This window comes from Cryobacterium cheniae (assembly GCF_004403395.1).
Classification (GTDB): domain Bacteria; phylum Actinomycetota; class Actinomycetes; order Actinomycetales; family Microbacteriaceae; genus Cryobacterium; species Cryobacterium cheniae.
On the sequence record NZ_SOGN01000008.1, the window covers coordinates 114,160 to 171,570 of the forward strand.

The window sequence follows — 57,411 nt, forward strand, 5'->3', positions numbered from 1 at the left end:
CTCCATGACAGGCTGCCCGAGGGTGACCTGCAGGATGGAGACGAGCGCGGCGCCGATGGCGAATCCGAGGTAGCTGCCCATGTCGAGCAGGCTGGCGAAGAAGCCGCGGTGCTTGTCGGGCGAGTGCTCGCTGACGAAGGTGGTCGCACCGGCGTACTCACCGCCGGTGGAGAAGCCCTGCACGAGCTTGGTGAAGACCAGCAGCGCGGCGGCGAGCATGCCCACCTGGGCGTAGCCGGGCAGCAGGCCCACGGCGAAAGTGGATGCCGCCATCAGCATCAGGGTCATCGACAGCACCTTCTGGCGGCCGATCTTGTCCCCGAGCCAGCCGAAGAACACGCCACCCAGCGGGCGGGCGATGAACGTCGCGGCGAAGGTGCCGAGCAGGAAGAGGGTCTGCACCGTCGGGTCGGACTCGGGCAGGAACACCGGGCCCATGGTCGTGATGAGGTAGCCGAACACGCCGACGTCATACCATTCCATCGTGTTTCCCACGATGGTCCCGCCGAGGGCCTTCTTCAGCCTGGACTGGTTGACCACGTTCACGTGGGACACCTTCAAGCGGCGCTGGAGCAGCGGCTTCTTGGTCTTGACCCCGGTGCCGTCGGCACCGGAATAGGAGTTTGTTCTGGGCATGGGTGCTTCTCTCGTGGAGATCATGTAGCTGCGAAAAAAAAGGGCCCGCTTTCGGGCATAAGGAGATATTTTAGCCGAATATGGTCAATAATCAGACATTTTGCCGGAGATAACCCTCCTGGACAGGGGTTTACGTGAGGTCCCGGTCGGTGCTTTCCCAGCCGGGGGACACCTAGGCTGAGCCTTATGGCTGACTCCGTGAAGTTCTGGTTCGACCCCTCCTGCCCCTGGGCCTGGATGACCTCCCGCTGGGTGGCCGAGGTCGCCGCCCTGCGCGGTTTCGACGTCGAATGGAAGGTGATGAGCCTGGCCGTCCTGAACGAGGATCAGGACGTGTCCGAGGAGTACCGCGCGTTTTTCCCGCGTGCCCTCAGATACACCCGCCTGACGCAGGCCGCGCAGGAGCTGCACGGGCAGAAGACGGTCAAGGCGCTCTACGACGCCCTGGGCGCGCGCATCCACCTCGGTGGCAGCACCGACCCCGACGAAGTCATTCCCGCGGCGCTCGCCGAGGTGGGCCTGCCGGCATCCTTCATCAGGTGGGCCGACAGCGACACCTACGACCCGCAGATGCGTGCCAGCCACTTCGACGCCCTGGAGCGGGTGGGCCAGGATGTCGGCACCCCCGTCATCGCCGTAAACGACGTGGCCTTCTTCGGCCCGGTCGTCTCGCCCGCGCCGAGCGGCGACGCGGCACTCCGGCTCTGGGACGGCGTGCTGGCCGTGGCCGGATGCGACGGTTTCTTCGAGCTGAAGCGTTCCCGCACCCGCGAGCCGATCTTCACCGGTGCTGCGCCGGAACGGATGGAGTAAATAGAATCGGATGCATGCGCATCCACATCGCCACTGACCACGCCGGACTCGACTTCAGTCACCAGCTGGCCACGCACCTCACCCAGGCCGGCCACGATGTCGTGGACCACGGACCCGAGGTCTACGACGCCCTCGACGACTACCCCGGTTTCTGCATCCGAGCGGCCGAGGCCGTCGTCGCCGACCTCGCCCAGGGCGTCGTCGCGCTCGGCGTCGTGTTCGGCGGCTCGGGCAACGGCGAGCAGATGGCCGCGAACAAGGTGAAGGGCGTGCGCGCCGCGCTGGTCTGGAGCCTCAACACCGCCCGGCTGGCCCGCGAGCACAACGACGCCAACGTCATCTCCATCGGTGCCAGACAGCACACCATCGAAGACGCCATCGACTTCATCGACACGTTCATCGCGGAGCCGTTCCCCGGCGACGAACGCCACCGCCGCCGCATCTCCCAGCTGGCGGAGTACGAGACGCTCGGCACCATCAACGGCACGCGTCTCGCCGACTAGCCGTGCCCGAGGGTCATTCCGTCCACCGCATCGCGCGCCAGTTCGCCCGTAACTTCGTCGGCAAACGCATCGGGGTGTCGTCCCCGCAGGGCCGGTTCGTGGACGGTGCTGCGATGCTCGACGGCCACACGATGACGGATGCCCGCACCGTCGGCAAGCAGATGTTCCTGGAGTTCGACAACGGGCTCTGGCTGCGCGTGCACCTGGGGCTCTACGGGGCCTGGGATTTCGCCGGGGACATCCGGGTCGACGCCACCGTCGCATCCGCCAACGGTCGCATGGGCCAGACCGGCATGCGCGGTACCGGGGACGCCGTGCTCGACTCGGCCGGGGAGAACTCGCTTCGAAGCATCGGCGCGCCCCGCCTGACCCGGCTGCGGATGGCGGAAAACGAGAAGATCAGCGTCGAACCCGACGGTTTCCCGCCCGACCCCATCGGCCAGGTGCGGGTGCGCCTGCTCGGCACCGACGTCGTGGCGGACCTGCGCGGACCCACGGCCTGCGAGGTCCTCGACCCCCTGCAGGTGCAGGCGGCCATGGACCGCCTCGGACCCGACCCGATGCTCGACGACAGCCCCGCCGCCGAGGACCGCTTCGTGGAGGTGGTGCGGAAGAAACCCACCCCGATCGGGCGCCTGCTGATGGACCAGTCCGTGGTCAGCGGCATCGGCAACGTCTACCGGGCCGAACTTCTGTTCCGTGCCGGCCTGAACCCCTATGCCCCCGGTAAGTCGCTCAGCGACGAGCAGGCACGGGCACTCTGGCGCGACTGGGCGTACCTGCTGAAGATCGGCGTGGCGACCGGGCAGATGATGACCATGGACGGCCTCAGCGATGCGGCCCACCGGCGCGCCATGAAAAGACGGGCCGACCGGCACTGGGTCTACAAGCGCGAGGGGCTGCCCTGCCGGGTCTGCGGCACGCACATCACCCTGGAGGAGATGGCCGCCCGCAAGCTCTACTGGTGCCCGAAGTGCCAGGCCTGACCCGCTTCACCTGACCTGCCTGACCTGATCTGCCCCACGACCAGAACCGGAAACCGATGAGACACAACCCCATTTTCGCGCTGGAAGACCCGGCCGAGATCCGCCGTCTCATCCGGGAGCACCCGTGGGCCACGCTGATCAGTCACACCGATTCGGGTCTGGTGGCCTCCCATTACCCGGTGCTGCTCGAGGAGGAGGGCGGCGGGGCCGACGAGATCGTGCTGGTCGGCCACGTCGGCCGCCCCGACGAGGCCCTGCACGAGCTCGGCCGGCACGAGCTGCTGGTGATCATCCAGGGGCCCCACGGCTACATCTCACCCGGCTGGTACGACCCGGCGCCCGCCGTTCCGACCTGGAACTTCATCACCGCGCACCTCCACGGCACGCCCGAACTGCTCAGCGACGACGAGAACCTGCGGGTGCTGGGCCGCCTGGTCGACCATTTCGAGGAACGGATGCCCGAGCCCCGACGCCTCTTCGGCACCGACGCCGACGCCGCCTATGCCGCCCGCATCGTGGCCGGTACGGTCGGTTTCCGGCTCTCGGTGAGCCGGTTCACCGCCAAGAGCAAGCTCAGCCAGAACAAGCCGGCCGAGACCGTGGCGCGCATCCTGGGCGTACTCGACGGCGACGGGCCTTACGCCAGCCCGGGTCTCGCGGCCGAGATGCGCCGGGTGCACGGGGCCGACCGGTGAGCGGCTCCGCGCCCGCGCCCGCGCCCGTCCCCGCGCCCGTCCCGGCATCCGCTGCGGCACCTCCGCTGGTGCTGCGGAACGGCCGACTGCCCGGCGGCGACGAGATCGTGGACACGCTGATCATCGACGGCCGGGTGCGCCGGATGGGCTATCTCGGCCCGGCGGCTGCGGGCATCCGTTCGGTCGATCTGGCCGAACGCTGGCTGATTCCGGGCCTCTGGGACAATCATGTGCATTTCAGCCAGTGGGCGCAGACGAACCAGCGGCTGGATCTGACCGGCGCCGACAGCGCGTCGGCCGCGGCCTCCCTCGTTGCCGGGCGGGCGCCGGCCGTGGGGCCGGGGGAGACCCTGGTCGGCTTCGGGTTTCGCGACGGCCTGTGGCCGGATGCCCCGAGCCGGGCCCTCCTGGACGCCGCCGCCGGCACCGTCCCGGTCGTCCTGATCAGCGGAGATCTGCATTCCTGCTGGCTGAACTCGGCCGCGCTCGCCCGCCACGGTCACCCGCAGCACCCCACCGGGCTGCTTCGCGAAGAGGACGCCTTCGCCGTCGTGCGGGCACTCGCCGAGGTGCCCGACGCGGTGATGGACGGCTGGGCCGACAGCGCGGCCCGGGCCGCGGCATCCCGCGGGGTCGTGGGCATCGTCGAAATGGAGATGGACTGGAACCTGGACACCTGGCGGCGGCGAATCCGGGGCGGCACCGACTCGCTGCGGGTGGAGTTCGGCGTGTACACGCAGCACCTGGAACGCGCCATCGCGCTGGGGCTGCAGAGCGGCGCCGGCGTCGACGGCACCGACGGGCTGCTCACCGTGGGGCCCTACAAGGTGATCACGGACGGCTCGCTGAACACCCGCACCGCGTACTGCGTGGACGAGTATCCCGGCCTCGAGGGTCAGACCGGGGCACATGGGCTGCTCAACGTGCCGCCGGAGGAGCTGCGCGCGCATCTCGGCCGGGCCGTGGCCGCGGGCATCCGCCCCGCCGTGCACGCCATCGGCGACCGGGCCAACGCGCTGGCCCTCGACGCGTTCGAGCGGCTCGGCTGCGCCGGAAGCATCGAGCACGCGCAGCTTCTCGCCCAGGAGGACGTCGCCCGCTTCGCCCGGCTCGGTGTGGTGGCGAGCGTGCAGCCCGAGCACGCGCTCGACGACCGGGACGTCGCCGACCGTTACTGGGCGGGACGCACCGACCGGGCCTTCGTGCTGAAAAGCCTGCTGGACGCCGGGGTCACGCTCGCGCTCGGGTCCGACGCGCCGGTCGCGCCGCTGGACCCGTGGGTGAGCATCGCGGCCGCCGTCGGGCGCACCCGCGGCGGCCGCGAACCGTGGCACGCCGAGCAGGCCATCTCGCGGCAGGCCGCGCTCGCCGCGTCCACGCGCGGCCGGCATCGCGTTCTGGTGGGGGACGTCGCCGACCTTGCGGTGTGCGAGATCGACCCGTTCGTCGCCTCCGTGCCCGACCTGCGACGGATGCCCGTGGCCGCCACCCTGCTCGCCGGCCGCTTCACCCACGCCGCACTCTGACCGGCCGCCCGTCATGTGCGGCCGGGCTCGCCGGCCGCCGGCGCCGATTTCCGCGACACTGACCGTTCCCTGAGCATCCCGATGCCCGGACCCGGACCGGACAGGAGCAGAATTGAACAATGAGTGAGATCGCGAATTCCAAACTGGCCATCATCGGAGCCGGTGCCGTCGGGTCGTCCCTGGCCTACGCCTCCCTGATCCGGCAATCCGCGCGGGAAGTCGTGCTGTACGACATCAACGGACCCAAGGTGGAGGCCGAGGTCCTCGATCTGGCCCACGGCACCCAGTTCACCGGTGCCTCCTGCGTGGCCGGCGGCAGCGACCTCGACGCTATCGCCGGCGCGAACATGGTGGTGATCACGGCCGGGGCCAGGCAGCATCCCGGCCAGTCCCGGCTCGAGATGGCCGGCGTCAACGTGGGAATCCTGCGGGAGCTGATGCCCAAGCTGGTCGAGCGGGCCCCGGGAGCCGTCTACATGCTCGTCACCAACCCCTGCGATGTGCTGGCCTACGCCGCACGCCAATTCAGCGGTCTGCCGGCCGAGCGCGTCTTCGGTTCGGGCACGGTGCTCGATTCCTCCCGGCTGCGCTGGATGCTCGCGCACCGCGTCGGAGTCGCGATCGCCAATGTGCACGCCGTGATCGTCGGCGAGCACGGCGATTCGGAGTTCCCGCTCTGGTCCCAGGCCCGGATCGGTCCGATCTCCCTGGCCGAGTGGGTGCAGGACGACATCTCGCCCAAGGGCCTGGTGCCGTTCTCGGAGGCGGAGTTCGATGCGATCACCGAGAGTGTGAAGAGCGCGGCCTACACGGTCATCGCCGGCAAGGGCGCCACGAACTACGCGATCGGACTCTCGGGCGCCCGGATCGTCGAGGCCGTGCTGCGGGACGAGGGCGCGGTGCTTCCGGTCAGCTCGGTGCTCACGAACTACCGCGGAATCAGCAATGTGGCGCTGTCGGTGCCAAGCGTGATCAACGCCGAGGGCGTCTCCCGGGTGATCGAGGTGCCCTTCAACGAGAAGGAGCAGGAACTGTTCGAGCACTCGGCGGCGACACTGCGCCAGACGCTGGACAGCCTGGGACTCGACTGAGGCCTGGGCGGCGGTCCGATTCGGGCCTGTTCTGGAGGGGATGACGGGAATCGAACCCGCGCCATCAGTTTGGAAAACTGAGGCTCTACCATTGAGCTACATCCCCTGGGCGCAGTCTCCTGCGCACTCCCACAGCGTAGTACACCTTGGCGGTCGCCTGCTCCACGTCCCGGCCCGCGGCATCCGGACCGTGCAGTAGACTTACCGAGGTCATTCCGCGAATTGCGTGTACTTTGCGCGCCAAGCGGATGCCATCACCGGGTTGAGATATTGTCCGGGGCGTAGCTCAGCTTGGTAGAGCGCTCGGTTTGGGGCCGAGAGGTCGCAGGTTCGAATCCTGTCGCCCCGACCAACACCCCCCTATACATCGGTCGAACACAGGAGATTGCCACGTGAAGTCCACGGTAGAAAAACTGAGCCCCACTCGCGCGAAGGTCACCATCTCGGTGGCCCCCGAGGAGTTGAAGCCCAGCATCACCCACGCCTACGGCCACATCGCCGAGGACATCAACATTCCCGGCTTCCGCAAGGGCAAGGTCCCGCCGGCCATCATCGACCAGCGCGTCGGCAAGTCCGCCGTGCTGGAGCACGCGGTCAACGAGAGCCTCGACGGTTTCTACCGCACGGCCGTGAGCGAGCACAAGCTGCGCCCGCTGGGCCGCCCCGAGGCCGACATCGTCGCCTGGCCCAGTGACAAGGACTTCTCCGGAGACCTGGAGTTGGCCATCGAGGTCGACGTGCGCCCCGAGATCGACCTGCCGAACTACTCCGGCCTGAAGCTCACCGTCGACGCCGTCGAGGTGTCCGACGACGAGGTCACCGAGGAGCTCGACAACCTGCGCAGCCGCTTCGGCACGCTCGTCACCGTCGACCGCCCCGCCACCACGGGCGACTTCGCCCAGATCGACCTGATCGCCGCCATCAGCGGCGTCGAGGTCGACAACGCCAGCGGGATCTCCTATGAGATCGGCTCCGGCGACCTCATCGACGGCATCGACGAGGCGCTCGACTCCCTCAGCGCCGGCGAGACCACCACCTTCAACTCCAACCTCATGGGTGGGGACCACGAGGGCGAGACCGCCGAGATCACCGTCACCGTCATCGCCGTCAAGGAGCGCGAGCTTCCCACCGCCGACGACGACTTCGCGCAGATCGCCAGCGAGTTCGACACCATCGCCGAGCTAACCGAGAGCCTCAAGGTCCAGGTCGAGCGCTCCAAGGTCTTCGGCCAGGGAACCCAGGCCCGCGAGAAGCTCGTTGACCAGCTCCTCGAGTCGGTCGAGGTTCCGATCCCGACCGCGATCATCGAGGACGAGGTTCGTCGCCACCTCGAGGGCGAGAACCGCCTCGAAGACGCCGAGCACCGCGCCGAGGTCACCGAGTCCAGCGAGAAGACGTTCCGTCAGCAGATCCTGCTCGACACGATCGCCGAGGCCGAGAAGGTCCAGGTCAGCCAGGACGAGCTCACCCAGTACCTGATCCAGGGCGCAGCCCAGTACGGCATGGACCCGAGCGAATTCGTTCAGGCGCTGAGCGGCAACGGTCAGATCCCGTCGATGGTGGCCGAGGTCGCCCGCAACAAGGCCCTCGCCATCGCCCTGGGCAAGGCCGAGGTCGTTGACTCCAACGGCAACGCCGTCGACCTGTCCGAGTTCGTCGCGATCGCCGACGAGGCGTCCGACGAGGACGAGGAGATCGAGGAAGACGACTCCAACGCCGCCGAGGTCGAGGCTGAGGTCGACGCCGAGGTCGAGGCCATCAAGGCCGCCGAGGCCAAGGCCGCCAAGGCCAAGGCCGCCAAGGCGAAGTCGGCCAAGGCCGCCGCGGCCAAGAAGAAGGCCGACGCCGCCAAGAAGTAGCACCATCACCACCGCTCAGGCGAGCCGACGGGCCGGATGTCACAGACATCCGGCCCGTTTCGCGTCTCCGCCCGACGGTCGTGCGGGGCGCGCCACAGTGGCCCACGGCGGCGCGTTATCTGCCGAGGGCGAACAGAGCCGTTCCGGAGCGTCGGCTCCTATAGATTCATTCTGAAGCGACAAGTGAAACGGAGCGCGACATGGCCGAAATGACACCCACACCCGGCGTTTTTGACCGACTGCTGAAAGACCGCATCATCTGGCTGGGTTCAGAGGTCCGGGATGAGAACGCCAACGAGATTTGTGCCAAGATCCTGCTGCTGGCCGCAGAGGACTCGGAACGGGACATCTTCCTGTACATCAACTCGCCCGGCGGCTCGATCACGGCGGGCATGGCCATTTACGACACGATGAGGTTCGTTCCGAACGACATCGTCACCGTCGGCATCGGACTCGCCGCGTCGATGGGACAGTTCCTGTTGTCCTCCGGCACCAAGGGCAAGCGGTACATCACCCCCAACGCCCGCGTTCTGTTGCACCAGCCGTCCGGCGGATTCGGTGGCACGGCCGCCGACATCCAGACCCAGGCCAAGGTCATCCTGGACATGAAGAAGCGGATGGCCGAACTCACGGCCGAGCAGACCGGCAAATCGGTCGAGCAGGTCCTCATCGACAACGACCGCGACAACTGGTTCACCGCCGACGAGGCCGTGGCCTATGGTTTCGTCGACCACCTGCGCGGCTCCGCGTCGGAAGTAATCGGCGGCGGCGGCACCGACGACTCAGTGAACAAGAAGTAGGACGGGCAGACGACATGGAATTCACCAATTTTGGTCACCAGGCCGGGGGCAGCGCTCCGCAGTCACCCGAGGCCCGTTACATCCTTCCCACCTTCGAAGAGCGCACGGCCTACGGCTACAAGCGCCAGGACCCCTACGCGAAACTCTTCGAGGACCGCATCATCTTCCTCGGCGTGCAGGTCGACGACGCGTCCGCCGATGACGTCATGGCCCAGCTCCTCGTGCTCGAGAGCCAGGACCCCGACCGCGACATCGTGATGTACATCAACTCACCCGGTGGCTCCTTCACCGCGATGACGGCGATCTACGACACCATGCAGTACATCCGCCCGCACATCCAGACGGTCTGCCTCGGCCAGGCGGCCTCCGCCGCCGCCGTGCTGCTGGCCGGCGGCACGCCCGGCAAGCGCCTCGCCCTGCCGAACGCGCGCATCCTCATCCACCAGCCTTCGGCGGGCGGCCAGGGTGGCGGTCAGGCGTCCGACATCGAGATCCAGGCCGCGGAGATTCAGCGGATGCGTGAGTGGCTCGAATTCACCATCTCCCACCACTCCAACCGCACCGCGGAGCAGGTTCACAAGGACATCGACCGCGACAAGATCCTCGGCGCCGTCGAGGCACTCGAGTACGGGCTGATCGACCAGATCCTGACCAGCCGCAAAAACGTGCCCACGCTCGTCAAGTAGACGAGCGAACCGTGACCGCGACGGATGTCCGGGCTCAGCTGAGCCGGGCATCCGTCGCGTTTGCCATGTCGGGGGGTCCCTGTAGACCGGTGCCGGAACGTTATCCGGCAGAAGCGGTCAGCCTGCACCCGTGGTTCATGGGCACAAGCTAGGCTCAATGCAGCGAATCGATGGAGGAGGCTGACGGATGGCCCGAATAGGCGAAAGCGCCGACCTGTTGAAGTGCTCTTTCTGCGGAAAGAGCCAGAAGCAGGTGCAGCAGCTCATTGCGGGCCCCGGCGTGTACATCTGCGACGAGTGCGTCGAACTGTGCAACGAGATCATCGAAGAGCGCCTGGCCGAGGCCACCGCCGAAGACGGACCCGGCGAATTCGAGCTGCCCAAGCCGAAGGAGATCTTCGGATTCCTCGAGGAATACGTCATCGGGCAGGAAGCCGCCAAGCGCGCCCTCGCCGTTGCCGTCTACAACCACTACAAGCGCGTTCGTTCCCGCGCCACCCTGACGGCCGCCGATGCCATCCGCGACGACGTGGAGATCGCCAAGTCCAATATTCTGCTGATCGGCCCCACCGGCTGCGGCAAGACGTATCTCGCCCAGACGCTCGCGAAACGACTCAACGTTCCCTTCGCGGTAGCGGATGCGACGGCGCTCACCGAGGCCGGCTATGTCGGTGAAGACGTGGAGAACATCCTCCTCAAGCTGATCCAGGCCGCCGACTACGACGTCAAGCGCGCCGAAACCGGCATCATCTATATCGACGAGATCGACAAGATCGCGCGCAAGGCCGAGAACCCCTCGATCACCCGCGACGTGTCCGGCGAGGGTGTGCAGCAGGCCCTGCTGAAGATCCTCGAAGGCACCGTGGCCTCGGTTCCGCCGCAGGGCGGACGCAAGCATCCGCACCAGGAATTCATTCAGATCGACACCACGAATGTGCTCTTCATCGTGGCGGGCGCGTTTGCGGGCCTCGACGACATCATCTCGACCCGGGCCGGCAAGAAGGGCATCGGGTTCGGCGCTCCGCTGCACAGCAAGGGCGACGACGTCAACCTGTTCAGTGAGGTTCTGCCCGAAGACCTGCACAAGTTCGGGCTGATTCCCGAGTTCATCGGCCGTCTCCCCGTGGTCACCACCGTCACCCAGCTCGACCAGGTGGCCCTGATGCAGATTCTGACGGTGCCGAAGAACGCCCTCGTGCGGCAGTACCAGCGCATGTTCGAGCTCGACGGTGTCGAACTCGATTTCGAGCAACCCGCGCTCGAGGCCATCGCCGATCTCGCGGTGCTGCGTAAAACGGGCGCCCGCGGTCTGCGCGCGATCATGGAAGAGGTTCTCGGGCCGATCATGTTCGAGGTTCCGTCGAGCGCCGAGGTGGCGCGCGTCGTGGTCACTCGGGCCGCCGTGCTCGACAACGCCGAGCCCACCATCGAGCTGCACAAGCCTCGTCGCGTCGACAAGTCCGCCTAGGTCCACCTCAGTGCGTCTGTGGCCATCGGCCCGGCATCGCGGGTCGGGTTACGGCCTCGTGTTCTGGGGTGTGTCAGATTTTTGCGGGTCGATCCTCGTAATCGATGGAATTTCCGGACTGTCGGAGGCGACTGATCATCACTCCACTACATTCGATATTTCTGCTCACAAAACGTGAGTAAGTCTCGATTGTATGTCCTATTCCTGCTAAAATTGCCCTGTGACCATCCTCCTGGAACACCCCGCAGCGGATGCCGCGCCCGGCCCCTCTGCTGCGGCGCGGGCGGTCGCGGAGCTGCACGCTCTGGCGGCCGGGCTCTGGGAATCGCTGCGGTGTTCGGCGGTGCGCGGGTTCGATGATGACGGCCTGCTGCGGGTGACCGCGGCGGTCGAGGTGCTCGGGCGGCGGGTGGACGCGGTGCGGGTGGCGGCCGCGGCGGAGGTCGCGGACCGGTCCCGTCCGGAGCTCGGCACCGGTCAGCTCTCGGCGAAACGCGGCTGCCGCACTGCCGGGGAGCTCCTCGAGCGGGTCACCCTGGTGTCCGGGCCGACCGCGGGGCGGCGGATGCGGCTCGGCAAGCAGCTCCGCACCGGCCTGTCCCTGGGCGGCGAGCCTCTGCCGCCCACCTTCCCTGCCACGGCGATCGGCCTGGCCACCGGTGCCATCGGCATGGACACGGCCGACGCGATTGTCACGGCGTTGACGCCGACGCTGCGGTGCACCGACCTGGACTCGGTGCAGGCCGCCGAGAGCGAACTCGTCGCCGCGGCGACCGGCACCAGTGCGGAGACCCCGGTACCGGCGTCGGCGGACGAGATCCGGCTGCAGGCCTCGGTCTGGAAGGCCGTTCTCGCCCCGGACGGGTCTCGGCCCGACGACCACGCCATGACCGCCCGCGGGATCCGGCTCGGCCGGGAACGCGACGGCATCGTGCCGGTATCGGGGTCGTTGATGCCGGAGATCGCGGGCAAGCTCCGCCGCCTCTTCGACGCATACCTCTCACCGAAGAGCGCCCCGGTCGCCTTCCACACCGAAGGCGACGCCGCCGGCGACCGTGAATCAGCCCGCGAACAGGCGCTGCTCGAACGAGACGACCGCACCCCCGACCAGCGCCGCCACGACGTCCTCGCGGTGATCCTCGACGTCGCCTCCCGCGCCGGCGAGGCCCCGACCATCGGCGGCGCCCCCGCCACGGTCCTGATCAGCGTGCGGGAGCAAGATTTGAACGCGGACTTCGGCCAGGGCCGTGGCATCGGCTGGATCGACGGCGTCGAGGCCCCGATCGCGATCAGCGCCGTCAAAGACCTGATCAGCAACGGCGGACAGCAGAAAGTCGTGATCAACGCCGAAGGCCGCATCATCGCCCTCGGCTCACCCGAACGCTGCTTCACCCCGGCGCAACGGCGGGCGATTCAGCTCCGCGACGGCACCTGCATCATCGCAGGCTGCAAGATCCCCGCCGGGATGACCGAAATCCACCATGTCATCCCCCACGCCCACGGCGGCCGAACCCACACCGACAACGGCGTCTGCCTCTGCTGGTTCCACCACCGCTACCTTGCCGCGTCAGGCTGGGCCATCCGCATGATGCGCGGGGCCGCGCAGATCATGGCACCACCCTGGCTCGAAACCGGGACCCGCACATGGCGCACCGTCACCAAATCCCGCACCCGCCTGACGGACGCGGTCGAACGGAAGAACGTGACCCGCGACGACGAGTAGGGTTCTGGTGTCTGGTGTCTGGTGTCTGGTGTCTGGTGTCTGGTGTCTGGTGTCTGGTCTCTGGTCTCGGGTCTCGACAGCCTCGACCAACGTCACGGGAACCCTGGCGAGGTCGGGTCACCGGGGTCTCGAGAGGCTCGATCAACGTCACGGGAACCTTGGCGGGGCCGGGTCACCGGGGTGGCGGCATCCGCGCACCCGTCGATGCTGTCCTTTCGGGCGCTAGTTCAGGCCGCGACGGTCGAGCAACGGCTGCATGGTCGCGTCGCGGCCGCGGAAGTGGCGGTACGCCGCGAGCGGGTCGGTGCTGCCGCCCACTTCGAGCAGCCGGGACCGGAAGCGTTCGCCGTTGGCCCGGGTGAGCCCGCCGTTCTCCTCGAACCACTCGCCGGTGTCGGCGTCGAGCACCTCGCTCCAGATGTACGAGTAGTATCCGGCGTCATAGCCGCCCGCGAAGGTGTGCGCAAAATAGGTGCTGGCATAGCGGGTCGGCACGGCCGGGTTGTCGAGACCGGCGGCGGCTAGCGCGGATGCCTCGAACGCGGCGACATCCGTCACCACCTCGTCGACGCCGAGGCGGTGCCAGGCCTGGTCGAGCAGGGCCGCCGCGAGGTACTCGCTGGTGGAGAACCCCTCGTTGAAGGTGGACGAGGCCTCGATGCGGTCGACGAGGTCCTGGGGCATGGGCTCCCCGGTCTCATGGTGCCGGGCGTAGTTCGCGAGAACCTCGGGCCACAGCATCCACATCTCGTTGACCTGGCTGGGGAACTCGACGAAGTCGCGGTACACGTTGGTGCCGGCGAATTTCGGGTAGGTGACTCGCGCGAACAGGCCGTGCAGGGCATGCCCGAACTCGTGGAACAGGGTGACGACCTCGTCGAAGCTGAGCAGGGTGGGCTCGCCGGCGGCCGGACGGGGCACGTTCAGGTTGTTGCAGACAATCGTGGGGGTGCCGAGCAGCGTCGACTGGGAGCCGAGGGCATTCATCCACGCGCCGCCCCGCTTGGAATCACGGGTGTAGACGTCGATGATGTAGAGGCCCACGGGGGAGCCGTCGGCCTCCGCAACCTCGAACACGCGCGCTCCCGGATGCCAGGCGACGAGGTCGGGGCGCTCGGTGAAGGTGACGCCGTAGAGCAGGTTGGCCGCGTAGAAAACGCCGTCCTGCAGCACCCGTTCGAACTCGAAGAAGGGGCGCATGGCCGCGGTGTCCACGTTGTAGCGGGACCGCCGCACCTTCTCGGTGTAGAAGGCCCAGTCCCAGGCGGCGAGGTCGAAGCCCCCGCCGTCCTGGTCGATCTGCGCCTGCAGGTCGGCCTGCTCGATGCGGGCGTTCCGGGCCGCGGCCGGGGCGAGCCGCCCCAGCATGTCGGCCACAGCCTCCGGGGTCTTCGCCGTCTGGTCCGCGGTCACGCCGGCCGCGTGGCTGTCGAATCCGAGCAGCCGGGCGCGCTCGGCACGCAGCCGGGAGATCTCCAGCACCAGGGCGCGGTTGTCGAACCGGCCGCCCCGGATGCCGCGGGACCGCGACGCCGCCAGCAGCCGCTCGCGCACAGCCCGGTTCGTCAGCTGAGCCAGGTAGGGGTGCGAGGTGGGCAGCACCAGGGTGATCACGTACCGGCCGCTGAGTCCGCGCTCGGTGGCTGCCTCGGCGGCGGCGGAGATCTGGCCGGGGGTGAGGCCGTCCAGCTCACTCACGTCGTCGAGCACGAGGGCCAGGTCGTTGGTGTCGGCGAGCAGATTCTTCTCGAACCGGGTGGTGGCCGTGGAGAGTCGCTTGTTGTAGTCCCGCAGCCGTGCCTTGTCGTCCTCGCCGAGGCCGGCGCCCGCAAGCGTGAACTCGGTGAAGTAGCGTTCGACCAGGTAGCGCGCCTCCGGCTCGAGGGCCAGCCCTTCGCGCTGGTCGTGCAGGGTCGCGATCCGGTCGAACAGGGCCGGGTTCAGACGGATGGCGTCCGCGTGCGCCGCGAGGAGGGGGGCCAGCTCCTCCCCGAGGGCGTTGGTGACGTCGCTCGAGTCCGAGGAACTCCGGTTGAAGAACACCTCGGCCACCCGGGTGAGCAACTGCCCGCTGCGCTCGAGCGGCACCATCGTATTGTCGAAGGTGGGGGCATCCGTGCTCGCGCAGATCACCCCGATCTCGGCGAGCTGCTCCGTCATGCCGTCCAGGAACGCCGGGCGGTAATGCTCCTCAGCAATCAGCGCGAACGGGGGCAGCTCGAAGGGAATCGTGCTGGGGCCGGCGAAGGGGTTCATCCGCTCACCCTGTCACATCTCCGGTCAATCCACGGTTCGCCTCTCGCCGTATTCCCCCGCGAGCCTAGGATCGGGTCATGATCGACGAGCCGGCACGTCCCGAGACCGCGCCCCGGGAGCAATACACGCACGGGCACCACGAGAGCGTGGTGCGCTCCCACACCTGGCGCACGGTCGCCAACTCGGCGGCTTATCTGATCCCGCACCTGGCTGCCGGTCTGAGCCTGCTGGACGTGGGCTGCGGCCCGGGCACGATCACGGTCGACCTGGCCCGACGGCTGTATCCCGGGCAGGTCACCGGCCTCGATGCGTCGGAGCAGATCGTGCGTCTCGCGGCCGGACTGGCCTTCGACGCGGGGGTGCGGAACGCGTCGTTCCGGGTGGGTGACGCCTATGCGCTGGAATTCGCCGACGACAGCTTCGACATCGTGCACGCGCACCAGGTGCTGCAACACCTTGCGAACCCCGTCGTGGCGCTGCGGGAATTCCGTCGTGTGCTGAAGCCGGGCGGGATCCTGGCGGCGCGCGACGTCGATTCCGGGGGAGTGATGTACTACCCGAAGCTGCAGGGCCTGCAGATGTGGGAGAGCGCATTCCGCGACGTGCAGTACTGGAACGGCGGCGACCCCGACGCCGGGCGGTCGCTCAAGGCATGGGCGCACCGGGCCGGGTTCACCGACGTGGTGAGTACGGCGTCGATCTGGTGCTTCGCCTCGGATGTCGAACGCGAGTGGTGGGGGCAGTCCTGGGCGGAGCGGGTGATCGAGTCCGACTTCGCGGCGCATGCCATCGAGGTGGGCGCGGCCGATCTGGCCGACCTGCGGATGATGCAGGCCGCCTGGCTGCAGTGGGCCGGCGACCCCGACGGCTGGTTCGGCGCGGCGCACGGCGAGATCGTCGCCCGGAAGGCCCGGGACGCGAGCCGCTAGATCCAGTCGTCCTCGTCGTCGAGCACGATCGACGGCTGGGTGATCGTGGCGCTGTCCTCGGCCTTGTCGTAGCGGATGACCGTGCCGTCGTCGAGCTCGAGCACGGGGTTGCCCTCCAGCCAGGTCAGCGTCCAGTGCCATGCTCTGGCGTCTTCCGCCAGTGCGGTGAGCTCTTCTTCGACCGCACGGATGGCGATCTCCACGACGTGGGGCAGACCGGCCGGTGCAGGGTGGCCCAGCGGCCAGCGGGTTCCCATCTTCATTTACAGCTCGATCTCGTAGGTGACCCAGTCCGTGCGGGTGGCCACATCGTCGTACAGGCGCTGCGCGGGCTCGTTGTCGGCGGCGGTCAGCCATTGCACGGTGGTGAGACGGTGCTGGGCGGCGTATTCCTTGGCGAACTCGATCAGAGCCCGGCCGGTTCCCGTGCTGCGGGACTCCGGCGTCACGAAGAGGTCGTCCAGGAACAGGCCGTGGGTGGCGCTCAACGTGTTCGGAACCTCACGGTAGTGGGCGAGGCCGACGAACCGGCCGTCGTCGTCGACGGCCACAGCGCCGGTGAGCGACTCGTTCTTGTCGATGATCCAGGCCCAGACCTGCAGGGCCTTCTGGTCGGTCAGTTCGTTCTTGTAGAACTCGCTGTAGCCCTCGAACAGTCCCAGCCACGAGAAGAAGTCCTTGTCGCCGAGCGCGCGTACCTTGATTGACATTCGGTTCTCCTAGTTCTCTGTCACCGTGGCGAGCACGATGTCAGTGACAGCCAATTCGCTGCCCTCAATAAAAACCAACTCCGAAATGCGGCCAACGGCACTCAGATCGGCCGAAGCCTGCCTGAGCAGGGCAATCTCTGCAGCCGTACCGCTAATTACAGCAGAAACCACGGCTGATTTCTGGGAGGCCTTCGCGTCGGTCTTCGCGCGTCGGATGCCGGTGAGCGCCCGGCTGGACAGGTCCAGCAGGGCCACGTTGCCGCCCTGCCCTCCGCCGAGGTCCGCCTGCACGGGCCAGGGGGCACGGTGGATCGACTCCTCGTTGGACCACGACCAGGCCTCCTCGGTCGCGAAGGGCACGAACGGGGCGAAGAGGCGCAGCAGTGTGGCCAGTGCGGTGCGCAGGGCGGCGACGGCCGAAGCCTGGCCTGCACCCGCCTCGCCGTAGGCGCGTTCCTTCACCAGTTCGAGGTAGTCGTCGCAGAACGTCCAGAAGAAGCTCTCGGTGAGTTCCAGCGCACGGGCGTGGTCGTAGCCCTCGAACGCGGCGGTGGCCTGACCGACGACGACAGTGAGCCGGGCGAGCATGCTCTGGTCGAGCGGCTCGGCCACCGGGGCGTCGGTGGCGCCGTCGAAGGCGAGGATGAACTTGGACGCGTTCAAGATCTTGATCGCCAGGCGACGGCCGATCTTGATCTGGGTCGGGTTCTTGGGGTCGAAGGCGGCATCGGTGCCGAGGCGCGACGACGCGGCCCAGTAACGCACGGCATCCGAGCCGTGCTGCTCGAGCATGTCCGCCGGGGTGACCACATTGCCCTTGGACTTGGACATCTTCTTGCGGTCCGGGTCGACGATGAAGCCGGACAGGGCCGCGTGCTGCCACGGCGAGATGCCGTGTTCCAGCTCAGCGCGCAGCAGGGTGGAGAACAACCAGGTGCGGATGATGTCCTGGCCCTGCGGGCGCAGCGAATACGGGTAGACCAGGTCGAACAGTTCGGGGTCCCGTTCCCAGCCGCCCGCGAGCTGCGGGGTCAGGGAGGAGGTCGCCCAGGTGTCCATCACGTCGACTTCGCCGACGAAACCGTTGGCCTGGCCGCGCTGCTCGGGCGCGTAGCCCGGTGCGGTGTCGGAGGACGGGTCGACCGGGAGCAGGTCGCGGGTGGCGACGATGGGCTGGTCGAAGCGCGGATTCGCGTCGGCATCCAGCGGGTACCAGATCGGCAGCGGAACGCCGAAGAAGCGCTGGCGGGAGACGAGCCAGTCGCCGGTGAGGCCGTTGACCCAGTTCTCGTAGCGCACGCGCATGAACTCCGGGTGCCATTGCAGGTCGGTGCCGTGCGTGATCAGGCGCGCGCGCAGCTTCTCGTCCCTGGCCCCGTTGCGGATGTACCACTGGCGGGTCGACACGATTTCGAGCGGCTTGTCGCCTTTCTCGAAGAACTTGACCGGGTGCACGATCGCACGGGGCTCGCCGATCAGGTCGCCGCTGGTGCGGAGCAGGTCGACCACGGCCGCCTTGGCGGAGAAGACGGTCTTACCGGCCAGCTGCGTGTACGCGGCCTTCCCTGCCTCGCTCGTGATCGCCTCGGGCGCTTCGGCGATGATGCGGCCGTCGAAGCCCATGATGGCGCGGTTCGGCAGGTCGAGTTCCCGCCACCAGATCACGTCGGTCACATCGCCGAAGGTGCAGATCATGGCGATTCCGCTGCCCTTGTCCTTCTGCGCGAGGTGGTGGGCCAGAATCGGCACCTCCACGTCGAAGAGAGGGGTGCGCACGGTCGTGCCGAACAGTTCCTTGTAGCGCTCATCGTCCGGATGCGCCACGAGGGCCACACAGGCGGGCAGCAGTTCCGGGCGGGTGGTCTCGATCTCGATGGCGCCGCCGCCCTGCTTGGCGAAGGAGACCCGGTGGTACGACGCGGGCATCTCCTTGTCTTCCAGTTCGGCCTGGGCGACCGCGGTGCGGAAGGTGACGTCCCAGAGGGTGGGGGCCATGGCCTGGTAGGCCTCACCGCGCTCGACGTTGCCGATGAACGCCGACTGGGAGGTGACCAGGGAATCGTTGCCGATCGTGCGGTAGGTCTGGGTCCAGTCCACGCTGAGGCCCAGCATGCGCCAGACGGCCTCGAACTGCTTCTCGTCTTCGATGGTGAGGCGCTCGCACAACTCGATGAAGTTGCGGCGGCTGATCGGCAGCTGGTCGGCGGCCTTGGTGCTCTTGCCGTCGCCGCCCTCGAACGGTGCGGTGAAGTCGTCGGTGTAGGGCAGCGACGGGTCGCAGCGCACGCCGTAGTAGTTCTGCACGCGTCGCTCGGTGGGCAGGCCGTTGTCGTCCCAGCCCATCGGGTAGAAGACGCTCCTGCCGCGCATCCGCTGGAAGCGGGCGATGACATCGGTGTGGGTGTAGGAGAAGACGTGGCCGATGTGCAGCGAGCCGGAGGCGGTCGGCGGCGGGGTGTCGATCGAGAAAATGCTGTCCCGCGTGGCAGAGTCACGGTCGAAACGGTAGGTTCCGGCCTCTTCCCAGGAGCCGCCCCACTTGGTTTCGAGGCCCTCAAGGGCCGGTTTTTCCGGAACGCTGGCGGCGGTCATGTTTCTCCGATTCGATCTGTGCGGCACCGTGTCGTTGGTGAAGTGCCTGAGTATTGGGCCTCGTCCAACTTACCGGATGCCCCGTCGTCCACCGACTCCGGCCGTCACCAGGCCCGCAGCACCCCGCAGACCTCGGCCGGGCATCGTGGCGGGTGGGAGGATGAGGGCGGGAAGGGGAACCATGGATGACCCGGACACACTGACCGCGGCCCGGCGCACGGTGCTGCGCCGCAAGGTGCGCTGGGTCGTGGGCTTCACGATCGGCTACAACGTGTTCGAGGCCGTCGCCTCGATCGCGGCGGGCGCCGCGGCATCCTCGACCGCCCTGATCGCCTTCGGCCTGGACTCGGTGATCGAGGTGCTCTCCGCCGCGGTCATCGTCTGGCAGTTCTCCCGCCGCGACCCGGACCGGTGGCAGAAACCGGCGCTGCGCGCCATCGCGATCGCCTTCTTCGCCCTCGCCGGGTACGTGATCCTGAACGCGGGTTTGAGCTTCGCCGGCGTGGTCGAGGCGGAGCCGAGCCCGCTGGGAATCGTCATCGCCTGCCTGAGCCTGGTGATCATGCCCGGGGTGGCGGGCGTGGAGCGTCGTGCCGGCGCCGAGCTCGGCAGCGCCAGTGTGATCGCCGATTCCCGGCAGTTGCTGCTCTGCGCATGGCTGTCCGGGTCGATGTTGCTGGGGCTGACGGCCAACGCGCTCCTCGGCTGGGCCTGGGCCGACTCGCTCGCCGCCCTCGTGATCGCCGGGTTCGCGATCAAGGAGGGGGTCGAGGCGTGGCGCGGTGAGGCCGAGCCACCGGTGTTTCAGGCCGGCGAGTAGGGGCTGACCTACGTCAGAACCCGATCCGGGGGACGGCGCCGAGCAGGTCCTGCGTGTACGGATGCTCCGGCGCGGCGAAGACCCGGGCCGCGTCGCCGGCCTCGACGATGCGCCCGCCCCGCATCACGGCCACCTGGTCGCTGACGTGCTGGATCACCCCGAGGTCGTGGGAGATGAACAGCAGGCTGAGGCCCCGGTCCCGCTGCAGCTCGTCGAGAAGGTCGAGCACCTGTGCCTGCACGGTCACATCGAGAGATGACACGGGCTCGTCGCAGATCAGAATCTGCGGCTCCGAGGCCAGCGCCCGGGCGATGCTCACCCGCTGCCTCTGCCCGCCGGAGAGGGAGCGCGGGCGGCGCCCGAGCAGACCCTGCGACAGACCCACCGCGTCGAGCAGCTGCAGCACGCGCCGCCGGTCGGCGGTCGAGACGGATGCTCCGCCGCGCCCGGTGCGGCCGGCGCCGCCGCCGACCGCGTCCCGGAGCACCTGTTCGACGCTCAGCCGGGGGTCGAAGGAGCTGAGAGCATCCTGGTAGACCGCCCCGAGTCCGGGCCGCAGCAGCCTGCGCTGCTTCGCCGAGGCGGCGCTGAACGCCTGCCCGAGCAGCCGCACCTCGCCGGCGTCCGGCCGGGTCAGCGCCAGCGCCAGGCGGGCCGTCGTGGTCTTGCCGGAGCCGGATTCGCCGACGATGCCGAGCGTCGTGCCGCGGGCGAGCCGAAACGAGACCCCGTCGACCGCGAGCTGCTCGGCGCCGCCCGGGCGGGTGAAGCGCTTGACCAGTCCGACGGCCTCGAGCACCGTGTGGCGGGGAGCGTCGCGGCCGGCAGGGCCCGGGGAAGCCAGGCCCGGGGAAGTCAGGGCCGGGGACGACCGGGAGGGGGAGACCGGGGCCGCGGCCCGCACGCTGAGGCGCAGCCCGCGGGGTTTGTCGACCGGGATCGCGGCGAGCATCTGCCGGGTGACCGGATGATCCGGCCTGGTCAGCATCTCGTGCGCCGGTCCCTGCTCCACGATGCGTCCCTCGTGGAGCACGGCGATCCGGTCGGCGATGCGGCCGACGACGGCCAGGTCGTGGCTGATCAGGAGGATGCCGGTGCCGGCGCGTTTCAGGCTCGCCAGCAGCTCCAGGATCTGGGCCTGCACGGTGACGTCGAGCGCCGTGGTGGGTTCGTCGGCGATCAGCAGCGGCGGGTCCAGGGCGATCGCGGCGGCGATCAGGGCGCGCTGGCGCTGGCCGCCGGAGAGCTCGCCGGCGCGTTTCCGCACCTCGGTGGCCGCGTCGGGCAGGCCGACCCGGTCCAGCAGCTCGAGCACGCGGGCGTGCCGCGCGGCCGCGCCGAGGTCGGTGTGCAGTCGCAGCGAGTCGGCGATCTCTCGGCCCACCGGGCGCAGCGGGTCCAGGGAGACGAGGGCATCCTGCAGCACCAGGCCCACGTCCCGGCCGCGCCGCCGACGCCAGTGCTGCTCGGTGAGCCCGCGCACATCGGAGCCCGCGAGGCTCAGCTCGTCGGCGCTCACCCGTGCGTTCTCGCCGGCCAGACCGAGCAGGCTGCGCGCCGTGACGCTCTTGCCCGAGCCGGATTCGCCGACGATGGCCAGGCATTCGCCGGGGGCCACCTCGAATGAGATGCCGTTCAGAACCGGGTCGGCGTCGCCGCCCGGCCCGAAGCCGACGACGAGGTTCCGCACCCGCACGGCGGGGGCACCGGTGCCGGTCTCGTCGCTCATGCGTGCCTCAACCGTCGCTCGATGCCGCGGCCGAGCGCCGTGGCCGACACCGCCGTGAGCACGATGAACAGCCCCGGGAAGAAGCTCATCCACCAGGCCGAGCCGATGTACGTGCGTCCGGCGGAGAGCATCGCCCCCCATTCCGCGGCCGGAGGCGCGGCGCCCAGGCCCAGGTAGCTCAGCGCCGACGCCCAGACGATGGCCTGGCCGATGCCGAGCGTGCCGAGCACGAACAGCGGCGCGAGGGTGTTGGGCAGGATGTGCCGCACCAGGATCTGCCCCGGGCTGCGTCCCAGCACGGTCGCCGCCTCGACGAAGGCCGAGGATCGCACGGACAGGAGCTGGCCACGGATGATGCGGGCATAGCCGGGGGCGGTTGCCAGGCCCACGGCGACGGTCGCCGTGGCAACGCCCGGTCCGAAGATCAGGATGAAGAGCAGTGCCAGCAGCAGGCCGGGGAACGCGAACAGCACCTCGAGGAACCGGTTGACGGTGAAGTCGACGATGGGGCCGAGCATGCCGGCCAGGGTGCCGAGCACGAGTCCCAGGCCGAGGCCGATCAGGGTGGCGACGGTGCCGATCAGCAGGGAACTGCCGGTGCCGTGGCTGACCCGGGTGTAAATGTCCCGGCCGGACTCGTCGGTGCCGAACCAGTGCGCGGGCGAAGGTGACTGGAACGCCGACAGCGGGTCGATCCCGAGCGGGTCGCCGGGGGCAACGAGCGCGGGGAACAGGGCCGCTGTGACCAGGAAGATCGTGAACAGGCCGGCCAGTGCCTCGGCCACGCCGAACCGGCGGGGCGGGCGGTGCTGGCGGTTCGCGCGCGGCGACCGGCCCAGGCCGGCCTGGATCTCAAGGTCGCTCATCGGGTTCGCAGCCGCGGGTCGGCGATGCGCTGGGCCAGGTCGGTGAGCAGGGTCATCAGGATGTAGCCGACGGCCACGATCAGCACCGCACCGACCACGACGGGAACGTCGCGCACGGTCACCGCGTTCAGCAGCGTGCGTCCGAGGCCGGGCCGGGCGAAGATGGTCTCGACCACCACGGCCCCGCTGATCAGGGAGCCGAAGGCCCAGCCGGAGAGGCTGATCGCCGGCAGCGCCGCGTGCCGGATCGAGTGCACCCAGCGCACCCCGCGTTCGCTTTCGCCGCGGGCGCGGGCGGAGAGCACGAACGGGGATTCGAGCGCGGTGAGCAGGGACTCCCGCATGATCTGGCCGAGGAATCCGGCCAGAGGCACGGCGAGGGTCAGTACCGGCAGCACCAGCCCGGCGACCCCGGGGGTGCTGATCGGCGGCAGCCAGCCCAGCCAGACACTGAAGAGAACGATCAGCGCCGTCGCCAGCCAGAAGTGCGGGAGCGCGGCGGCCACGATCTCCAGGCCCGACCCCACGGACCAGGCGACGCGCCCGCCGCGGGTGGACCAGGTGGCCAGCCCGAGGGCGAGCAGCCAGGCCACGCCGAGGGCGAGCACGGCCAGCAGCAGGGTGCCGCCGAGCTGGCCGATCAGGAGCGGGGCGACATCCTGGTTCAGAGAGTAGGAGCGGCCGAGATCCCCGGTGGCCAGGCGCGCCAGCTGCGCCAGGTACTGCACGAGCACGGGCTGGTCGAGCCCGTATTCGGCGCGCACCGCGGCCAGCGCCTCCGGGGAGGTCTGTGAGCCGGGGCCGCCCAGGATGGCCTCGGCCGGGTCGCCGGGGATCAGACGGATGGCGAAGAAGGTGAGCGTGGCCACCATCCAGAGCACGAAGAGCGCTCCGCCCAGGCGGGCCAGGGCTCCCCGGAAGACCCGGGTGCCCCGGCCTACTTCAGCCACGCATCGTAGAACGTGGGCGTCGACACGGTCGGCAGCGCCCGCGCACCCACCACGTCGGAGCCGAGCAGGTAGTGGTTCTGCTGGTCGAAGAGCGGCAGGATGTAGAAGCCCTCGAGCACCGTGTTCTGGGCGTCGGTGTACAGGGCGGCGCGCGTGTCGGCATCCGTCACCCGGCCGGCCTGGGTGAGCAGGGCGTCGATGGCCGGGTCGTCCACCTGGGCGTGGTTGGCGAAGTAGCCGCTGGGCGCCGGGGTGATGCCGTCGGAGTGGAAGAGAATGCGCAGAACGTCGGGTCCGACCTTCGTGTACGGGGCGCTGACGGCGTCGTAGTTGCTCTCGCCCAGGGCGGTGTACCAGCTGGACAGGTCCATCGGGCTGAGCACGACCTCGAAGCCGGTCTCCTTCGCGGTGGCCTGGATCTGCTCGAACAGGGACTGCTCGGCCGGGATGGACTGGTTCGTGCTCACCGGGAACTCGACCGTGAGGCGCTCGCCGTCTTTCACCCGGTAGCCGCCGGAGTCACGCTCGGTCCAGCCGGCGGAATCGAGCAGGTCTGAGGCCGCCTCGGGGTCGTAGCCGAACAGGTCCGGGGCCGACACGGCGAGCGGCTCGGCGCTGGAGAGGGCGGAGTAGGACCGCTCGGCCGTGCCCTGGAACAGGCTGGTGACGGCGTCGTCGACATTGGCCGAGCGGATGAAGGCCTCCCGCACGAGCGGGTCGTCGAAAGGTGCGCGGCCGGAGTTCAGCTCGATCCGGTTGGAGGCACCCGGGCGCGGGGCGTCGAGGTGCACGATGGTGTCGCTCGCCTCGGCCTGCACGATGGTGTCGGGCTGGGCATTGTCGATCACGTCGGCGTCGCCGGACTGCAGGGCCGCGTAGCGGGAGGCGGAGTCGGGGATGAACCGCCAGACGATGGAGTCGAGGTAGGCCGGCCCGGTGTGCGCGGCATCCTCGGGCGGGGAGTTGTAGTTCTCGTTCCGCACCAGGGTGATCGAGTCCTGCTGCACCCACTTCTCGACCTGGAACGGGCCGGTGCCGACCGGGGAGGCGCAGTTCTCGTCCTGGCTGCGGGCCAGGGCGGTGGGGGATTCGATCGCCAGCCACGGCTGCGAGAGGGACTCGAGCAGGGCGCTGTCGGGTTCGCTGAGCCGGAGGCGCACGACGTTGGCGGAGACCGCCTCGGTGCCGGTGACCTTCGCCAGGGCCAGGTAGCCGGTCGACGAGCCCGTCTCCGGGTCCTGGAGGTGCGCGATGTTCGCCTGCACGGCGGCGGCGTCGAGCGGGGTGCCGTCGGTGAAGTTCACGTCGGCGGCGAGCGTGAAGTCCCAGGCCAGCCCGTCGGCGCTCTCGGTCCACGAGTCCGCCAGCCAGGGGATGATCGCGCCGTCCGCGTCTCGGGACACGAGCGACTCGAGGTACTGGCTGCCGACCAGGGCCTGCGGGTAGTTCCCGCCGACGTGCGGGTCCAGACAGGTGGGCTCGGCGTCACCGGAGGCGTAGGTCAGGGTGCCGCCGGTGATGGGCTCGGTGGCTTCGGGGGACTCGGCGGTGGTGCAGCCGGTGAGCAGGATGCCGGTGGCGACGAGGCCGACCAAACCGGTCAGGGTGCGCGATGCGCGGTGGGGGTACCCCGAAAGGTGCATGGTGGGTCTCTTTCCGGCGTGAGGTGGCCGAGTGTGCAATTGTTGGACGGGGGCAATTGTTGGACTCCGTCCACAAAAGGAACGGACCCGTCCCATCGTAGAACACAGGAGCGGCATGCCCGATCACGAACCGAAGCGGGCCGGCCGGCCGCGCGGATCCTCGCGGGCGATGCTGGAGGAGGCGTCCGCCGAACTGTTCCTCGAACAGACCTATGCGGGCACCACGATCGTGCAGATCACCCGGCGCGCGGGCGTCAGCCGGGCCACCTTCTTCAATTACTTCACGGCCAAGAGCGACCTCCTCTGGGTCGACGTCGATGCCGGGCTGGCCCGGTTCCCGGCCGCTCTCGAGCAGTGCGCCGGCGCGGATGGGCCGGTGCAGGCGGTGGACGCCGTGGAGCGCGCGCTGCTGCAGGTTTGCGCCGCCTTCGGGCCGGGGCAGGTGCCATGGGCGCTCACCCAGAACGAGCTGATGGGCACGACCGGAGAGCTGGAGGCATCCGCCCTGTCCCGGTTCATGGCCCAGGTGACCCTGGTCACCCGCTTCGTCGGCGCGCGCTCGGAAACCTCCGCCGCAGGCAACGAAACGGTAGCCGACCGCGAGCTGTCCAGCCGAGCCTTCGCGATGGCCGTGCTGGCGGCCGCGGCCGCCGCCACCGGGGTCTGGGCGCGGGCCGGGGTCACCCGCGGGGCGCTGGCGCCCTTCGTGGGCACGGCCATCGCACCCGTCTGCGCGGGATACCGCGCGCTGCACACCGTGGGTTAGGCGCGGGGTAGAATCAACCAGCATGACTATGATCCGGCCATCACCGGTGAGTCTTCGGAAGAACGGCTATCGTCCTCGCGGCGGTTCCCAGTAGAACCGAACGGGTCGGGCCCGTCACAGCCTCAGAACAAGCGGTTTCGCGAGGTTTCGGCCCCGGGAGACAAGCGAGGTGGTACCGCGGCGAATCCCGTTCGGAGTCGGCGTCCTCGTGGAACAGGGGCAGATCTGTGAACGACGGAGCCTGCCCGACTCGTCCAGGAGAAACATGACCTACCCCCAAGGCCAGCAGTCCGGTTCCCCAGCTCAGCCCGGCGGCATCGTGCCCTCGCCGAATTTCCCGCAGATCGAAACCGACGTGCTCGCGTTCTGGAACGCCGACGGCACCTTCCAGGCGTCGATCGACAACCGCGCGGATGCCCCCGAGTGGGTCTTCTACGACGGTCCGCCGTTCGCCAACGGCCTGCCCCACTACGGCCACCTGTTGACCGGGTACGCGAAAGACCTCTTCCCGCGCTTCCAGACCATGCGCGGGAAGCAGGTGCACCGCCGCTTCGGCTGGGACACCCACGGGCTGCCGGCCGAACTGGAGGCCGAACGCGAACTCGGTATCACCGACAAGAGCGAGATCGAGAAGATGGGCATCGGGGCATTCAATGCCGTCGCCCGCAGCTCCGTGCTGAAGTACACCAAGGTCTGGGAAGAATACGTCACCCGCCAGGCCCGCTGGGTCGACTTCGAGAACGACTACAAGACCCTCGACATCAATTTCATGGAATCGGTGATCTGGGCCTTCAAACGCCTGCACGACAAGGGGCTCGCGTACGAGGGCTACCGGGTGCTGCCGTACTGCTGGCGCGACCAGACGCCGCTGTCCAACCACGAACTGCGGATGGACGACGACGTCTACAAGATGCGCCAGGACCAGACCGTCACGGTGACGTTCCCGCTGGTCGGGGCCAAGGCGGAAGCCCTCGGGCTCACCGCCGTGCGCGCCCTCGCCTGGACCACCACGCCCTGGACCCTGCCGACGAACCTCGCGCTCGCCGTGGGCCCGCAGATCACCTACGCCGTCGTCCCCGCCGGCCCGAACGGCACCCCCGACGCGACGGTCCTGCGGGAGTCCGTGCCGGGAACCGGCGCCGCGGCATCCGTCACCCCCACCGAGGTTTTCGGCGCCGAATACCTGATCGCGATCGACCTCGTCGGCAACTACGCCAAAGACCTCGGCTACGTTTCCGCCGAAGACGCCACCGCGGCGATCTCCCGTACCGTGCTCGGCAGTAACCTCGAAGGCGTCTCCTACGACCGCCTCTTCGACTACTACGCCGACACCACGGTCTGGGGCACCCAGAATGCCTGGACGATCGTCGTGGCGGACTATGTCACCACCGCGGACGGAACCGGAATCGTGCACCAGGCCCCGGCCTACGGCGAGGAAGACCAGAAGCTCTGTGAGGCCGCCGGCATCCCGGTGATCATCTCCCTCGACGCCGGCGGCAAGTTCCTCGCCGATGTGCCCGAGGTCGCCGGCCAGCTCTGGAGCGAGGCGAACAAGCCGCTCACGCAGCTGATCAGGAACGCGGGCCGCCTGCTCCGTCAGGCCAGCTACGAGCACTCGTATCCGCACTGCTGGCGCTGCCGCAACCCGCTCATCTACAAGGCCGTGTCGAGCTGGTTCGTGCGCGTCACCGATTTCCGGGACCGCATGGTGGACCTGAACCAGGACATCAACTGGGTGCCGGAGAACGTCAAGGACGGCCAGTTCGGCAAATGGATCGGAAACGCCCGCGACTGGTCGATCAGCCGCAACCGGTACTGGGGTTCGCCGATCCCGGTCTGGAAGAGCGACAACCCCGACTACCCCCGCATCGACGTCTACGGCTCACTCGACGAGCTCGAGGCCGACTTCGGAGTGCGCCCCACCGACCTGCACCGCCCCTATATCGACGCGCTCACCCGGCCGAACCCCGACGACCCCACCGGACAGTCCACCATGAGGCGCATCGAGGATGTCCTCGACGTCTGGTTCGACTCCGGCTCGATGCCGTTCGCCCAGGTGCACTACCCGTTCGAGAATGCCGACTGGTTCGACAGCCACAACCCGGCCGACTTCATCGTCGAATACATCGGACAGACCCGCGGCTGGTTCTACATGCTGCACACGCTGTCCACCGCACTGTTCGACCGGCCGGCCTTCAAGAACGTCGTCAGCCACGGCATCGTGCTCGGCAACGACGGGCAGAAGATGTCCAAGTCGTTGCGCAACTACCCCGACGTGAACGAGGTGTTCGACCGCGACGGCTCCGATGCCATGCGCTGGTTCCTGATGAGCTCCTCCGTGCTGCGCGGCGGCAACCTGATCGTCACCGAGGAGGGTATCCGCGAGGGTGCCCGCCAGGTCATGCTCCCGCTCTGGAGCACCTGGTACTTCTTCTCCCTGTACGCGAACGCGTCCGGCGAGAACGGCTACGACGCCACCTGGCGCACCGACTCCACCGATGTGCTCGACCGCTACCTGCTGGCGAAGACCCGAGACCTGATCGTGGACGTCACGACCGACCTCGAGAACCTCGACAGCACCCTCGCGGCCGCCCGGTTGCGCGACTTCGCCGACGTCCTCACCAACTGGTACGTGCGCCGTTCCCGCGACCGGTTCTGGGCCGGCGCCGCTGACTCGGTCGGGGCGGTCTCGTCAGGCTCGACCACCGCGGCAGGCTCGACCACCGCGAACGAGGCGTTCGACACGCTCTACACCGTGCTCGAAACGGTGACCCGGGTCGCCGCCCCGCTGCTCCCGCTCGTCACCGAGCGCATCTGGCAGGGACTGACCGGCGGCCGCAGCGTGCACCTGACCGACTGGCCCGACGCCGCATTGTTCCCCGCGGATGCCGTGCTCGTCACCGCGATGGACCAGGTGCGCACCATCAGCTCCACCGTGCTGTCGCTGCGCAAGCAGGCCGGGCTGCGCGTGCGCCTTCCGCTGGCCACCCTGACCGTGGTCACCGCCGACACGGCCGCCCTGGCCCCGTTCGAAGGCATCCTGCGCGACGAGCTGAACGTGAAGAGCGTGCGTCTGGTCGAACTGGCCGACGACAGCGCGAGCACCTACGGCATCACCTCCCGCCTCACCGTCAACGCCCGGGCCGCGGGCCCCCGCCTCGGCAAGCAGGTGCAGCAGGTCATCAAGGCCGCCCGCGCCGGTGACTGGAGCGAGACCGACGGCGTCGTCACCGCCGGCGGCATCCCGCTCGCCGCGGGGGAGTACGAACTCGTGCTGCAGACCGGTCCGGCCGACGGTTCCGCCGCCGCCGGTACCTCCGCAGCCGGCGACGAGGCGGCGGATGCCCCGGCCCTGGCCCTCCTGGCCGGCGGCGGTTTCGTACTGCTCGAGACGCAGACCACCCCCGAACTCGAGGCGGAGGGCTTCGCCCGCGACCTGATCCGCGCCGTGCAGGACACCCGCAAGTCGGCCGGATTCGAGGTGAGCGACCGCATCCGTCTCGATCTCGTCTTCTACTCCGCCGAGGACGCCGCGACCTTCGCCCTCGCGGCGGGCGTCGATGTCGCCGCGGAGACCCTGACCGTCCGGTTCGCCAGCCATCTGGCCGCCGAGGTGTCCGAGGACAGTCTGGCGCACGGCCTGCCGTCCGAGTGGCTGCAGAGCCTGGTCGGCTTCCCCGTCGAGCACTACGTGCTCTTCGAGGCCGGTCAGTACGCCAACCGGGGGACCGTTTTGGTCGCCGTCGCCCGAGAGAACGGACTCGTCCATGTCTGAATCGAAGAAGCCCGAGTCGTCGAAGCCCGACTCGAAGAAGTCGCGCCGGCCTTCCGATGCCGGTCGTGAGGCCGGCGACGCCGTCTTCGCCGCCCTCCTCGCCCGCGTGGGCGAGGGTGCGCCGAAGCCGCGGCTGGCCCCGACCCGTCGGGCGCTGGAGCTGTTGGGCGACCCGCAGACGGTGTACCCCGTCATCCACGTCACCGGCACCAACGGCAAGACCAGCACCAGCCGCATCACCGAGAGCATCGTGCGCGCCTACGGGTTGCGCACCGGGCTGATGACGAGCCCGCACCTGGTGCGGCTGAATGAGCGCATCGTGATCGACGGGGAGTCCATCACGGATGAGGCCCTGGCCGCGAACTGGGCCGACATCGAACCCTTCCTCGCCATGGTCGACGCCGAGCTCGCCGCCGCCGGCGACGACGCGCTCACCTTCTTCGAGGCGCTCACCGTGCTGGCCTTCGCCTGCTTCGCCGACGCCCCCGTGGACGTCGCCGTGATCGAGGTCGGCATGGGCGGCGAGTGGGACTCCACCAACGTGGCCGACGGGCAGGTGGCCGTGTTCACGCCCATCGCCCTCGACCACACCCTCCGCCTCGGCGACACGATCGCCGAGATCGCCCGCACCAAGGCCGGCATCATCAAGCCGTCCGCCGCCGTGGTCTCGGCCCGGCAGAGCGAGGGCGCGCAGGCCGAACTCGAACGCGCCGCGGAGCTGACCGAGTCGACCCTGGCCAGCGAGGGCGAGGATTTCGCTCTGCTCAGCAGCCAGGTGGCCGTGGGCGGGCAGCTCATCTCGGTGCGCGGCCTCGCCGGCACCTACTCCGACCTGTTCCTGCCGCTGTACGGCACGCACCAGGCCCAGAATGCGGCTGTCGCCATCGCCGCCGTCGAGTCCTTCCTCGGGGCCGGCACCACGGCGCTCGCGCACGACCTGGTGGAAGAGGGCCTCGCGCAGGTCACCTCGCCCGGACGCCTGCAGCTGGTCGGCATCGAACCGACCGTGCTGGTGGATGCCGCGCACAACCCCCACGGCGCCGCCGCCCTCAGCACGGCGCTGGCCGAGTACTTCGACTTCGACGAAATCGTGGCCGTGGTGGGCATCCTCACCGACAAGGACGCGACCGGCATCATCGCCGCGCTGGCGCCCCAGGTGGTGCGGTTCCACGTCACGCAGTCCCTGTCCGAACGCGCGATCGGGGTCGATGACCTCGCCGACCTGGTTGCCGGGGTCGGCAGCGAGAACAGCACCATCCGGTTCGACGACCTCGCGCAGGCCCTGGACTCCGCCCGGGACTGGGCCCTCGAATCGAAGAAGCGGGCCGTGATCGTGACCGGGTCGATCACCCTTGTCGGGGAAGCCATCGTGCTGGCCGACGCCCGGGAATGGCTGGCGAAATGACGCCCGCACCGCGCTCGGTCAAACGCACCCTCGCGACCATCGTGCTCGGCTTCGAGGTCATCGTGGTGGCCCTCGCCGCCCTCGTGATCTTCGGCCTCGGGGCGCTGCCGCCCTGGCTCGCCTTGGGCGGGGGAGCGGCGCTGGGCCTGGCCATGGTGGGCGTGCTCGCGCTGCTCCGCTACGAGTGGGCCTACGTCGCCGGCTGGATCCTCCAGCTGATCATGGTGGCCGCCGGCTTCCTCAACCCGGCCATGTTCTTCGTCGGCGGCATGTTCGCCGCCATGTGGGCGTACTGCATGATCGCCGGCTCCCGAATCGACAATCAGAACAAGAACTTCCCCAACAGCGAGAACAACCAGAAGGAGAACTCATGAGCACCCAGGTCCAGGAAACCCTCGTTTTGGTCAAACCGGATGGCGTTGCCCGCAACCTCTCCGGCGAGATCCTGCGCCGAATCGAGCAGAAGGGATACTCCCTCGTCGACGCGAAGCTCGTGCAGGCCGACCGGTCCCTCCTGGCCGAGCACTACGCCGAGCACCAGGGCAAGCCGTTCTTCGAACCCCTCGTCGAGTTCATGGAAAGCGGCCCGATCCTGGTGCTGCGCATTGCCGGCGAACGCGTGATCGAAGGTTTCCGTTCCCTGGCCGGCACGACCGACCCGACCACGGCCGCTCCCGGCACCATCCGCGGCGACTTCGGCCGCGACTGGGGCACCAAGGTGCAGCAGAACCTCGTGCACGGCTCCGACTCGCCCGAATCGGCCGACCGCGAACTGGCCCTCTGGTTCGCCTGACCCTCACCCATGAAGGAGCAGCCGCGGTCCGAATGCCGGGAGCGGCTGCTCCTGCAGTCCCGTCTGACCAGAAAGTCTCACCCCATGCCGCAAGCCCGGAGCCCCTGGATCAAACTGATCTGGGCCATCCCTCTGGCGATCATTTTGCTGGCCGCCGTCGTGCTCGCAGCCCAGGGCATCCGTGACCTGCCGGTCGCGCAGGCGTTCCTGGTCGACTACCCGGGGGCCTCGACGCTGCCGGACTGGGCCCCCGTCGGTTTCCCCGCCTGGCTCGCCTGGCAGCACGGCCTGAACGTCTTCTTCCTGCTCTTCATCGTGCGGTCGGGCTGGCAGATCCGCTCGGCCGGGCGGCCGAGCCTGTTCTGGACCCGAAGCAACACCGGCCTCCTCCGCACGAAGCATGCCCCGCGCCGGATGGGCATCAACGTCTGGCTGCACCTCGTGGTGGACGCCCTCTGGGTGCTCAACGGGGTCGCCTTCTACGTGCTGCTCTTCGTCACCGGCCAGTGGGTGCGCATCGTGCCGGTCAGCTGGGACATCATCCCGAACGCGCTCTCGGCCGCCCTCCAGTACGCATCGCTGGACTGGCCGGTCACCGACGGCTGGGTGAACTACAACGCCCTCCAGACCCTGAGCTACTTCAGTATCGTGTTCGTGGCGGCGCCGCTCGCCCTGGCCACGGGCATCCGTCTGTCGCCGCTCTGCACGTCCCGCCGGCTCGGCCTACTGATTCCGCTGCGCCCGACCAGGGTCGTGCACGTGGGCGTGATGATCTTCTTCCTCGCGTTCACCGTGATCCACGTCACACTGGTGTTCGCGACCGGCGCCCTGCGCAACCTGAACCACATGTACGCGGCGCAGAGCGACGACGGCTGGACCGGATTCTGGATCTTTGCGGCCTCCCTGATCGTGATGCTCGTGGCCTGGGTGGCCGCGGGTCCCCGACTGCTGCGGGCGATCGCCTCCCTCGGTGGAACCGTCACCACGCGCTGAGCCGGTCGGTGGTTGAGCCGGTCGGTGGTTGAGCCTGTCGGTGGTTGAGCCGGTCGGTGGTTGAGCCTGTCGAAACCCGGTGGCCCCGCTCAGAACGGCGCCGGCTCATCCGAATGCGGTTGCCGCGCCCTTTCCTTCGGGGCTCTTCAGCGTCTCCGGCGGAGGCGCCGCCGAACGGATGATCGTGGCCGGCTCACTGAGGAACGTGCGCCCGGTCGGGGAGGTCCACTTCAGTGTGCCGTCCGGCAAGTGCACGTAGCTCCACCTTGTCTCCGACTTCAGGGCATGGTCGGCGGGGCAGAGGTGGGCGAGGTTGTCGTGCGCGGTGATCCCCGCGAATTGCCAGTCGAGGGTGTGGTCAAGGTCGGAATGCGCGGCCGCCCGGCGGCAGCCCGGCCACCGGCAGGTCTCGTCCCGCACCCGGAGATACCGTCGCAGGTCTTTCGGCACCTTGTACCGGGTGCGGCCGACCGAGAGCACCACCCCGGTCTCCGGGTGGGTCAGGATTCGGATGAAGCTGGGCGCTCGCGCCGCAATCTCCCGGGCGGTATCCGGGTCGATCGGCCCGTACCCCTCGAGGTGGCCGGGTTCCTCGGAGTGGCCGAGCAGCGTCATCGCCGGGACGGTCACGTGCACCGTGCCCCGGATTCCCTTACCCACACCGGAGGCGGTCACCCCGTCGAGGATGAGATCCTCGAACACATCCGCCCGCAGCTGCGTCACCGTGCGGGGTTCGTCGGGGCCTTGCAGGCTCAGCCCCATCACGGTGAGCCGGTCATGCGCGGCTTTCACCCTCGCCGCGGAGTCGTACCAGTGCATTGACGCCATCCCATCGGCCTCGGGCTCGAAAGTGACCGTGCGGTCCAGAACCGATTTCTGGTGTCGGGCCCTGATCGACTCGGGGTGCAGCCGTTCCCGCATCACGCGGGCCTTGTACTTGAGGTTCGACACCGTCAGGTGCGGAGCCGACTTCAACAGCGCCTCCTCGAACCCGGCCAGTGCCTCGGCAGGGAGTGACCAGGCCTGGTTCATGATCGCCTGAGCGTGCCGGTAGGTGATCAACCCGTCCTGCAGGGCCGCCCGGGTGGCAGGGAGCTCGTGTATGAGGGTTCGGCTTTCGGCGATCAGGGTCTCCGCCGACCGCACCGGCAACCGCAGGGTGCAGGCCAGTTCGGTCACGAACTCCCGCTCGGCGACCATCACGGCATCCCACCGGGCCCGGGGCACCGCGGCCGTCCCGGCCGCCCCGGCCGCAATCCCGGCCGCAACCCCGGCCGAGAGAGGCCCGTCACGGGCCGCGTCTCTGGCTGCCTGGGCCGCGTTCCGGCCCAGGGCCTCGGCGAACCGGCGGGCCTCGTCGACCTGCTCGGCGAGGCGGGCGTCGACCCGGGCGGACTCCGCCTGCGTCTCCCGGATCGCGTCGAAGTGACGACCCAGGGTCTCGAGCTGCTCACTGTAGGAGGGCTTCATGGGAGTCACGTTACGGGTGACCGCTGACATTCCAAGCCCCAGCCGGGCGCCCCCTCGACTCCCTGTGGATAACCTGATCAAATCCGCATTGTGGAGGAACGGAGGCGCCCGCAGGGTCCGTCGCCGGGCCCGCCGGAGGCATCCGTTTCCGCCGGGCTGATGCGACCTTGCGGGCCGCACCTGCGGTTCGTGGCGCACCGTGTGGAAGTGGGCGCACGGTAGAACGTGCGCCTGCCTCCATAGGGTGCGCCGCGACGGGTGCGGCGCCGTGGGCGAGGCGCCCGTGCCATCGGGGCAACCTCTCAGCTACAGGCGGTTCAGGAAGTCCATTTCGACCTGGGCGATGACGGCGGCGACCAGGTAGCAGACGATGGTGATCACGATAAGCCACGAATAGGCGACGGATGCGAGGCGCCGCACCCGCGGCCCCGCAGGAAGGTTGCCCGTCATGAGGTTGTGCAGCGTCACGGCCAGGAACAGCGGGATCGTGACCGTCCAGGTCACCATGCACCACGGGCAGAGCACGTCGAGCACGAAGAAGCTCTGCGCCATCAGCCAGATGACGAAGGCGAGGGCGCCGGTGACGCCCACGTTCAGCGCGACCCAGAACCACCGGGCGAATCGTGCCCCGGCCAGGATCGCCGCCCCGATCGTGATCACGACCGGCCAGGCCATCAGGCCGATCACCGGGTTCGGGAACCCGAGAATGGCGCCCTGCCACGAGCCCAGGTTGGTACTGCAGCCCACCAGGACGCTGAAGTTGCAGGACAGCTGGGCCTGCGGATCCTCGAGGATCGCGAACTTGTCGATGGTCAGCAGGAACGCCGCGGTGAGGGCGATCAGACCACCGATGATGAAGAAAAGGGCGAGCCCGATGGGGCGCTTGACGGGCGGGGTGAAGGGCACGTTCGGATTATGTCATGTGCCTCGCGCGTGTTCCTGAGAATGCATGCGATAATCGAAACAGTCGCTTGGGCCGCGCTCAAGTTGACGCCAGAGAAGTCTTAATGGGCCGTAAATGCCCAGATTCATTGGTCCCACGACCAAAGGTATTAGCAGCCAGAGCCAAGAGCCGGTTGCGAACGAAGAGGATTCCCGAGGGTTTCGCGCAAGCGTAATCCTCCCACGAGAGAGTAGCCGGATGGGTGGCGCGGTCGCCCAAACCGGTCAAGGAGCGCACCAGTGATGGTGGAAGACAACGACAACATCAAAAGACTCAAGGGATTGTTCGGCACCCGCCGCACCTCCCGGAGGGCTGCCACGCCGGTGACCGCTCCGGAGGCCGTGCCGGCTGCCCAGCAGAATGTCGCCCCGGCGACACTCGAGCCGGTCGCCGCACCGCAGACGACCCCCGTCCATACCGACGACGCCGTGACCGGGCAGGCATCCGCCGCCCCGATCGGCGGCACCCCCGACACAGAACAGGACGCTGCCGTGGAACTGACGCCGCCGCCCACCCCGACCGCCGAAGTGGTTCGCCGCCCGTCCACCTCGCTGGTTTTCCAGGCCCCGGTCATCATGCCGCTGCCGGCGCGCACCGGAGCCCGCCGCGACACCGTGCGCCAGGACACCCGCCAGGACAGCCGCCAGGAGCAGCGTCAGGACACCCGGCCCGACCAGCGACAGGACCACGACGACGAGGGCGACGAGTCGTCGACCGTTCGCCGTCGCGCCCGACGCCGCACCGGTGACGAGAACCGGTCCGGATCCGACGACCCGGCGAACACCGTCGTTCGCGTGCGCGCGCCCCGGGAACCCGAGCTCATCACCGAACCCCAGCGAATCAAGGGATCAACTCGACTCGAGGCAAAGAAGCAGCGCCGCCGTGACGGCCGCGATGCCGGCCGTCGCCGTCCGGTGATCACCGAGGCAGAGTTCCTCGCGCGCCGCGAATCCGTCGACCGGGTCATGGTCGTGCGGGCAAAGCACAACAAGATCCAGATCGGTGTGCTGGAAGACGGCGTGCTGGTCGAGCACTATGTGGCCAAGAACCAGGATGCATCGCTGATCGGCAACGTTTATCTCGGCAAGGTGCAGAACGTGCTGCCGAGCATGGAAGCCGCCTTCGTCGACATCGGACGCGGTCGCAACGCCGTGCTCTACTCCGGCGAGGTCGACTGGGATGCCGCCGCCGTGAACTCCGGCAACAGTAGCCAGGCCCGCCGCATCGAGCTCGCGCTCAAGCCGGGCGACAAGGTGCTCGTGCAGGTCACCAAGGACCCGATCGGCCACAAGGGTGCGCGCCTCACCAGCCAGGTGTCGCTGCCCGGCCGCTACCTCGTCTACGTGCCGAACGGCTCGATGAACGGGATCAGCCGCAAACTGCCCGACACCGAGCGGGCCCGCTTGAAGAAGATCCTCAAGGAGGTTCTGCCCGAGAACGTGGGTGTCATCGTGCGCACCGCGGCCGAGGGTGCCACCGACGAGCAGCTCACGCTCGACGTCAACCGGCTCACCTCGCAGTGGGCGTCCATCGCCAGGCAGGTCGACACGGTACAGGCCCCGGCCCTGCTGCACAGCGAGCCGGACCTTCTGATCAAGATCGTGCGGGATGTCTTCAACGAGGACTTCCAGAAGATGGTCATCTCCGGCGAGGAATCCCGCGAGGTCATCGAGGCCTACCTGCGCCAGGTCGCACCGGACCTGGTTGAGCGCGTGGAGCGTTACGAGGGCGAGAACGACGCCTTCGACGAATACCGCATCTCGGAGCAGATCGAGAAGGCCCTCGACCGCAAGGTCTGGCTGCCGTCCGGCGGATCCCTGGTGATCGACCGCACCGAGGCCATGACCGTCGTCGACGTCAACACCGGCAAGTTCGTCGGCTCGGGCGGAAACCTCGAAGAGACCGTCACGAAGAACAACCTCGAGGCTGCCGAAGAAATCGTGCGCCAGCTGCGCCTGCGCGACATCGGTGGCATCATCGTCGTCGACTTCATCGACATGGTCCTCGAAACCAACCGCGACCTCGTACTGCGCCGCATGCTCGAATGTCTGAGCCGCGACCGCACCAAGCACCAGGTCGCGGAGGTCACCTCTCTCGGACTCGTGCAGATGACCCGCAAGAAGCTGGGACTCGGACTCCTGGAATCGTTCAGCGAGAACTGTGAGGCCTGCGCCGGCCGGGGCATCGTCATCCACCACGACCCGGTGCTCAAGCACCGCCAGACCGCTCAGCCGGCCATGGAGCGTCGCCCGCGCAGCAAGCCGGGCAACACCTCCGGCGGCGACAACGGCAACGGGCACCGCGGTGGCGGGAACGGCAACAACGGAGGAAACTCGGGGGCCGCGAACGCGCCACAGGCCGACGCCGGCAAGTCCGGGCACGGCACCCACGGCACCCACGGCATCACCGAAGACGCCAAGCACGCCCTCGCGCTGATCGCCGCCCGCACCATCCCGCGCGCCCTGACCGGCTCGATCCCGATCATCGCCCTGCCTGAGGCGAAGCCGGAATCGACTCCCGTGGAGATGGCGGCCCCGGCGACCTCCGACAACACGGCATCCGTCGCATCCGACGATGCCGCAGCCGCCGAGACCAACCCGATCTCCGAGGTCGTGAACGAGGCCGTCACGGCCGAGACGTCCGCCCCGCCCGCACGCCGCAGCCGCAGGGCGTCCTCCACGCCCCGCCAGCGGGATGCAGCGTCCGTCGTTGCCCCCCAGGTGCCGGTGGAGCAGCCCCGGGCCGAGGAGCCTGTCGCGGCAGAGGCCGAGGCGTCCGACGACGACGAGCCGGTCGCCATCCTGGACATCCCGGTCAAGAAGTCTTCCCGCAGCCGCCGTCCGGTCAGCAAGCAGGTCACCGATCAGCTTCTGGACTCGGTGCTGGACTCCCTGCCGGAGCCCAAGCAGCCCGGACAGGGGCGGGCGCGCAGCCGCCGGGTGACGACGGCCGGCGGATCCACCGGGTCGGCTCAGCCGATCGTGAACACGGCCCCGGATTCCCAGCAGTAGCGAGAATTCCCGCGGAAACGAAACGAGTCGACCGGGCGACCGGCGGTGCACGGCCCACGGGCCAGGGCATCGCCGGTCGCCCGGTCTCGTCAAGCCCTAAACCCTCGAAAGCCCGTTCAGGACTCCGGGGGAACGTCACGGGCCGCCCGGTCCCGCCCGCTCACCCGCAGGCCGCTCGCGCGGAGCCGCAGCACCAGTTCCCGATTACCCACCGGATGCGCTCCCGCGGCCACCAGGCCGTCGTAGCGGTGGGCGGGAACGTCGTAGTGGTCCAGGTCGAAGCCGCGGCGGGGGATGCCGTTCAAGGCCGCGAACGCGTGCAGTTCTGCCAGGGAGGAATCGCTGACAAGATGGGACCAGACGGTGCCATGCGCGGGCCACAAAGGCGTGTCGATCAACACTGTCATCACCCGATTCTACAAGTCCGGCCTCGGTTTGACCGTTGCAGCAGGATCGGCTAATGTTGACTTTTGGTGTGCGATGGGCCTTTGCCCCCGCGATCACCGAGGTTTTCTGAAAGCGACGGGCCGACTTGGTCTGTTCAAAGCAGTAACTTTCCATCACGGGGCCTCACGGCTCCCCAGAGATAGGTACGTAACGTGGTTTACGCAGTTGTGCGCGCCGGTGGGCGGCAGGAAAAGGTAGAGGTCGGGACCATCGTCACGATGGACCGAATCAAAGCCAACAAGGACGGCAACGTCGAGCTGGCCGCAGTGCTTCTCGTCGACGGCGACACGATCACCTCTGACTCGCAGTCACTGGCCAAGATCACGGTTACCGCCGAAGTCTTGAACGACCTCCGTGGTCCGAAGATCGTCATCCAGAAGTTCAAGAACAAGACCGGGTACAAGAAGCGTCAGGGGCACCGTCAGGAGCTCACTCGCGTTCAGGTTACCGGCATCGCCTAGGCCCTGAGGAGCAGAACAGATGGCACATAAAAAAGGCGCGAGTTCCACTCGCAACGGTCGCGACTCCAACGCCCAGCGCCTCGGCGTGAAGCGCTTCGGCGGTCAGGTTGTCAGCGCGGGCGAGATCATCGTCCGTCAGCGTGGCACCCACTTCCACCCCGGCGTCAACGTCGGCCGTGGTGGCGACGACACGCTCTTCGCTCTCGAGCCCGGCTCGGTTGAGTTCGGCGCCAAGGGCGGCCGCAAGGTCGTCAACATCGTGGTGGCTGCCGCTTAGGCATTCCACATCGGTAAGCGTGAGGGCGGGCTTCGGCTCGCCCTTTGCGTGTTTTACGGCACCAGGCAGCACACGTTCCACGGCATCACCGTTTGAGGCACCACTGAGTTTTTGCCACCTGAAAGGGGCACCCCCATGGCCACGTTTGTTGACCACGTCACTCTCCACCTGCGAGCAGGCAACGGAGGGAACGGCTGTGTCTCCGTCAAGCGTGAGAAGTTCAAGCCTCTCGCCGGCCCCGACGGCGGCAACGGCGGAAGCGGCGGCGACATCGTGCTCGTCGCCGACCCGAACGTGACGACTCTCCTCGGCTACCACCGTTCCCCGCACCGCAGCTCCGCGAACGGCGGGCCCGGCATGGGCGACCACCGCGCCGGCTTCGGCAGCGAGCTGATGGAGCTGTCCGTGCCGCTCGGCACCGTGGTCAAAGACGCCGAGGGCAACGAACTCGCCGACATGACCGAACCGGGCTTCCGCATCGTCGTCGCTCCCGGCGGGCAGGGCGGGCTCGGCAACGCGGCCCTCGCCTCACTCAAGCGCAAGGCCCCCGGATTCGCCCTCCTCGGCACCTACGGCTGGGAAGGCGACATCCAGCTCGAACTCAAGACCGTGGCGGATGTCGCGCTCGTCGGCTACCCCTCGGCCGGCAAGTCCAGCCTGATTGCGGCCATCTCGGCCGCCCGGCCCAAGATCGCGGACTACCCGTTCACGACCCTGCACCCCAACCTCGGCGTCGTGGACGCCGGCGAAGTGCGCTACACCGTCGCCGACGTGCCCGGACTGATCGAGGGTGCCAGCGAGGGCAAGGGCCTGGGCCTCGAATTCCTCCGTCACGTGGAGCGCTGCACCGCGCTGCTGCACATCCTCGACTGCGCCACGCTCGACCCTGACCGCGACCCGCTCAGCGACCTCGACGTCATCCTCGGCGAACTCGCCGCCTACCCGGTGCCCGAGGGCCAGAAGCCGCTCCTCGAGCGCCCCCAGCTGATCGCACTGAACAAGATCGACGTTCCCGAGGGCCGCGAGCTCGCGGAGTTCGTCAAGCCCGACCTCGAGGCGCGCGGCTACCGCGTGTTCGAGATCTCGACCGTCAGCCACGAGGGTCTCAAGCAGCTCAACTACGCCCTGGCGGAGACCGTCGAGGCCGGCCGTGTCGCGGCCGCCGCGGCGCAGGCCGTCAAGCCGCGCATCGTGATCCGCCCGAAGCCCGTCGACGACAGCGGCTTCGTCGTCAAGGTCGAGGGTGGCTCATTCGGCAACATCTACCGCATCATCGGCACCAAGCCCGAGCGCTGGGTGCAGCAAACGGACTTCAAGAACGACGAGGCCGTCGGCTTCCTGGCCGACCGCCTGGCCAAGCTCGGCATCGAGAACGAACTGTTCAAGGCCGGCGCGATCGCCGGGTCGACGGTCATCATCGGGCCCGGCAACGGCGTCGTCTTCGACTGGGAGCCCACCCTCACCTCCACGGCCGAACTGATCACGGCCCCGCGCGGCACCGACACCCGCCTTGACGACTCCAAGCGACGCACCAGCAACGAACGCCGCGAGGAGTACTTCGGCCGGATGGACGCCAAGGCCGCCGCACGCGCGGAGCTGATCCGGGAGCGTGAGGCCGGCATGTGGTCCACCGGCGAGGAAGAGTACAACGGCGACACGCTCACCGGCGACGGTTCAGTCCCGGTGTCGCCCCGTAAGGAGAGCACGGCGGAATGAGTCACCGCGCCCAAAGCGCCCCTGTGACCGCACTCCGCCGGCACGACGTGGCGTCGGCTGCGCGCATCGTGGTGAAGGTCGGCTCGTCGTCGATCAGCGGGGCGAACAGCGGGCAGATCGCGCCGCTCGTCGACGCACTGGCCGCGGCGCACGGGCGCGGAGCGGAGATCGTCCTCGTCTCCTCCGGCGCCATCGCCACCGGCATGCCGTACCTGCAGTTGGACGAGCGTCCCACCGACCTGGCCACTCAGCAGGCCGCGGCATCCGTGGGACAGAACCTGCTCATCTTCCGCTACCAGGACAGCCTCGACCGGTACGACATCATCGCCGGCCAGGTGCTGCTCACGGCCGGCGACCTGGAGAACCCCTCCCACCGCGGCAACGCGCACCGGGCGATGGACCGCCTGCTCGGTCTGCGCATCCTGCCGATCGTCAACGAGAACGACACGGTCGCCACCCACGAGATCCGCTTCGGCGACAACGACCGGCTCGCCGCAATGGTCGCCACGCTGATCCACGCCGACCTGCTGGTTCTGCTCAGCGACGTCGACGCCCTCTACACGCGCGCCCCGCACCTGCCGGGTGCGGAACGCATCGACCACGTCGTGCACGGCGACCCGATGCTCGGAGTCGAGCTCAGCGGCAGCCGCTCCGGGGTGGGCACCGGTGGAGCCGACACCAAGGTGTCGGCCGCCCGCATCGCGGCGGCGGCCGGCACCGCTGTGCTGCTCACCTCGACCGGCCTGGTGGCCGAGGCGCTCCGCGGCGACCTGGTCGGAACCTGGTTCGCACCCGCTCTGCCGTAAGCTACCGGCATGCTGCCGACCGACGCACCTCAGATCACGCCGATCCTCGAAGCCGCGCGCACCGCTGCCCGTACCCTGGCCACCACGCCGACCGGGCTGAAGAACAAGGCGTTGCACAGCATCGCCGCAGCCCTGCGGGGGAGCGCGGCCGAGATTCTGGCCGCCAATGCCCTCGATCTCACTGCCGGCACGGAAAACGGCCTGCCCACGGGCATGCTCGACCGGCTCAGGCTCGACGACGCGCGCATCGACGCCCTCGCCGACGCCGTGCTCGAGATCAGCCTGCTCGCCGATCCCGTCGGTGAAGTGGTGCGCGGATCCAGCCTGCCCAACGGCGTGCGGATCAGTCAGGTGCGCGTGCCCTTCGGCGTCGTCGGCGTCATCTACGAAGCCCGCCCGAACGTCACCGTCGACATCGCCGCCCTCGCCCTGAAGAGCGGGAACGCCGTCGTCCTGCGCGGCGGGTCGGCCGCCGAGAACACCAACCGGGTGCTCGTCGGGCTGCTCCAGGCCGCCACCCTGCAGGTCGGACTGCCCGCAGCGTGCGTGCAGACCATCGATCCGGCCGGCCGCGCCGGCGCCACCGAACTGATGCAGGCCCGCGGCCACGTCGACGTGCTGATCCCGCGGGGGAGCGCCGGCCTGATCCAGGCGGTCGTCACCCAGTCGACGGTGCCGGTGATCGAGACCGGGGCCGGTGTCGTGCACATCTTCCTCGACGAGTCGGCAAACCCGCAGTGGGCGGTCGACATCGTGCACAACTCGAAGGTGCACCGGCCCAGTGTCTGCAACGCCCTCGAGACCCTGCTCGTGCACGAGGCCGCGGCGGCCAGGCTCCTGCCGGGCGTGCTGGCGAAGCTGTCGAAGTCCGGAGTCACCCTGCACGGTGACGAGCGCGTGCGCGCGATCTACCCCGCGGCCGTGCCGGCCACGTCGGAGGACTGGTCCGCCGAGTACCTGGGTCTCGAGCTGGCCGTGGCCGTCGTCGACTCGCTCGACGCCGCCATCGCGCACATCCGACGGTACTCGACCGGGCACACCGAGTCGATCATCACGAATGACATCGTCAACGCCGACCGGTTCCTGAATGAAGTGGATTCCGCGGCCGTCATGGTCAACGCCTCCACCCGGTTCACCGATGGCGGCGAGTTCGGCTTCGGAGCCGAAGTGGGCATTTCCACCCAGAAACTGCACGCGCGCGGGCCGATGGGTCTGCCCGAGCTCACCAGCACCAAGTGGATCGTGCGTGGCTCCGGCCAGGTGCGCGCATAGGCCCCCGCTAGACTGTTGGCCGTGGCGCATCCGCTTGCCTTCCGTGTCCCTGAATGGAGAACCCCATGTCGTTCCTGACCGTTGTGCTGGCTGAGACCGGTCACGTCGCTTTGCCGATGCCGATCTTCGTGTACGGAGTGATCGCACTCGTGGTCTTCGCCGCGCTCGGCTTCGTGGTCTGGTCCTACCGGGATGTCGCCAACCGCCACCAGGCCAAGGCGAAGGCCTACGCCGACGCCCACGGCGGCGCACGCAGCGGCCACTAAACGAAAAGCTTCGCCCATCGATATTTCCAGGGCCCGCCCACCGCGCATCGGCGTGATGGGCGGTACTTTCGACCCCATCCACCACGGGCACCTCGTGGCCGCCAGCGAGGTCGCCCAGAGCTTCGACCTCGACGAGGTCATCTTCGTGCCCACCGGTCAGCCCTGGCAGAAAGCGGATGTCACCGCCAGCGAGCACCGCTATCTCATGACGGTCATCGCCACCGCGTCCAACCCCCGCTTCACCGTAAGCCGGGTCGACATCGACCGTACCGGGCCCACCTACACGATCGACACCCTGCGCGACCTGCACGCCGAACGCCCGGAAGCTGAGCTGTTCTTCATCACGGGGGCCGACGCGATGGGGCAGATCCTGGGCTGGAAAGACGTGCAGGAACTCTGGGACCTGGCTCATTTCGTGGCTGTGAGTCGTCCGGGACACGAGCTCAGTATTTCGGGATTGCCCAACCAGGACGTAAGCTTGTTGGAGGTTCCGGCTCTGGCCATCTCGTCCACAGACTGCCGGCAACGTGTGAATCGGGGGTTCCCGGTCTGGTACTTGGTCCCCGACGGGGTCGTCCAGTACATCTCAAAGCATCATCTGTATCGGAGTGTGGCATGACGTTGGGTAACGACCCACAGCCACTGACGCGGCGACAAGCGCGCGAGTTGGCCAGTCGGAACGAGCACATCGTCACCGGCGAATCCGCCCTACCTGTGGCGCCGGCGCCGCTCGAACCCGCCCCGGCGCAGGCGAAGGACGCCCCCGCGGCCAGGCCGCCCGCTTTCGCGCCCCGCAGCGCCGACAGGACGCCGAGCGCTGACAACACCCAGGAACACAGCACCCTCACCCGTCGTGAGTTGCGCGCCCTTCAGGCCGCGCACACCGGTGACTCCGGCGAATACGCGCTGAAGAACCGCCCCCACGGCGACTCGGTCGCCGCCGCGCCCGAGACGGCCCCGCATACCTTCGCCATCGACGCCCTGCATGTTCCCGCCGCCCCCGCGGCCCCCGCCAAGGCGCCGCCGCCGGTGGAGTTCCTGGTCGAGGCCTCCCCGCGCACCAGGGTGAAGTCCCGCCCGGGACTACTGCACCCGCCCGTCGGCCACTGGTCGCTGGCCCGCGACGAGGTCGACGACCATGATTCCGGTGTGACTCAGCTCGAGCCCTTCGACCAGATCGTGGCTCGCGGCATCAGCGCCGGCGGCATCCCCACCACCACCAACGCCCTGATCCTGCCCTCCATCCCGCATCAGGGAACCACGTCCGGCCCGCTCTCCAGCACCGGCGAGATCATGGTCACCGGCTCGATCGACCTGCCCCGCAGCCTCGGTTCCACCGGAGCCCTCCCGAACCTCTTCGATTCGTCCGAGATGGACCAGATGCTCGACCAGCTCGACGAGGGCGGATACCGCAGCGACGTCGCCCCGGTGAGCGCGAGCCGGGCCGTCAGCACCCACGCATCGACCCGGGGAGTCATGGCTCCGCCGAAAAAGCGCGGACTGACCGTTCCGGCTGTCCTGACCGTCACCGCAGGTGCCCTCGCCTTCGGCGTGCTGGCACTGATCGTGGCCGGCTACACCCTCAATATTTTCTAGTGCCATATTTTCTAATGCCATCCATTTCGCTTTTACTAACTCAGGGATTCATTCGATGACCGCTTCTGCCCATGCTCTCGAGCTCCTCAAGGTGGCTGCCGCCGCCGCAGACTCGAAGGCCGGGGAAGACCTCGTCGCAATCGACGTGTCCAATCCCCTTCCCCTCACCGACATCTTCCTGATCGTCACGGGGCGCTCCGAGCGCAACGTGGTGGCCATCGCCGGTGAGATCGAAGACAAGATGACCGAGGCCGGCCACAAGCCGCTGCGTCGTGAAGGCCGTGCCGAGGGTCGCTGGGTCCTCGTCGACTTCGGCGACCTCGTCGTGCACATCTTCCACGAGGAAGAGCGCGTGTACTACTCGCTGGAACGCCTGTGGAAGGACTGCCCCGTCGTCCCGATCGATCTGCCCGCCCACGAGGCCGCGGAGTAGCGGTGGTCAGCAGCAGGTGATTCATGTAGTAGCCTAGAGAAGTTGTTTCGGGGAAGTTCCGAAACACAATCTGGGTCCGTGGCGCAGCTGGTAGCGCACCTGCATGGCATGCAGGGGGTCAGGGGTTCGAATCCCCTCGGATCCACCGAGCAGCACGAAAAGAACAGGCCCCGACTTCGGTCGGGGCCTGTTCTTTTTGATCGTGCTTTGTTCAACTCGGCAGTGTCCGTTGACACGGGCCCTTAGTCCGTTCCGTTCACCAGGGCGAAACGCGGGACATCCTCTCCCTGGATGGTGACGCACTCCGTGAACATGGCCAGGGGGCGCACCCACAGCCCATGTTCCCCGTAGAGAGCGGTGTAGACCACCAACTGTTCCTCGGTCTCCGAATGCCGGGCAACGCCGAGGACCTCATAGAGGTTTCCTTTGTAGTGTCTGTATCTGCCGATCGCGATGTCATTCATGGTGCGCCGACTCTAGGCTCTCCCGCCCGGCATTCCCAAACCGTCACCGTCCGGCCTGCCCGCTTGCCGGCCGCGCACTGTTGCAGCTCACCGTCCGGGCTGACTATGGACGATGAGGGAGGTGGGAGCGATGGTCGTTTTCAAGGATCGGGTCGACGCCGGCAGGCAGTTGGCCGAGCAGTTGGAATCCCTCCGCGGACAGGACGTGGTGGTGCTCGGTCTGCCGCGAGGCGGGGTCCCCGTGGCCGCGGAGGTGGCGCAGGCTCTCGACCTGCCCCTGGACGTGATCGTGGTGCGCAAGCTCGGCGTGCCGTACCAGCCGGAACTGGCGATGGGCGCCATCGGCGAGGGGGGTGTGCTCGTGTTGAACAACGACGTGCTGAGCCTGGCCCAGATCGCGGAGGACGAATTGGCCGCCGTCGAGCGGCGGGAACGGGCGGAGCTGGAGTCCCGGGTGATCCGTTTTCGGCAGGGCCGGGAACGTCAACGCCTGACCGGCCGCACAGCCCTCATCGTCGACGACGGGATTGCCACCGGATCGACCGCACGGGTGGCCTGCCTGGTGGCCAGGGGACTCGGGGCGGCGAAGGTGGTCTTCGCGGTCCCGGTCGGCGCGGCCGACAGCATCCGTGACCTGCCCGGCGCCGACGAGGTGGTCTGCCTGTCGGTTCCCCGCCAGTTGATCGCGGTCGGCTACCACTACTTCGACTTCACCCCCACTACCGATGACGAGGTGAGCGCGCTGCTCGGCGCTGCCGACCGGCGGCAGAGCCGACGACGCATGGCCCCGAGCGGCTCCGAGCGGGCGGCAGCGCCCGAGGCAGGATCGGAGCTTCCCCCGGCAGACGACGCGGAGGTCGTGATCCCCGTTGACACGATCGTGCTCGGCGGCCACCTGCGGATTCCCCCGGCGGCCACCGGGGTCGTGGTTTTCGCGCACGGCAGCGGCAGCGGTCGTTACAGTCCGCGTAACCGGTTCGTCGCCGATGTGCTGCACCGGGCGGGCCTCGGCACAGTCCTGCTCGACCTGCTCACCGAGGAGGAGGAGACCGACCGCGCCAACGTCTTCGACATCGGGCTGCTCGCGCACCGGCTGAGCGCTGTCACCGGCTGGCTGGGAACCCGGCCCGACTCCCGGTCGCTCCCGGTCGGCTACTTCGGCGCAAGCACGGGGGCCGGGGCCGCCCTCTGGGCCGCGGCCGATTCCGGTGGACGGATCGCGGCGGTGGTGTCCCGCGGTGGCCGACCCGACCTGGCCGGACGGCGGCTGCGCCAGGTGCACGCTCCCACCCTGCTCATCGTCGGTGGCGCCGACACGATCGTGCTCGAGCTGAACCGGCAGGCGCAGGCCGCGCTGGGCGGCTCCAGCCGGTTGTCCGTCGTACCCGGCGCCACGCACCTCTTCGAGGAGCCGGGAACCCTGGCCCAAGCCGCCGACCTGGCCCGGGACTGGTTCGTCGACCACCTCGCCCCGGCCGACCGAAAACCGGCTGCCCGCACGGCTCCGAGCCGGGCCGGCACACGAGCGACGGGGGCCACGGAATGAACCCGGCACGGCGGGAGGCGACGGTGCCGGAGGTCCTCGCGCAGATCCAGTCCCTGGCGCGTCCCCTGACCGGCAGGGGCAATCTCGACGGCGTGGTCGACCTGGTCGGCAGGGGCTTGCTTCGTCGGCATCGGTGAGGCCTCGCACGACACCCACGAGCCGACGCGCTGCCCAACGCGCTGCGGGCCTGGCGCTGCTTCGTGCCCTACGGGGAACACCCCCAACGTTACGCCTGGAGCACCCGGCTGGTCCTGGAGCCGACCGGGTTCCAGCACCCGGCGCGGTGCGATACCGTCCTATCCGATACTGGAAGGGTGCCAGAGACCTCGACCCCCGCGCAGCGCCCGGCGCCCTGCCCCTGCCTGAGCGGCAACCCGTATGCCGAGTGCTGCGGCCGGTACCATCGCGGGGAGGCGTTCGCGCCCACCGCCGAGGCGCTGATGCGATCCCGATACGCGGCCTTCGCGATGGGGGAGCCGGATTACCTGCTGGCGACGTGGCATCCGCTCACCCGCCCGGACGCGCTGGAACTCGACGCCGACGTGCGCTGGATCCGCCTCGAGATCGACAGGACGGCCGCGGGCGGCCCGTTCGACAGGGAGGGGGTGGTGGAGTTCACGGCGTACAGCCGGTCCGGCGGCAGCGCCGCGCAGCAGCACGAGGTCAGCCGGTTCGTGCGGATGGACCGCCGCTGGGTGTACCTGGACGGCGTCTAGGCCAACGGCAGGAACAGGGCCGCCAGGAGCGCGATGTAGACGACAACGAAGACGGCGGGGGTCAGGAACCGCACAACGTTGATCCAGGGCGCGGAGGAGATGACGCCGCGACCGAGGGCGCTGCTCGCGGGCAGCGCGCGCAGGTCCGCCACGATGAAGAGTCCCTCGTTCGCGGACGCGATCTGCGCGAGCGCTCCGAGTATGCCCGATGCCAGCAGAATGCCCGCGGCCGCGATCCGCACGCTCAGTTCGGTCTCCGCCAGGCCGAACGACAGCAACGCCACGAGCGCCGTCAGCAGGAAGGTCGGGGCGAGTTGGGACACGATGATGTGCCAGCGGACCCGGGTCCAGAGTGAGATGAGTTCGTGTTCGGTCAAGGGGATCTCCAGTCGCCGGGGCGACCGGATGGTGGCTCCCGACCCCATTCTGCCCGGTTTTTCCGGCGCGCCGGAATAACCACGGGCCGGGCGCGGTTCCCTCGGTGGATGCATTTGCATAGACTTTGTGGCGGTCGTCCCGACCACGGCTAGGAGCACACACCAGATGAAAAAGACGTTCGAACTCGGGCTGGACACCTTCGGCGACGTCACCTTCGACGCCTCCGGCGCCCGGCTGTCCCAGGCGGAGACGTTGCGCAACGTGGTGGCCGAGGGTGTGCTGGCCGATCAGGTCGGCCTGGACTTCTTCGGGATCGGTGAGCACCACCGGGAAGATTTCGCCGTCTCCGCCCCCGAGGTGGTACTGGCCGCTATCGCCGGGCAGACCACCGGCATCCGTCTCGGGTCCGCCGTCACCGTGCTCAGCTCCGACGACCCGGTGCGCGTCTTCCAGCGCTTCTCCACCCTCGACGCGGTCTCCGCCGGGCGGGCCGAGGTCATCCTGGGCCGCGGCTCCTTCACCGAGTCGTTCCCGCTGTTCGGCCTGGAGCTGGAACAGTACGAGGTCCTCTTCGAAGAGAAGCTCAACCTGTTCACCGAGCTGCTCAAGGAAAAGCCCGTCACCTGGTCGGGTGAGACCCGGGGCGCCCTCCGCAACCAGCGGGTGTTCCCGCCCACCGAATCCGGTTCCCTGACCACCTGGATCGGGGTGGGCGGCAGCCCGCAGTCCGTCGTGCGTGCGGCGCACTACGGCCTGCCGCTGATGCTCGCCATCATCGGCGGTTCGCCGCTGGCCTTCGTGCCTCTCGTCGAGCTCTACCACCGTGCCCTGGCCCAGTTCGGCCAGCCGTCTCGTCCGATCGGCGAGCATTCGCCGGGATACGTCGCGGCGACGGATGCGCAGGCTCGCGAGGAAATGTGGCCGCATTACGCCGCCATGCAGGAGCGGATCGGCCGCGAACGCGGCTGGGGTCCGGTCACCCGGGAACGCTTCGACCACGACGCCGGCCCGGACGGCGCCCTGTTCGTCGGCTCGCCGCAGACCGTGGCCTCGAAGATCGCCGCCACCGCGGTGGGGCTCGGACTCTCCCGATTCGACCTCAAGTACAGCCTGGGCACGCTTTCGCACGAGAAGTTGATGACCAGCATCGAGCTCTACGGCACCGAGGTGGCGCCGCTCGTGCGCGAGCTGGTGGCCCGGTCGCAGCAGGCCTGAGTCAGAGCACGAGGTCGGCGAGCGGCCGTTCGCCGACCGAACGGATGCTGGTGACCGTCGCGTATCCCCCCAGAACAGCGTCGACGAGCTGTCCGAGCATTTGCCCGGTCTCACCCGTCAGCACACAGCACAAGGTGACGGAGGAGCCGAGGGCCGGCAACATCCGAACCCGGCAGACTCCCTGGCCACCGGCGTGCAGGTGTACGTCGGGAACGGTCTCACGGCCCTCGACGGTGACCGTGAGAACCGGGGACGGAGCGAAGACCACGACCACATTCACAGCGGAATGAGACCCGGATCGGGCTTCCGCGAAGACGGATCGGGCGTCGGCCATGCCCGGCAGACTGTAGCGTACTTGTGGACCTATCGGCCCGGTCGGTGAGCCCACAGCACGAGACCCACAGCACGAGACCCACAGCACGAGGAGCACCCTTTGGAAACCTGGCCCGGCACTGCCTACCCGCTCGGCGCAACGTATGACGGCAGCGGCACGAACTTCGCCCTGTTCAGCGAAGCCGCCCACCGAGTCGAGCTCTGCCTCTTCGACGACCAGGGCGGCGAGACCCGCATCGAGGTGGTCGAATCCAGCGCGTTCATCTGGCACTGCTACCTGCCGCTGATCCAGCCGGGACAGCGTTACGGCTACCGCGTGCACGGTGACTACAACCCGGCCGCGGGCAACCGGGCGAACCCGAACAAGCTCCTGCTCGACCCCTATGCCAAAGCCACCTGCGGAACCATCGACTGGGACCAGTCCCTGTTCTCCTACAACTTCGGCGACCCGGATTCGCGCAACGACGAGGACTCCGCCCCGCACATGATGCTCGGCGTCGTCGTCAACCCGTTCTTCGACTGGGTGGGCGACCGGCCCCTGCGCACGCCCTACAGCGCGTCCCTGATCTACGAGGCCCACGTGAAGGGCCTGACCAAGCTGCAGGAACTGGTGCCGGAGGGCCAGCGCGGCACGTACGCCGGCGTCGCCCATCCGTCGGTGATCGACCACCTGCAGAAACTCGGCGTGACCGCGATCGAACTGATGCCGGTTCACCAGTTCGTCAACGACGGCACCCTCGAGGAAAAGGGTCTGAACAACTACTGGGGCTACAACACCATCGGGTTCTTCGCCCCGCACAACGCGTATTCCTCCACCGGCGACCTCGGCAACCAGGTGCAGGAATTCAAGGGCATGGTGCGCAGCCTGCACGATGCGGGCATCGAGGTCATCCTCGACGTGGTCTACAACCACACGGCGGAGGGCAACCACCTCGGCCCGACGATCTCGTTCAAGGGCATCGACAATGAGGCGTACTACCGGCTCATGGACGACGACAAGCGCTACTACATGGACTACACGGGCACCGGAAACACGCTGAACGTGCGCCACCCGCACTCGCTGCAGCTGATCATGGACTCGCTGCGCTACTGGGTTCTCGAGATGCACGTCGACGGTTTCCGTTTCGACCTGGCCTCGGCCCTGGCCCGTGACCTCTACGACGTCGACAAGCTCTCCACCTTCTTCGAACTCGTGCAGCAGGACCCGGTAGTGTCCCAGGTCAAGCTCATCGCCGAGCCGTGGGACGTCGGCCCCGGCGGCTACCAGGTCGGCAATTTCCCGGCCCAGTGGACGGAATGGAACGGGAAGTACCGCGACACCGTGCGTGACTTCTGGCGCGGCGAACCGTCGACGCTGGGCGAGTTCGCCTCGCGCATCACCGGGTCCGCCGACCTCTACGAGCACTCCGGCCGCCGCCCCGTCGCGTCGATCAACTTCGTCACCGCGCACGACGGGTTCACCCTCTCCGACCTGGTCTCCTACAACGAGAAGCACAACGACGCCAACGGCGAAGACGGCCAGGACGGCGAATCGCACAACCGGTCCTGGAACTCCGGAACCGAGGGCCCGACGGATGACCCGGAGGTCCTGGCATTGCGGGCCCGGCAGCAGCGCAACTACGTGGCCACCCTGCTGCTGTCGCAGGGCGTGCCGATGATCCTGCACGGCGACGAGCTCGGCCGCACCCAGGAGGGCAACAACAACACCTACGCCCAGGACAACGAACTGAGCTGGATCCACTGGTCCGACGCGGACCACCCATTGATCGAGTTCACGGCCGCCGTGTCCCGGCTGCGCCGGGAACACCCGACCTTCCGCCGCAGCAGCTTCTTCAACGGCCACCCCGGCGCCCGCACGGTGGGCGACCCGATGAGTGACCTCGTCTGGCTCACCCCCGACGGGCAGGAAATGCAGTCCCAGGACTGGGACGAGCACCTCACCCGCACCGTCGCCATGTTCCTCAGCGGTGACGGCATCCGGGAGCGCGACTCCCGCGGCCAGGTGGTGACCGACGTGAACTTCCTGGTCTGCTTCAACGCCGACGCCGAGGACGTGGAGTTCACGCTGCCCTCGGCCGAATACGCCCCGGCATGGGAGATCGTCGTCGACACGGCGGGGGAGGGCGCCGACGCGATCCCACGGCCCGCCGGGTCCCTGCACACGGTCATTTCCCGGTCGCTCGTGGTGCTGCGGGCGTACCACGCCCCGGAAACCGTGCCGGACCACTCCGTCGCGGCCTCCCTGGCCGGGCTGATGACGGGGACCATCTCCGTGGTCGACCCGGCGCATCTGGTCCAGCCGTGAGGATTCCGCGGAACACCTACCGCCTGCAGATCACGGCATCGTTCGACCTGGCCGCCGCCGAGGGAGTCCTCGACTACCTGACCGAGCTGGGCGCGGACTGGCTCTACCTGTCGCCTCTCCTCGCCGCGGAGGAGGGCTCCGACCACGGTTACGACGTGGTCGACCACTCCCGCATCGACCCCGTGCGGGGCGGCGCCGAGGCGCTCACCCGCCTGGCGGCGGCCGCGACGGATGCCGGGCGCGGCATCCTGGTCGACATCGTGCCCAACCACATGGGCGTCGCGACCCCGCACCGGAACCAGTGGTGGTGGAACCTGCTCCGGAACGGTCTTGCGTCACGCTACGCGGAGGCCTTCGACGTGGACTGGGCCGCGAACGCCGACCGGCTCCTGCTGCCCGTGCTCGGTGACGACGCGGACGGCCGGAGCGAGCTCGACCGCCTCGAGGTCGTCGGCGACGAGCTGCGCTACTACGACAACCGGTTCCCGCTCGCCCCCGGCACCGCCGACGACGGTGCGGACGCCCGCGTCGTCCACGCCCGCCAGCATTACGAACTCGTCAACTGGCGCCGCGCGGACGCACAGCTGAACTACCGGCGTTTCTTCTCCGTGAACACGCTGGCCGGCCTCCGGGTCGAGGTGCCGTGGGTCTTCGACGAATCCCACCGGGAGATCCTGCGCTGGGTGCAGGACGGCCTCGTGCAGGGGCTCCGGGTCGACCACCCCGACGGCCTCGCCGACCCGGGCGGCTACCTCGACCGGTTGCGGGAAGCCACCGATGGCGCCTACGTGCTCGTCGAAAAGATCCTCGAGGGCGACGAGGCGCTGCCGACCAGCTGGGCCACCGCCGGCACGACCGGCTACGACGCCCTCGCCGACTTCGACCGGCTGCTCGTCGACCCGGCGGGGCAGGGCGCCCTCGACGCGCTGGAGGCCCGGCTGCAGGCCGAGGCCGCAGCCCCGACCGGTGATGCGTTGCCGGCGAGCTGGCCCGACCTCGTTCACGCGCGGAAGCGCGTGATCGCCGACAACACCCTCCAGACCGAGGTCGTGCGCCTGGCCCGCCTCGTGCCCGGCACCGACGCCTCTCCCGACGCCCCGATCGTCGACGCCCTGGCCGAACTCCTGGCCTGCTTCCCGGTCTACCGCTCCTACCTCCCGGTGGGCATCGACGAGCTGCGTCACGCGGCCGCCGAGGCCGCCCGCCACCGGCCCGACCTGGTGGGTGCGATCGACGGGCTGCTTCCGCTGCTCGGCGACCCGGCACATCCGCTGGCCGTGCGCTTCCAGCAGACCTCGGGCATGGTGATGGCGAAGGGTGTCGAAGACACCGCGTACTACCGGTACAGCCGGCTCACCTCGCTCAACGAGGTCGGCGCCGACCCGGGGGAGTTCGCGGTCGACGCGGCCGAATTCCACCGGCGCCAGCAGAGGCGCCAGGCCACCTTCCCGGCCGCGATGACGGCCCTCTCCACCCACGACACCAAGCGCAGTGAGGATGTGCGCGCCCGCATCTCGGTGATCGCCGAGATCCCCGCGGAATGGGAGAGCACCCTCCGCATCCTGCGCGCGGCCGCACCGCTCGGCGACGCCCCGTTCGAGAACCTGCTCTGGCAGGCCATCGTCGGCTCCTGGCCGGCCACGCCGGACCGCCTCATCGCCTACGCCGAGAAGGCCGCCCGGGAAGCCGGGACCTCGACCACCTGGACCGACCGGAACGAGGAATTCGAGACCGCCATGCGCGGCCTGGTGACCGCCTGCTTCGACGATCCCGCGGTCACGCAGACACTCGCGGCGTTCGTCGACCGGGTGCGGGGTGCCGGCTGGAGCAACGCGCTCTCGAACAAACTCGTACAGCTGACGGCCCCCGGCGTGCCCGACGTCTACCAGGGCAGTGAGCTGTGGGACACGTCCCTCGTCGACCCCGACAACCGCCGCCCGGTCGACTACGACCTGCGGCGCGGCTACCTGGCCCGGGTGCGGGACGGCTGGTTGCCGCCGGTCGACGAGACCGGCGCCGCGAAACTGCTGGTCACCACGCGCGCCCTCCGGCTGCGTCGCGACCAGCCCGAACGCTTCTTCCGGCACAGCCCGGTCGCCGCGTTCGGCGCCGCCGCCGACCACGTGATCGCGTTCGACCGCGGCGGCGCGGTCACCATCGCCACCAGGCTTCCCCTCGGCCTCGCCGCCGCGGGCGGCTGGGGCGACACGACCGTGGTCCTGGCCGACCGACCGGTCATCGACCTGCTGACCAATGAACTCCACCCCGGCGGAACCCTCAGCGTGGCGGCCCTCCTCCGGCGCTACCCGGTGGCACTGCTGGTGCCGGCCGACAGCGCCGACAGCGCCGACACCGCCGACACCGCTGACACCGCCGACACGACCCGTACGACCGACCCGGAAGGTTCCGACCATGCCCGCTGAATTCGAAGTCTGGGCACCCGACGCAAAAACCGTGGCCGTAGAACTCACCGACCAGACCCTGCCGATGACCCCGCGGGGCGACGGATGGTGGCACGCACCACGATCGGTGACCGAACCTGGCGACCGGCCCGTCGACTACGGGTTCCTGATCGACGAAGAGGGCCCCTTCCCCGACCCGTGCTCCCGGCACCAGCCGAACGGAGTGCACGCGAAGAGCCGCACGTTCGACCCCGGCGAACACGTCTGGCAGGACGGCGCCTGGACCGGCCGCCAGCTGGCCGGCAGCACGATCTACGAGCTGCACCTCGGCACCTTCACCCCGGAGGGCACCCTGGATGCCGCGGTGGGCCGGCTGGCCCACCTGGCCTCCATCGGCGTCGACTTCGTGGAGCTGCTCCCGGTCAACGCCTTCAACGGCACCCACAACTGGGGCTACGACGGCGTGCTCTGGTACGCCGTCCACGAGGGCTACGGCGGCCCGGCCGCGTACCAGCGGTTCGTGGACGCCTGCCACCAGGCCGGCATCGGCGTCATCCAGGACGTGGTCTACAACCACCTCGGCCCGAGCGGCAATTACCTTCCGAAGTTCGGCCCGTACCTGAATGAAGCGGGCGACACCGGCTGGGGTTCCTCCCTCAACCTCGACGGCCCGCAGTCCGACCCGGTGCGCCGCTACATCCTCGACAACGCCCTGATGTGGCTCGGCGACTACCACGTCGACGGGCTCCGCCTCGACGCGGTGCACGCCCTGCGCGACGACCACGCCCTGCACCTGCTCGAGGAACTCGCCACCGAGGTCGACGTGCTCAGCGCCACCTGCGGGCGCCCCCTCAGCCTGATCGCCGAGTCCGACCTCAACGACCCCCGGCTGATCACACCGCGGGATACCGGCGGCTACGGGCTCACCGGCCAGTGGAGTGACGACTTCCACCACGCCGTGCATGTGGCCGTCAGCGGCGAGACCATGGGCTACTACGCCGACTTCGAGCCGCTCGGCGCCCTCGCGAAGGTGCTCACCCACGGGTTCTTCCACGACGGCACCTTCTCCAGCTTCCGCGGGCGCACCCACGGCCGCCCGATCGACACGGCCCGGATGCCGACCTGGCGCCTCGTCGTCGGCAACCAGAACCACGACCAGATCGGCAACCGGGCAACGGGAGACCGTCTCAGCGCAACCCTCGACGCCGGGCAGCTGGCGATCGCCGCCACCCTGACCCTGCTCGGACCGTTCACGCCCATGCTGTTCATGGGCGAGGAATGGGGCGCCAGCACACCCTGGCAGTTCTTCACGTCGCATCCGGAGCCCGAACTCGGCGAGGCCGTCCGCACGGGCCGGATCGGCGAATTCGCGCGCATGGGCTGGGACCCGGCGCTGGTGCCCGACCCGCAGGACCCGGCCACATTCACCCGGTCGGTGCTCGACTGGGACGAGCTGTCCCAACCGGCTCACGCGCGCCTGCTCGGGTTCTACCAGGCTCTGGCCCGGCTGCGCCGGTCCCGGCCGGACTTCACCGACCCGCGCTTCGGCCGGGTCGCGGTCGACTTCGACGAGAACGAACGGTGGCTGCGGCTCCGCCGCGGCGACACCGAGGTCCTGGTCAACCTGGGCACGGAGGCCCGCCAGGTGCCGACGGATGCCCCGGCGCTGCTGGCATCCTTCGCCGCCGCCGGCGACGCGGTCCGGGCCCGCACCCCCACCACGGTGCTGCTCGCGGCGCACTCCGTGGCCGTGCTCGGCACCCCCGAGTAGCCCGCCCGCCGACCCGCCGACCCGCCGACCCGCCGCCCCGCCGAGCCGTGAGTTCCGCCCCTCTTTTCCGCTCGCGAAGGGGAGTTACTCACGGCTCGGCGGGTTTGGCGTGGCGGGTCTCCACATCCAGGCCGGGTCGGGCAACTGTGCAAGCACGTCACCATGGGTTGTGTTTTTGTCTGTCAGGATGGGATCACCGATCAAGGAAAGGATGCCCCCGTGGTAGCGCGAGTAACGGCAACGTCGATCGTGGATGCCGTCGCGAGCAACCTGCGAACCCGCATCCTCGAGGGCGAATCGACCTCTGACATCGCTCGCCCCGAGACCGAGATGACCGGCGGCTCCGCGCTGGCCGTGGTGGAGCCCGACAGGCGCTTCCACACCGGGGAGGGCGACGGCGTCGGGGCTGCCGAGCTGCTGGACGAGCACCTGGGCCGGGCCCGCGAACGCCTCGCGGCGGCCATCGGCGGCGAAGCCGGCACTGAGGCCCACCTCCCGTCGTCCGTGCACCCTGTCTGAGTCCCCGGGATACGCTATGGGCTACTTTCTCGCACCGTCGACCAGTGCCGC

At 68.8% G+C, this 57,411-nt stretch carries 52 protein-coding genes and 3 tRNA genes (2 of these 55 cut by a window edge); 39 read left to right on the top strand and 16 right to left on the bottom strand.

Translation table 11 applies throughout. From position 1 onward, the window contains the following. Positions 1-636 carry the beginning of an MFS transporter gene (locus E3T23_RS01340; RefSeq protein WP_134368618.1) on the bottom strand. It extends 963 nt beyond the left edge of the window, so the window shows 636 of its 1,599 coding nt (coding positions 1-636); its start codon is at positions 634-636; the stop codon falls past the left edge of the window. Positions 637-822: 186 nt separating this feature from the next. Here E3T23_RS01340 and E3T23_RS01345 point away from each other — a divergent pair, with 186 nt between their 5' ends. The 6 genes from E3T23_RS01345 (at position 823) to E3T23_RS01370 (ending at position 6,250) form a co-directional block, all read left to right on the top strand. Further along, a complete protein-coding gene (locus tag E3T23_RS01345) occupies positions 823-1,449 on the top strand; it encodes a mycothiol-dependent nitroreductase Rv2466c family protein (protein ID WP_134368619.1) in 627 nt (208 codons plus the stop codon). Positions 1,450-1,463: 14 nt separating this feature from the next. Next, a complete protein-coding gene (locus E3T23_RS01350) occupies positions 1,464-1,952 on the top strand; it encodes a ribose-5-phosphate isomerase (protein ID WP_134368620.1) in 489 nt (162 codons plus the stop codon). A gap of 2 nt (positions 1,953-1,954) precedes the next feature. Next, positions 1,955-2,938 (top strand): Fpg/Nei family DNA glycosylase, encoded by a 984-nt coding sequence (locus tag E3T23_RS01355; RefSeq protein WP_134368621.1) that lies wholly within the window; start codon positions 1,955-1,957, stop codon positions 2,936-2,938. Positions 2,939-2,994: 56 nt separating this feature from the next. Further along, on the top strand, positions 2,995-3,633 hold the full coding sequence (locus E3T23_RS01360) for an FMN-binding negative transcriptional regulator (RefSeq protein WP_134368622.1): 639 nt from the start codon (positions 2,995-2,997) through the stop codon (positions 3,631-3,633). A 143-nt stretch (positions 3,634-3,776) separates the two neighbouring features. Then, positions 3,777-5,159, top strand: a complete 1,383-nt coding sequence (locus E3T23_RS01365) for an amidohydrolase (RefSeq protein ID WP_134368686.1) — start codon at positions 3,777-3,779, stop codon at positions 5,157-5,159. Between the two features lie 119 nt (positions 5,160-5,278). After that, on the top strand, positions 5,279-6,250 hold the full coding sequence (locus E3T23_RS01370) for an L-lactate dehydrogenase (protein ID WP_134368623.1): 972 nt from the start codon (positions 5,279-5,281) through the stop codon (positions 6,248-6,250). A gap of 32 nt (positions 6,251-6,282) precedes the next feature. Here the strand turns inward: E3T23_RS01370 and E3T23_RS01375 are convergent. Beyond that, positions 6,283-6,356 (bottom strand) — tRNA-Gly (locus tag E3T23_RS01375). A 169-nt stretch (positions 6,357-6,525) separates the two neighbouring features. On the opposite strand from E3T23_RS01375, the gene E3T23_RS01380 reads away from it, so the two are divergent. From E3T23_RS01380 to E3T23_RS01405, 6 genes are all read left to right on the top strand, one after another. Next, a tRNA-Pro gene (locus E3T23_RS01380) sits at positions 6,526-6,602 on the top strand. A 40-nt stretch (positions 6,603-6,642) separates the two neighbouring features. Then, positions 6,643-8,109, top strand: a complete 1,467-nt coding sequence (gene tig / locus E3T23_RS01385) for a trigger factor (RefSeq protein ID WP_166806154.1) — start codon at positions 6,643-6,645, stop codon at positions 8,107-8,109. A 200-nt stretch (positions 8,110-8,309) separates the two neighbouring features. Continuing rightward, the gene (locus E3T23_RS01390) at positions 8,310-8,909 is read left to right on the top strand and encodes an ATP-dependent Clp protease proteolytic subunit (protein WP_134362357.1); all 600 of its coding nucleotides are present in this window, start codon (positions 8,310-8,312) and stop codon (positions 8,907-8,909) included. Positions 8,910-8,923: 14 nt separating this feature from the next. Beyond that, complete coding sequence (locus E3T23_RS01395) at positions 8,924-9,595, top strand: ATP-dependent Clp protease proteolytic subunit (RefSeq protein WP_134368624.1); 672 nt, start codon at positions 8,924-8,926, stop codon at positions 9,593-9,595. Positions 9,596-9,782: 187 nt separating this feature from the next. Next, positions 9,783-11,063, top strand: coding sequence for an ATP-dependent Clp protease ATP-binding subunit ClpX (gene clpX, locus E3T23_RS01400; protein WP_134368625.1), 1,281 nt, complete (start codon positions 9,783-9,785; stop codon positions 11,061-11,063). Positions 11,064-11,283: 220 nt separating this feature from the next. Next, the gene (locus E3T23_RS01405) at positions 11,284-12,786 is read left to right on the top strand and encodes an HNH endonuclease signature motif containing protein (protein ID WP_134368626.1); all 1,503 of its coding nucleotides are present in this window, start codon (positions 11,284-11,286) and stop codon (positions 12,784-12,786) included. Positions 12,787-13,008: 222 nt separating this feature from the next. On the opposite strand, the gene E3T23_RS01410 is transcribed toward E3T23_RS01405, so the two are convergent. Continuing rightward, a complete protein-coding gene (locus tag E3T23_RS01410) occupies positions 13,009-15,042 on the bottom strand; it encodes a M3 family metallopeptidase (RefSeq protein ID WP_134368627.1) in 2,034 nt (677 codons plus the stop codon). Between the two features lie 77 nt (positions 15,043-15,119). Between E3T23_RS01410 and E3T23_RS01415 the strand changes: the two genes are divergently transcribed. Further along, positions 15,120-15,971 carry a class I SAM-dependent methyltransferase gene (locus E3T23_RS01415; RefSeq protein WP_134368628.1) on the top strand — a complete coding sequence of 284 codons (852 nt, stop codon included), beginning with the start codon at positions 15,120-15,122 and terminating at the stop codon, positions 15,969-15,971. On the opposite strand, the gene E3T23_RS01420 is transcribed toward E3T23_RS01415, so the two are convergent. Genes E3T23_RS01420 through valS form a run of 3 tightly spaced genes read right to left on the bottom strand, consistent with a single transcriptional unit; the run spans position 15,968 to position 19,273 of the window. Further along, entirely contained in the window at positions 15,968-16,234 is a 267-nt protein-coding gene (locus E3T23_RS01420) for a hypothetical protein (RefSeq protein ID WP_134368629.1), read from the bottom strand. The two genes, E3T23_RS01415 and E3T23_RS01420, sit on opposite strands and share 4 nt — an antisense overlap. Further along, entirely contained in the window at positions 16,235-16,681 is a 447-nt protein-coding gene (locus tag E3T23_RS01425; protein ID WP_134368630.1) for a GNAT family N-acetyltransferase, read from the bottom strand. A 9-nt stretch (positions 16,682-16,690) separates the two neighbouring features. Then, positions 16,691-19,273, bottom strand: coding sequence for a valine--tRNA ligase (valS, locus tag E3T23_RS01430; RefSeq protein ID WP_134368631.1), 2,583 nt, complete (start codon positions 19,271-19,273; stop codon positions 16,691-16,693). 181 nt (positions 19,274-19,454) lie between these two features. Between valS and E3T23_RS01435 the strand changes: the two genes are divergently transcribed. Continuing rightward, positions 19,455-20,093, top strand: coding sequence for a cation efflux transmembrane domain-containing protein (locus E3T23_RS01435; RefSeq protein WP_134368632.1), 639 nt, complete (start codon positions 19,455-19,457; stop codon positions 20,091-20,093). 13 nt (positions 20,094-20,106) lie between these two features. On the opposite strand, the gene E3T23_RS01440 is transcribed toward E3T23_RS01435, so the two are convergent. Genes E3T23_RS01440 through E3T23_RS01455 form a run of 4 tightly spaced genes read right to left on the bottom strand, consistent with a single transcriptional unit; the run spans position 20,107 to position 25,281 of the window. Further along, a complete protein-coding gene (locus tag E3T23_RS01440; protein WP_134368633.1) occupies positions 20,107-21,822 on the bottom strand; it encodes a dipeptide ABC transporter ATP-binding protein in 1,716 nt (571 codons plus the stop codon). Next, a complete protein-coding gene (locus E3T23_RS01445; protein ID WP_134368634.1) occupies positions 21,819-22,688 on the bottom strand; it encodes an ABC transporter permease in 870 nt (289 codons plus the stop codon). Before E3T23_RS01445 ends, E3T23_RS01440 begins: the two co-directional genes overlap by 4 nt. Continuing rightward, on the bottom strand, positions 22,685-23,638 hold the full coding sequence (locus E3T23_RS01450; RefSeq protein ID WP_255570558.1) for an ABC transporter permease: 954 nt from the start codon (positions 23,636-23,638) through the stop codon (positions 22,685-22,687). The genes E3T23_RS01445 and E3T23_RS01450 overlap by 4 nt, the downstream gene beginning before the upstream one ends. Continuing rightward, positions 23,626-25,281 (bottom strand): ABC transporter substrate-binding protein, encoded by a 1,656-nt coding sequence (locus E3T23_RS01455; protein WP_134368635.1) that lies wholly within the window; start codon positions 25,279-25,281, stop codon positions 23,626-23,628. Before E3T23_RS01455 ends, E3T23_RS01450 begins: the two co-directional genes overlap by 13 nt. A gap of 115 nt (positions 25,282-25,396) precedes the next feature. Here E3T23_RS01455 and E3T23_RS01460 point away from each other — a divergent pair, with 115 nt between their 5' ends. The 6 genes from E3T23_RS01460 (at position 25,397) to E3T23_RS01485 (ending at position 33,013) form a co-directional block, all read left to right on the top strand. Continuing rightward, entirely contained in the window at positions 25,397-26,047 is a 651-nt protein-coding gene (locus tag E3T23_RS01460) for a TetR/AcrR family transcriptional regulator (RefSeq protein ID WP_134368636.1), read from the top strand. Between the two features lie 265 nt (positions 26,048-26,312). Further along, positions 26,313-29,822 carry an isoleucine--tRNA ligase gene (gene ileS / locus E3T23_RS01465; protein ID WP_134368637.1) on the top strand — a complete coding sequence of 1,170 codons (3,510 nt, stop codon included), beginning with the start codon at positions 26,313-26,315 and terminating at the stop codon, positions 29,820-29,822. After that, the gene (locus E3T23_RS01470) at positions 29,815-31,227 is read left to right on the top strand and encodes a bifunctional folylpolyglutamate synthase/dihydrofolate synthase (protein WP_134368638.1); all 1,413 of its coding nucleotides are present in this window, start codon (positions 29,815-29,817) and stop codon (positions 31,225-31,227) included. Before ileS ends, E3T23_RS01470 begins: the two co-directional genes overlap by 8 nt. Further along, complete coding sequence (locus tag E3T23_RS01475; RefSeq protein WP_166806155.1) at positions 31,224-31,601, top strand: DUF4233 domain-containing protein; 378 nt, start codon at positions 31,224-31,226, stop codon at positions 31,599-31,601. Before E3T23_RS01470 ends, E3T23_RS01475 begins: the two co-directional genes overlap by 4 nt. Continuing rightward, positions 31,598-32,020, top strand: a complete 423-nt coding sequence (ndk, locus tag E3T23_RS01480) for a nucleoside-diphosphate kinase (RefSeq protein WP_134368640.1) — start codon at positions 31,598-31,600, stop codon at positions 32,018-32,020. Before E3T23_RS01475 ends, ndk begins: the two co-directional genes overlap by 4 nt. Before the next feature lie 84 nt (positions 32,021-32,104). Beyond that, positions 32,105-33,013, top strand: a complete 909-nt coding sequence (locus E3T23_RS01485; RefSeq protein ID WP_134368641.1) for a cytochrome b/b6 domain-containing protein — start codon at positions 32,105-32,107, stop codon at positions 33,011-33,013. A gap of 105 nt (positions 33,014-33,118) precedes the next feature. Here the strand turns inward: E3T23_RS01485 and E3T23_RS01490 are convergent, their stop codons facing one another. Next, entirely contained in the window at positions 33,119-34,483 is a 1,365-nt protein-coding gene (locus E3T23_RS01490; RefSeq protein ID WP_166806156.1) for an HNH endonuclease signature motif containing protein, read from the bottom strand. A 306-nt stretch (positions 34,484-34,789) separates the two neighbouring features. Further along, on the bottom strand, positions 34,790-35,389 hold the full coding sequence (locus tag E3T23_RS01495; RefSeq protein ID WP_241977501.1) for a vitamin K epoxide reductase family protein: 600 nt from the start codon (positions 35,387-35,389) through the stop codon (positions 34,790-34,792). A gap of 279 nt (positions 35,390-35,668) precedes the next feature. Here E3T23_RS01495 and E3T23_RS01500 point away from each other — a divergent pair, with 279 nt between their 5' ends. Then, complete coding sequence (locus tag E3T23_RS01500) at positions 35,669-38,437, top strand: Rne/Rng family ribonuclease (protein WP_134368690.1); 2,769 nt, start codon at positions 35,669-35,671, stop codon at positions 38,435-38,437. 116 nt (positions 38,438-38,553) lie between these two features. On the opposite strand, the gene E3T23_RS01505 is transcribed toward E3T23_RS01500, so the two are convergent. Then, positions 38,554-38,844, bottom strand: a complete 291-nt coding sequence (locus E3T23_RS01505; protein ID WP_134368643.1) for a DUF4031 domain-containing protein — start codon at positions 38,842-38,844, stop codon at positions 38,554-38,556. 192 nt (positions 38,845-39,036) lie between these two features. Between E3T23_RS01505 and rplU the strand changes: the two genes are divergently transcribed. From rplU to E3T23_RS01555, 10 genes are all read left to right on the top strand, one after another. Beyond that, entirely contained in the window at positions 39,037-39,345 is a 309-nt protein-coding gene (gene rplU / locus E3T23_RS01510; RefSeq protein ID WP_104103412.1) for a 50S ribosomal protein L21, read from the top strand. 19 nt (positions 39,346-39,364) lie between these two features. Then, entirely contained in the window at positions 39,365-39,622 is a 258-nt protein-coding gene (rpmA, locus tag E3T23_RS01515) for a 50S ribosomal protein L27 (RefSeq protein ID WP_104169636.1), read from the top strand. 135 nt (positions 39,623-39,757) lie between these two features. Then, positions 39,758-41,338, top strand: coding sequence for a GTPase ObgE (gene obgE / locus E3T23_RS01520; RefSeq protein WP_134368644.1), 1,581 nt, complete (start codon positions 39,758-39,760; stop codon positions 41,336-41,338). Continuing rightward, the gene (proB, locus tag E3T23_RS01525; protein WP_134368645.1) at positions 41,335-42,144 is read left to right on the top strand and encodes a glutamate 5-kinase; all 810 of its coding nucleotides are present in this window, start codon (positions 41,335-41,337) and stop codon (positions 42,142-42,144) included. Before obgE ends, proB begins: the two co-directional genes overlap by 4 nt. Positions 42,145-42,153: 9 nt before the next feature. Then, positions 42,154-43,416: a glutamate-5-semialdehyde dehydrogenase gene (locus tag E3T23_RS01530; RefSeq protein ID WP_134368646.1), complete on the top strand. Its 1,263-nt coding sequence runs from the start codon at positions 42,154-42,156 to the stop codon at positions 43,414-43,416. Positions 43,417-43,481: 65 nt separating this feature from the next. Then, positions 43,482-43,682 carry a hypothetical protein gene (locus E3T23_RS01535; protein WP_134368647.1) on the top strand — a complete coding sequence of 67 codons (201 nt, stop codon included), beginning with the start codon at positions 43,482-43,484 and terminating at the stop codon, positions 43,680-43,682. Between the two features lie 22 nt (positions 43,683-43,704). Then, positions 43,705-44,301 (top strand): nicotinate-nucleotide adenylyltransferase, encoded by a 597-nt coding sequence (gene nadD, locus E3T23_RS01540; RefSeq protein WP_420898291.1) that lies wholly within the window; start codon positions 43,705-43,707, stop codon positions 44,299-44,301. Positions 44,302-44,348: 47 nt separating this feature from the next. After that, positions 44,349-45,278, top strand: a complete 930-nt coding sequence (locus E3T23_RS01545; protein ID WP_134368649.1) for a hypothetical protein — start codon at positions 44,349-44,351, stop codon at positions 45,276-45,278. Between the two features lie 55 nt (positions 45,279-45,333). After that, positions 45,334-45,711 carry a ribosome silencing factor gene (rsfS, locus tag E3T23_RS01550; RefSeq protein WP_134368650.1) on the top strand — a complete coding sequence of 126 codons (378 nt, stop codon included), beginning with the start codon at positions 45,334-45,336 and terminating at the stop codon, positions 45,709-45,711. Positions 45,712-45,783: 72 nt separating this feature from the next. Further along, positions 45,784-45,856: transfer RNA gene (locus E3T23_RS01555), tRNA-Ala, on the top strand. Positions 45,857-45,953: 97 nt separating this feature from the next. Here E3T23_RS01555 and E3T23_RS01560 read toward each other — a convergent pair. Continuing rightward, on the bottom strand, positions 45,954-46,175 hold the full coding sequence (locus E3T23_RS01560; RefSeq protein ID WP_174843825.1) for a DUF1653 domain-containing protein: 222 nt from the start codon (positions 46,173-46,175) through the stop codon (positions 45,954-45,956). A 130-nt stretch (positions 46,176-46,305) separates the two neighbouring features. Between E3T23_RS01560 and E3T23_RS01565 the strand changes: the two genes are divergently transcribed. Together E3T23_RS01565 and E3T23_RS01570 are read left to right on the top strand one after the other, a co-directional pair. After that, on the top strand, positions 46,306-47,721 hold the full coding sequence (locus E3T23_RS01565) for a phosphoribosyltransferase family protein (protein ID WP_134368651.1): 1,416 nt from the start codon (positions 46,306-46,308) through the stop codon (positions 47,719-47,721). Positions 47,722-48,035: 314 nt separating this feature from the next. Beyond that, entirely contained in the window at positions 48,036-48,437 is a 402-nt protein-coding gene (locus E3T23_RS01570; protein WP_134368652.1) for a YchJ family protein, read from the top strand. Here the strand turns inward: E3T23_RS01570 and E3T23_RS01575 are convergent. After that, positions 48,434-48,814 (bottom strand): hypothetical protein, encoded by a 381-nt coding sequence (locus E3T23_RS01575; protein WP_134368653.1) that lies wholly within the window; start codon positions 48,812-48,814, stop codon positions 48,434-48,436. The genes E3T23_RS01570 and E3T23_RS01575 overlap by 4 nt on opposite strands. A gap of 166 nt (positions 48,815-48,980) precedes the next feature. On the opposite strand from E3T23_RS01575, the gene E3T23_RS01580 reads away from it, so the two are divergent. Beyond that, entirely contained in the window at positions 48,981-50,030 is a 1,050-nt protein-coding gene (locus E3T23_RS01580) for an LLM class flavin-dependent oxidoreductase (RefSeq protein ID WP_134368654.1), read from the top strand. Between the two features lies 1 nt (position 50,031). Here E3T23_RS01580 and E3T23_RS01585 read toward each other — a convergent pair whose 3' ends face one another. Next, positions 50,032-50,364, bottom strand: a complete 333-nt coding sequence (locus E3T23_RS01585) for a hypothetical protein (protein WP_134368655.1) — start codon at positions 50,362-50,364, stop codon at positions 50,032-50,034. 99 nt (positions 50,365-50,463) lie between these two features. Here E3T23_RS01585 and glgX point away from each other — a divergent pair, with 99 nt between their 5' ends. From glgX to E3T23_RS01610, 5 genes are all read left to right on the top strand, one after another. Beyond that, positions 50,464-52,668 carry a glycogen debranching protein GlgX gene (gene glgX / locus E3T23_RS01590; protein ID WP_134368656.1) on the top strand — a complete coding sequence of 735 codons (2,205 nt, stop codon included), beginning with the start codon at positions 50,464-50,466 and terminating at the stop codon, positions 52,666-52,668. After that, on the top strand, positions 52,665-55,091 hold the full coding sequence (treY, locus tag E3T23_RS01595; protein ID WP_134368657.1) for a malto-oligosyltrehalose synthase: 2,427 nt from the start codon (positions 52,665-52,667) through the stop codon (positions 55,089-55,091). Before glgX ends, treY begins: the two co-directional genes overlap by 4 nt. Then, positions 55,081-56,841 (top strand): malto-oligosyltrehalose trehalohydrolase, encoded by a 1,761-nt coding sequence (treZ, locus tag E3T23_RS01600; RefSeq protein ID WP_134368658.1) that lies wholly within the window; start codon positions 55,081-55,083, stop codon positions 56,839-56,841. Before treY ends, treZ begins: the two co-directional genes overlap by 11 nt. A 219-nt stretch (positions 56,842-57,060) precedes the next feature. After that, a complete protein-coding gene (locus tag E3T23_RS01605; RefSeq protein ID WP_134368659.1) occupies positions 57,061-57,360 on the top strand; it encodes a hypothetical protein in 300 nt (99 codons plus the stop codon). Between the two features lie 16 nt (positions 57,361-57,376). Beyond that, positions 57,377-57,411, top strand: the 5' portion of a protein-coding gene (locus E3T23_RS01610) for a hypothetical protein (protein ID WP_134368660.1). It continues 550 nt past the right edge of the window; only the first 35 of its 585 coding nucleotides appear in the window; its start codon is at positions 57,377-57,379; its stop codon lies beyond the right edge, outside the window.

Coding starts and splice junctions, on each gene's coding strand:
- ileS (WP_134368637.1), top strand. CDS start 26,313: ATGACCTACCCCCAAGGCCAGCAGTCCGGTTCCCCAGCTCAGCCCGGC.
- E3T23_RS01455 (WP_134368635.1), bottom strand. CDS start 25,281: ATGCACCTTTCGGGGTACCCCCACCGCGCATCGCGCACCCTGACCGGT.
- E3T23_RS01535 (WP_134368647.1), top strand. CDS start 43,482: ATGTCGTTCCTGACCGTTGTGCTGGCTGAGACCGGTCACGTCGCTTTG.
- E3T23_RS01470 (WP_134368638.1), top strand. CDS start 29,815: ATGTCTGAATCGAAGAAGCCCGAGTCGTCGAAGCCCGACTCGAAGAAG.
- E3T23_RS01435 (WP_134368632.1), top strand. CDS start 19,455: ATGGATGACCCGGACACACTGACCGCGGCCCGGCGCACGGTGCTGCGC.
- valS (WP_134368631.1), bottom strand. CDS start 19,273: ATGACCGCCGCCAGCGTTCCGGAAAAACCGGCCCTTGAGGGCCTCGAA.
- E3T23_RS01530 (WP_134368646.1), top strand. CDS start 42,154: ATGCTGCCGACCGACGCACCTCAGATCACGCCGATCCTCGAAGCCGCG.
- ndk (WP_134368640.1), top strand. CDS start 31,598: ATGAGCACCCAGGTCCAGGAAACCCTCGTTTTGGTCAAACCGGATGGC.
- E3T23_RS01460 (WP_134368636.1), top strand. CDS start 25,397: ATGCCCGATCACGAACCGAAGCGGGCCGGCCGGCCGCGCGGATCCTCG.
- E3T23_RS01415 (WP_134368628.1), top strand. CDS start 15,120: ATGATCGACGAGCCGGCACGTCCCGAGACCGCGCCCCGGGAGCAATAC.
- E3T23_RS01475 (WP_166806155.1), top strand. CDS start 31,224: ATGACGCCCGCACCGCGCTCGGTCAAACGCACCCTCGCGACCATCGTG.
- E3T23_RS01410 (WP_134368627.1), bottom strand. CDS start 15,042: ATGAACCCCTTCGCCGGCCCCAGCACGATTCCCTTCGAGCTGCCCCCG.
- clpX (WP_134368625.1), top strand. CDS start 9,783: ATGGCCCGAATAGGCGAAAGCGCCGACCTGTTGAAGTGCTCTTTCTGC.
- rpmA (WP_104169636.1), top strand. CDS start 39,365: ATGGCACATAAAAAAGGCGCGAGTTCCACTCGCAACGGTCGCGACTCC.
- E3T23_RS01505 (WP_134368643.1), bottom strand. CDS start 38,844: ATGACAGTGTTGATCGACACGCCTTTGTGGCCCGCGCATGGCACCGTC.
- obgE (WP_134368644.1), top strand. CDS start 39,758: ATGGCCACGTTTGTTGACCACGTCACTCTCCACCTGCGAGCAGGCAAC.
- rsfS (WP_134368650.1), top strand. CDS start 45,334: ATGACCGCTTCTGCCCATGCTCTCGAGCTCCTCAAGGTGGCTGCCGCC.
- E3T23_RS01345 (WP_134368619.1), top strand. CDS start 823: ATGGCTGACTCCGTGAAGTTCTGGTTCGACCCCTCCTGCCCCTGGGCC.
- E3T23_RS01350 (WP_134368620.1), top strand. CDS start 1,464: ATGCGCATCCACATCGCCACTGACCACGCCGGACTCGACTTCAGTCAC.
- E3T23_RS01420 (WP_134368629.1), bottom strand. CDS start 16,234: ATGAAGATGGGAACCCGCTGGCCGCTGGGCCACCCTGCACCGGCCGGT.
- treZ (WP_134368658.1), top strand. CDS start 55,081: ATGCCCGCTGAATTCGAAGTCTGGGCACCCGACGCAAAAACCGTGGCC.
- E3T23_RS01560 (WP_174843825.1), bottom strand. CDS start 46,175: ATGAATGACATCGCGATCGGCAGATACAGACACTACAAAGGAAACCTC.
- proB (WP_134368645.1), top strand. CDS start 41,335: ATGAGTCACCGCGCCCAAAGCGCCCCTGTGACCGCACTCCGCCGGCAC.
- E3T23_RS01390 (WP_134362357.1), top strand. CDS start 8,310: ATGGCCGAAATGACACCCACACCCGGCGTTTTTGACCGACTGCTGAAA.
- E3T23_RS01445 (WP_134368634.1), bottom strand. CDS start 22,688: ATGAGCGACCTTGAGATCCAGGCCGGCCTGGGCCGGTCGCCGCGCGCG.
- E3T23_RS01370 (WP_134368623.1), top strand. CDS start 5,279: ATGAGTGAGATCGCGAATTCCAAACTGGCCATCATCGGAGCCGGTGCC.
- E3T23_RS01485 (WP_134368641.1), top strand. CDS start 32,105: ATGCCGCAAGCCCGGAGCCCCTGGATCAAACTGATCTGGGCCATCCCT.
- E3T23_RS01360 (WP_134368622.1), top strand. CDS start 2,995: ATGAGACACAACCCCATTTTCGCGCTGGAAGACCCGGCCGAGATCCGC.
- E3T23_RS01395 (WP_134368624.1), top strand. CDS start 8,924: ATGGAATTCACCAATTTTGGTCACCAGGCCGGGGGCAGCGCTCCGCAG.
- E3T23_RS01425 (WP_134368630.1), bottom strand. CDS start 16,681: ATGTCAATCAAGGTACGCGCGCTCGGCGACAAGGACTTCTTCTCGTGG.
- E3T23_RS01565 (WP_134368651.1), top strand. CDS start 46,306: ATGGTCGTTTTCAAGGATCGGGTCGACGCCGGCAGGCAGTTGGCCGAG.
- E3T23_RS01490 (WP_166806156.1), bottom strand. CDS start 34,483: ATGAAGCCCTCCTACAGTGAGCAGCTCGAGACCCTGGGTCGTCACTTC.
- E3T23_RS01580 (WP_134368654.1), top strand. CDS start 48,981: ATGAAAAAGACGTTCGAACTCGGGCTGGACACCTTCGGCGACGTCACC.
- E3T23_RS01500 (WP_134368690.1), top strand. CDS start 35,669: ATGGTGGAAGACAACGACAACATCAAAAGACTCAAGGGATTGTTCGGC.
- E3T23_RS01585 (WP_134368655.1), bottom strand. CDS start 50,364: ATGGCCGACGCCCGATCCGTCTTCGCGGAAGCCCGATCCGGGTCTCAT.
- E3T23_RS01365 (WP_134368686.1), top strand. CDS start 3,777: ATGGGCTATCTCGGCCCGGCGGCTGCGGGCATCCGTTCGGTCGATCTG.
- E3T23_RS01440 (WP_134368633.1), bottom strand. CDS start 21,822: ATGAGCGACGAGACCGGCACCGGTGCCCCCGCCGTGCGGGTGCGGAAC.